Below are 55,301 nucleotides of genomic sequence, written 5' to 3' on the forward strand. Positions count from 1 at the left end.
GTTAGGGAAGGTGTTCAAAACACTGCCCCCGTGGTCTGTGACCGGCCGCGCATGGCCTGACAATACAGCCATGAAGCAACAAGACCTTGGACTGAACCTGAGCAAGCGGCGCACGCGCAAGGCTGTGTTTCTGGACGAGATGAACCTGGTGGTGCCGTGGTCCGAGCTGCTGGCGCTGATTGCACCGCACGCCCCGCGTGCCAAGACGGCTCTATGCCGTTTCGTGTGGAAAGCATCACCGTCACTGAGGCATCGCCGGCGCGAACGGGCTGGCCGGCAGGTGCTTGAGCTTGGACATGCGCAGGTAGGTGTGGGGTCCCGGATGATTGATTGCTGCACAATCGACGCGGTCTGCTGATGGGCCGCGAGGTGCTGCGGGCTGTGATGGCAGGGTCATCCGTGCGGCCACACCATGCAAGCGGCCGGCGCTGCAAACGTCTTTCACCGCTGCCGCGCCTGACTGGTCGGTCAATCGAGCGTCAACACTGGCCTTGGCTTCGCCATTGTCATGACCAGCGTTGGCGCCCTCCTCGGCAGCACGCATACGACTCGACATGAATACAAGCTCCGCCGTGGTCATCCACTCGATCGCCGCCGCCCCGTGGTATGTCTTGCTGCACCTGTCTCTGTCTCTGGGCGCCCTGGCCATCGGGGTTTGGTCTCTGGCGCGCAGGAAGGGGGACAGGTTGCACAAGATCTTGGGCTGGGTATGGGTCTGCCTGATGCTCGCCACCGCAGCGATCTCCTTCGCCATCCAAGGGCGCGGACGTTTCAGCATGATTCATGTGCTCAGCGTGGTGGTGCTGGTCGCCGTCCCGCTTGGCGTGCTTCATGCTCGTCGGGGGAACCTGCGAGCTCACTCCTACACGATGGCTTCTACGTTCGCGGGACTGGCCATCGCTGGCGCCTTCACGCTGCTGCCTTATCGCATGCTGGGCCAGTTCGTGTTCGGCGCACGGTGAGGGCCGCCCCCATGCGAGCGGCGGGCGAAGCGGCCGCCAGCGCGATCGGCGCCGCGCGGTGTGGGCGGGCCCGCCTTGAGCTTTGAGGATCGACGACGCGCGCCACCCCCACAACGCCCGGCACGGCCGGGCGTTTGCCTTTCAGGCTCCACTTAACCCATACCCTAATGGGTATATACTTATACTCCATACAGTATCAAACCGGAGGTGGTATGCAAGGAGCCGACACGCTCGTTCGGGCGATGGCGTTGGGCCTGGTGCTGGCCGCCGGCGAGGGGGTCGCCCAGGGCGTGGTGGTGCCCACCGTGGCGGTGCGTGCCGCCGCCGTGGGTCAGGGCCTGGAGCTGGACGGCCGGCTGGAAGCCGTGCGCCAGAGCGTGGTGGCCGCGCAGGTGCCGGGCAATGTGGTGCAGTTGGCCGTGCGGGCCGGCGACGTCGTGAAGGCCGGGCAGGTGCTGGCGCGCATCGATCCGCGCGAGGCGCAGGCTTCGGTGGCCCGGGGGGATGCAGGTGTGGCGCAGGCGCGGGCGGCGCTGTCGCAGGCGCGCGCCGACGTGGAGCGCCAGCGCGAATTGAAGAAGCAGGGTTTCATCAGCCAGGCCGCCCTGGACGCCGCCGAGGCGCGTTTCCTGGCCGCCGAAGCCGGCTTGGCCGAGGCTGCAGCCGGGCGGGGGCAGGCCGCCTTGGCGCGCAGCTTCACCACCGTGGTCGCACCCTATGACGGCCTGGTGCTGGCCACCCATGTGGAAGCCGGCGACCTCGCCACGCCAGGCCGTCCGGTCGTGACGGTCTATGCGCCCCAGCCGATGCGGGCGGTGGTGTACGTGCCGGCCTCGCGTCGCGCCGCGCTGGGGGAGGGGGCCCGCGCGCAGGTGCGTCTGCCCTCGGGGCGCTGGGTGCAGCCCGCGAAAGTGACGGTGCTGCCCGGTGCCGACCCGGTGTCCCAGACGCTGGAGGTGCGCCTGGACCTGGCCGCAGCCGACGTGGGCCAAGCGGTGCCGGGGCAGGCCGTGCGCGTGCGCCTGTCGCTGCCTGGCGAAAGCGGCCCGGGCTCCGAGGCCGCGGGGCAACGCCTCACGGTGCCGGCCTCGGCGCTGCTGCGTCGCGGCGAGCTGACCGCCGTGTACGTGGCGCGCGAGGGCCGCTTCGTTCTGCAGGCCGTGCGCACGGGCGCTGATCATGGCCAGGCCGGTGTGGAGGTGCTGGCCGGGCTGAGCGAAGGTCAGGCGGTGGCCACCGACCCGGTGCGAGCGGGCCTGGCGGGCGCCGTGCCGCAGCAACCCTGAAGGAGCCTGCCCGGTGAGCGTGTCTTCTTCTGAATTGGGGCTGTCGGGCCGCATCGCCGCGGCCTTCCAGGCCCACACCCTCACGCCCTTGCTGGCGTTGGTGGCCCTGCTGCTGGGTCTGTTCGCGGTGCTCGTCACTCCACGCGAAGAGGAGCCCCAGATCAATGTGACCATGGCCAATGTGCTGGTGCCCTTCCCCGGTGCATCGAGCGCCGACGTGCACGCGCTGGTCGCCCGGCCCGCCGAGCAGGTGCTGGGCCAGATCGCCGGGGTGGAGCACACGTTTTCGGTGGCCCGTCCCGGGCTGGCCGTGCTGACGGTGCAGTTCGAGGTGGGCGTGCCGCGCACCGAGGCGCTGGTGCGGCTGTATGACGTGCTCAACGCCAACCAGGACTGGCTGCCGCGCGATCTGGGGGCCCTGTCGCCCATCGTCAAGCCCAAGGGCATCGATGACGTGCCGGTGCTGGCGGTGACGCTGTGGAGCGAGGATGCCGCCTCGGCTTTCGAGCTGGAGCGTGTGGCCCATGCGCTGGAAGCGGAAATCAAGCGCGTGAAAGGCACCCGCGAGGTGGTGACGATCGGTGGGCCCGGCCGCAGCGTGCAGGTGGCGCTGGACCCGACGCGGCTGCGCGAACGGGGCGTGGACCTGGCTGGTCTGCGCCAGGTGCTGGCCGCCGCGAACCTGGGCTTGCCTTCAGGCCAGGTGATCGACGCGGCCAGCAGCCAGATGCTCAGCGTGGAGACCGGCGAGTTCCTGCGTTCGGCCGAGGACGTGGCCTCGCTGGTGGTGGGCGTGCACCAGGGCCGGCCGGTCTACCTGCACGAGGTGGCGCAGGTGAGCGCGGGCGCGGCGCAGCCGGTGCGCCACGTGTGGTTCACGCCGGGGCCGGGGCGTGAGTCCCACGCCGGCCAAGTGGGCGCAGCCTACCCCGCGGTGACGCTGAGCGTGACCAAGAAGCCCGGCGAGAATGCCGTGGACGTGGCCCGCGCCGTGCGCGAGCGGCTCGATACCCTGCGCAACACGGTGCTGCCGTCGAACGTGCAGATGACGATCACGCGCGACTACGGCGAGACCGCCGCCGAAAAGGCCAACCAGCTCATCCAGAAGCTGGCTTTCGCCACCGGCTCGGTGATCTTGCTGGTGGGGCTGGCCCTGGGCCGGCGCGAGGCGGTGATCGTGGGCGCAGCCGTGGTGCTCACGCTCACGGTCACGCTGTTCGCGTCATGGGCCTGGGGCTTCACGCTCAACCGCGTGTCGCTGTTTGCGCTGATCTTTTCCATCGGCATCCTGGTGGACGATGCCATCGTGGTGGTGGAAAACGTGCATCGCCATCTGGGCCTTTCGCCTGGACGGCCGCTGCGCGAGATCATCCCGCTGGCGGTGGACGAGGTGGGCGGCCCCACCATCCTGGCTACGCTCACCGTGATCGCCGCACTGTTGCCCATGGCTTTCGTGAGCGGGCTGATGGGCCCCTACATGGGCCCCATCCCGATCAACGCCAGCATGGGCATGGCGCTGTCGCTGGCGATTGCTTTCACCGTGACGCCCTGGCTGGCGCTCAAGCTGATGAAGCCGCACGGCGGTGCGCACGTTGAGGGCGGCGCGCCCCAGAGTCTGTCCGGGCGGCTGCAGCGCGTCTTCGAGGCGCTGTTGATGCCGCTGTTGCTCAGCGCCCGCAAGCGCTGGCTGCTGCTGGGCGGCGTGCTGGCAGCGCTCCTGTTGTCGGCCGGCCTGGCCGTGGTGCAGTGGGTGGTGCTCAAGATGCTGCCCTTCGACAACAAGAGCGAGTTCCAGGTGGTGGTGGACATGCCCGCGGGCACCCCGCTGGAAAGCACGGCGGCCGTGCTGCACGAACTGGGGGCCTACCTGTCGGCCCAGCCCGAGGTGCGCGACCTGCAGGCGTATGCCGGCACGGCCTCGCCCATCACCTTCAATGGCCTGGTGCGCCAGTACTATTTGCGCGCCGAGGCCGAGCAGGGGGACCTGCAGGTCAACCTGGTGCACAAGTCGCAGCGCAAGGAACAGAGCCACGCCATCGCGCAGCGGTTGCGCCCGGACCTGGATGCGATCGCGCAACGCCACGGCGCGCGATTGAAGCTCGTGGAGGTGCCGCCGGGCCCGCCGGTGCTCTCGCCCATCGTGGCCGAGGTCTACGGCCCCGACGAGGCCGGCCGCAGCGCGCTGGCCCGACGCCTGGCCGAGGCCTTTGCCGCCACCCCCGACATCGTGGCCATCGACACCACCTTGAAGGAGGATGCGCCGCGCGTCTTCCTGCGCGTGCAGCGCTCGCGCGCCGAGGCGCTGGGCATTCCGGTGGCCGTGGTGGCTCAGACGGTGCACGGCGCGCTGTCGGGCGCGGATGCGGCCTACCTGCACGACGGCCACAGCAAGTACGCGGTGCCCGTGCGCCTGCAGCTGCCGCGCGAAGCCCAGGTGGGGCTGGACGCCCTGCTGGCCCTGCCACTGAAGGCCGCCGACGGCCGGCTGGTGCCGCTGTCGGAGCTGGTGAGCGTGGAACGCGGCGTGATCGACAAGCCGCTATATACCAAGGACTTGTTGCCGGTGCACTACGTGATGGGCGACATGGCCGGCCGTCTGGACTCGCCGCTGTACGGCCTGGCGGCCATCCGTGCACGCCTGGATGAGGCCGCGCTGCCGGGCGCGGGCCCCCTGGGCGAGTACTGGATCTCGCAGCCGGACGACCCCTTCCGCGAGTACGCGATCAAGTGGGACGGCGAATGGCAGGTCACCTACGAGACCTTCCGCGACATGGGCGCGGCTTACGGCGTGGGCCTGATCCTGATCTACCTGCTGGTGGTGGCGCAGTTCCGCTCGTATTCCACGCCGCTGGTCATCATGGCGCCCATCCCGCTCACGCTGATCGGTGTGATGCCCGGCCATGCGTTGCTGGGCGCGCAGTTCACCGCCACTTCGATGATCGGCATGATCGCGCTGGCGGGCATCATCGTGCGCAACTCCATCTTGCTGGTGGACTTCATCGAGCTGCAGCTGCGCGAGGGCGCCGACTTCCGGCACGCCGTGGTGCGCTCGGCTGCCGTGCGCGCGCAGCCCATTGCGCTGACGGCCCTGGCGGCCATGGTGGGCGCCTTCTTCATCCTCGACGACCCCATCTTCAACGGCCTGGCCGTCTCGCTGATCTTTGGCATCCTGGTCTCGACCCTGCTCACGCTGGTCGTCATCCCGGTCCTGTACTACGCGGCCTACCGCCATCGGTACGAAGCCGGCAAGGCCGCCTGAAACCTTTCTTCCTCACTGACTGCACTGGAGCACACCATGACCGTCGAACGTTTGATCCGCATCTTTGCCGGCGCCTTCATCCTGATCTCGCTCGCCTTGGGCGTGGAGGGCAGCCCGCTGTTCGTCTCGAAATGGTTCCTGGCCTTCACGGCCTTCGTGGGCCTGAACCTCTTCCAGTTCGGCTTCACCAATTTCTGCCCGCTGGGCATCATCCTGCGCAAGCTGGGCGTGCCCGACGCGCCGGCGAGCTGCGCACGCTGAACGATCGGGGCCCCCGCCATGAGCACTGCGCCGCAGCCGAACCCCCTGGCCTACCTGATGCCGGGCTGGTTCTCCATCGTGATGGGGCTGGCCGGTCTGGCGCTGGCCTGGCACCAGGCCGCCCGGCGCATGGGCCCCGTGGCCGAGGGCGTGTCGATGGCGCTGGGCGCCTTCGCCGGGCTGGTCTTCGCAGCGCTGCTGGTGCTGTCGTTGTGGCGCTGGCACCGTCATCCGCAGGCCGTCCGCGAAGACTTGCACCACCCGGTGCGCCATGCCTTCTGGGCCGCCGTGCCCATCTCGCTGCTGCTGCTGGTGACCGCCTGGGTGGCCCATCGCGGGCCCAGCACCGTGGCGCTGGTGCTGTGGGCGCTGGGCAGCGCTGCGCAGTTGGGTGTGACGCTGTGGGTGATCACCCGATGGTGGCGGGGCCACCTGCCGGGTGGGCTGGTGTGGGCGGGCATCACGCCGGCCCTGTTCATCCCCATCGTGGGCAATGTGCTGGTACCCCTGGCCGGCGTGCCGCTGGGCCAGGCGCACTGGTCAGCAGCCCAGTTCGGCATCGGTCTGATCTTCTGGCCGGTGGTGCTGGTGCTGATCATGGTGCGCAAGGCCACGGCCGGCCTGTGGCCCGAACGGCTGATGCCCACAGCCTTCATCCATACGGCCCCACCGGCCGTAATGGGTCTGGCCTTGATGCAAATGGGCGCCCCGGTGCTCATCGGGTGGGGTGCCTGGGGGATGGCGCTGGTGTTTGCGTGGTGGGCCGGCACGCAATGGCGGCGCATCGTCGCGCTGCCCTTCGGCGTGACGCACTGGGCCCTGTCCTTCCCGCTGGCGGCCTTCACCGCGCTCACTTGGACGCTGGCCGACACCCCGCTCGTGCAGGTGCTGGCAGTGGCGTTGCTGGCAGTGGTGTCGCTGGTGGTGCTGGGCCTGCTGCGCGGCACCTGGCAGGGCCTGCGCCGGGGCACCCTGCTCGTGGCGGAAGGCCCTGCCGCGGCCGGGCCACCCACGCCACCGCCCGGCAAGGCCACCCCGACCGAGGGACAATCGCCATGAACGCCCCTTCTGCCTCGAAAGGCTGCGCCATGTCCGTCCTCCAGAACGAGAAGTCCCGCACCGATCTGCTCAACCGCCTCAAACGCGCCGAGGGGCAGTTGCGCGGCATCCAGCGCATGATCGAAGAGGGCGAGGACTGCCTGCACATCGCCCAGCAGATGTCGGCCGTGCGCAAGGCGCTGGACAGCACCTATGTGCGCATGACGGTGTGTTTCATGGAGCAGGAATTGGGCGCACGGCTGGAGCAGGCCGGCGGCACGCCCGAGGCACTGAGTGAGGTTCTGGACAACGTCGAGGCTTTGCTGGGCAAGGTGCGCTGAGCTTCAACCCGGCTTGCGGGTCGGCTTCCCTGGACGCGCTGCGCGTGGGGCCATGGGCCCTGAGACAATTCGGGCTGCGGCCATTGTGAAAAGGCCGCACTTTCCAGGAGCCCCCATGCCCACCCGCAGACAGGCACTCACCCATGCCGCCACCGTGGCCTCGCTGATGGCCGCGGCCGGCGTGTGGCCGGGTGCCGCGCTGGCCCAGGCCGGCGCCTATCCCAAGGCCGCCTTCGAGACGCGCTCGATGGACGAGGCGCTCAAGGTGCTGGGCCACGCCCGTCCCGTGGCCAGCGCCGAGGTCCAGCTCAGCGCCCCGGACATCGCCGAAAACGGTGCCCTGGTGCAGCTGGGCCTGTCCACTGCGCTGCCCGGCGTGAAGCGGCTGATGCTGCTGATCGAGAAGAACCCCAACATCCTGGCGGCCGTGTTCGACCTCACCGAGGCCATCGAGCCCAGCCTGTCCACGCGGGTGAAGATGAGCGAGTCGTCCAACGTCTACGGCGTGGCGGTGTTGGCCGACGGCCGCGTGCTGTTCGCGCGCAAGGACGTGCGCGTGACGCTGGGCGGCTGCGGATTCTGAACGCCGGGGACGGCAAGGAGCCAAGGAAATGACCGAACCGATGCGGCTGCGGGCCCAGGCCTCGGGAGGCAAGGCCACCGTGCGGGTGCTGATGGCCCACGAGATGGAAACCGGCCAGCGCAAGGACGCCGCCGGCGCCGTGATCCCGGCCTGGCACATCCAGCAGGTGAGCGTGCGCCACAATGGCCAAGTGGTGATGACGGCCCATTGGGGGCCGGCGATCTCCAAGAACCCCTTCCTTCAGTTCGTGGTGAAGGGGGCCAAGGCCGGCGACCGGATCGCCATCACCTGGGTGGACAATCGCGGCGCCACCCGCACCGACGAAACCGCCGTGATCTGATCGGCGCCCTCGGGCCGACCCTAACTTCACAAGACGGTGGTAGGCGATTCGAGCAAGACGCGCGCGTCGTGCTCGGTCCAGCGCTCGATCCAGGCGGGCAACTCGGCCGCCGGCAGTGGCCGGGCCACCAGGTAGCCCTGGGCGAGGTCGCAGTCCAGGCTCCTGAGCGCGCGCCAGTGGGAGGCCGTCTCCACCCCTTCGGCCACCACCGACAGGCCCAGGTTGTGGGCCAGGTCGATGGTGGAACGCACGATCTTGGCGTCGTCGCTGTCGCGCTCCATCTGCATCACGAAGGACTTGTCGATCTTGAGCTCGTGCACCGGCAGGCGCTTGAGATAGGCCAGGGACGAGTAGCCCGTGCCGAAGTCGTCGATGGCCAGCCGCAGGCCCATCTCGTGCAGGCGTTCCAAGGTCTGTTGCGCGCGCGTCGGGTCGTCCATGATGGCGCTTTCGGTGATCTCCAGGCACAGGGCCTCGGCCGGGGCGCCATGACGCTGCAGCAGGGCGGCGAACTTGTGCGGCAGCTCCACGTCCATCAGGTCGCGCGTGGACAGGTTCACCGACAGCGGCACGGCCCGGCCCTGTGCGTGCAGCGCGCGCCAGGTGCGCAGGCATTCGTCGAGAATCCAGGCGGTGAGGGTGCGGATGAAGCCGGTCTGCTCGGCAAAGGGGATGAACTCCATCGGCGGCACCAGGCCGCGCTGTGGATGCTGCCAGCGCACCAGGGCCTCGGCCCCTTCGACACGTGCGGTGCGCAAGGCCACCTTGGGCTGCAACACCAAGCGCAGCTCGCCGCCGTCGATGGCGCGTCGCAATGCGCTGAGCAGCGAGATCGTGCGGGCGCTGCCCGAGTCGAAAGCCGGGTCGTAGGCCAGCGCGCCAGCGCCACGGCGTTTGGCGGCGTACATCGCCACCTCGGCGCGGCTGAGCAGCGTGTCGGCATCCTGGGCATGGTCCGGGCTCGTGGCCACGCCGATGCTGGCGCGCAGGTCGATGGTCTGGTCCTCCAGAACCAGCGGCGCCTCGAAGGCCGCCGCCACGCGCTCGGCCACGCGCAAGGCATCGTGGGTGTCGGTGGCCGGCAACAGCACGGCGAACTCGTCGCCGCTCAGACGCGCCACGAGGTCGCCCTGGCGCACGCAGACGCGCCCGAGCCGCTGCGCCACCTGCTGCAGCACACGATCGCCGATCTCGTAGCCCATCACGTCGTTCACGTGCTTGAAGCGGTCCATGTCGAGCATGAGCACCGAGACGTGACCGGTGGATCCCACCCGGCGCTCGCCGTTCATCGGCATGGGAGGGCGGCGCACTTCCGCCAGAGCCTGTGACGCCGACACCCTGAATTGCGCGCGGTTGGGCAGGCCGGTCAGGCTGTCCCAGTAGGCCAGGCGGGTGATCTCGCGTTGTTGGGCGTCCACGTTCACGCGCATGCGCTCGAAGGCCTGGGCCAGTTCGCCGATCTCGTCAGGGCTGCTCACCTGGACGGGGGAGTGGTAATCGCCCTGACCCAGCCGTTCGGCCGCCCGCACCAGGGCTCGCACCGGGGTGGTGATGTGCCGGGCGGTGAACACGCTGCTCGCTGCGAAGACTCCCACCCCCAGCACGGTGATCAGCGCCATCACGAGCTGGAGCTGTCGATACGGCGCCACGGCCTCGTCGACCGAGCGCATCAGCACCGCCCGCACGCTGCCGCCGTCGTCCGGGTTGAGCACGAAGCTGCGGGCGCTGAAATCTTCGCCCTCGATCATCAAGGACGCCTGCTGCGCGGCCGCCGCGTCCGGCCCCCAGTCCACTGTGGTCAGCGCAACGGCCAGATCTTGCGCCAGTGTGGAGGCGCCCAGGCGCCAAGCCCCGGGGTCGTCGGGCCGCACCAGCAAGCTGGCGTGCAAGGCCGTGATCTCACGCAGGTCGCGCACCAAGGCCGGGCCCATGTCGAATCCCATCACGACCCAGCCGATCACCAGCGGGGCCCGCAGGGGCACCATCACGAGTTGATAAGCGTGGCCGCCGAGCGTGACGATCTCGCTGGCCGGGCGCTGACTCATGCCTGAGGCCGAACGCTCGGCCAGGCGGTGCACGGCCGGCATCAAGGCCGTGGCCTCCTGCTGCGCCGCAGCGCGCAGCGTAAAGTCCGTGTCCAACAACAGCGCGATCGAGGCCCCGATGCGTTCGCCGTGGTTGAGCAGCACCGAGCCGATGGTCTCGGCGTCCTTGGTGGCCACAGCCGAACGGAAACCGTAATCGGCCGCCAGCAGCGTGGCCCCGTCGCTGAGCTTTTGCGCGTTTTGCCCCAGCAAGCGGCGGAACACGCGCTCGCCAAGCTGCAGTTCCTGGGCGATCTGACTGCGGGCATTGCGGGCCACGCTCTCGCGCGTGGCCAGAAAGCTCAAGGCCTGCACCGCCAGCAACAGCCCGAGGAAGGTCGCGACGATGCGTCGTCTGAGCCGACGCGAGAACCACTCCGGCAGCGAACGGTCGAGCCAGGCGGCCATCATGGCCCCACCTCGAGCCGCACCTCCACCTCGGCACCGCGCGCCTGCAGCGTGATCGGCTGGCGATGGGGGGCTCGGCTTTCCGGCCATCGCGGATGCCACACCTGAAGCAGGTAGTTCCCCACAGGCACCTGGACGATGCGGGCCTTGCCCTCACGGGTCACGGCAAACCAGGGCGTGTCGACCACATGCACCCAGGCCACCATCTGGTCGTGGATGTTGCAGCCCAGCACCGCCGTGCCGGGCTTGTCGAACACCACGGGCTGGGCGGGCGTGCCCACATAGAGCTTGATCTCGAAAGGCTTGATGGGCGAGAACGAATAAACGTGATGGCGCACCGTGTCGTGGTTGGGAAAGTGCACCGGCGTGCCGGTCTGCACCACGGTCACCCGGGGCACGAACTGGCGCGCGCGCTGCTCGATGACCGCCTGGGCCCCCGGCGGCAAGGCGGGAACGCTCCCACTGCGGGGCAGCAAGGCCACCGCCGCCTCGTCCAGCGGTCGGCCTGTCGCATCGAGCACGCTCACCGTGACGTCGGCCGCGATGGCGATCGCGGCCCGCAGCGCCGCCGCCAACCCGATCCCCCAACGCAGAGCCCGCCGCATGGCTATTCCCCCTCAAGGTTCGATGGCCAAAGCACGCACGGGCTCACCCGAGCCGATGATGCCCACCACCTGGGCACGGCCGCTTTGCAGATCGATACGCACGAGCCGGGACACGCGCTCGCGCGGCAGCGTCACCGCGGCCAGCGCGGTGTTGTCGAGATCAGCGATATCGAAGGACACATGGCGTAGCGGCGTGGCCAGGCCCAGCGAGCCCACGGTGAACAGCAGGCCCGCGTTCGGCGACACCACCGGCTGCGCGCCTTCCAGCGAGCCCTGGCGCACCAGCAGGCCCAGGCCGGCGTCGATGGCGTAGTTGGTGGTGAGCTTCTCGTCCTGCTTGTTGTAGGTGTAGGCCGCGGCCTCGAGGCGCGGCGCGCGGCCGGCGTTCGGGTCGCCGTTCGCATAGCGCAGGGTGCCGTCGGGCTGGAAGCCCTCGGCCGTCGGGTCGGCATCCACCAGCGCCCCGGTGTCGGGATGCGCGCGCAGGTTCTGGCCCCGCTCGGTGACGATGCGGATACGGTCGGCTGCGGGGTTGAAGTCGAACCCCACAGCGTGGCCGTTCAAACCGACGGGCCAGGTCGAAGCCCCCACCGGCTGCAAGCGGCCCTGCGTCGGGTCAAGGGTGTAGAGCCGCCCTTGGTTGCTCAGCGCATAGAGCTGGCCGCGAGCAACGCGGTAGTCCATGCCAACGATCTCTTCGCCTGCGGCCAAGCCCAGCAGCAGCACCCGTTCCAAGACTTGCTGAGGACGTTGCGGATCGATGCGCACGAGCTGATGAGACGCCGTGAGCACCCACACCCTCAGGGGGGCCGCGACCGGACGAGCCGCCGCAGAAAGCGGGGCGGGTGGCGCCGGCTCCACAGCCGCCGGCGGGACGGCACACCCCCCCAAAGCCAACATCAGACTGGCCGCTAGGGCCCAGCGGGAACGACTCATCGACACACCTCCGTGATCCGGATGACCAACATGCTCGTCACCATATCGGCAATGGTCAACCGGACTTGACCCTGGGCGCAGGGGTCCACGCCCGATCGAACCCCGTTTCGGGCCCCGTCGGCGCGGGCCCGCCGCAGAGGGCCTTTCGTTCCCCTGCCCCTCAAGATCGAGCCCAGCCCCGGAATCGGCGCGAACGACCGGGGCGTCAGGCCCCGTGCGCCGGCGCCGGGGTCATGCGCGGCCGATCCAGCCGGCGCATGAACACCAGGTAGAGCAGCGGCACCACATAGAGCGTGAGCAGCGTCGAGAAGGCCAGGCCCCAGACGATGCTGGCGGCCACCGGCCCCCACAGCAGGCTCTTGCCGCCCAGGCCCGTGGCCAGCGAGAACAGCCCGCCGATGGTGGTGGTGGACGTGATCAGGATGGGCACCACGCGGCGGCGCGCCGCCCACACGACGGCGTGCATCGTGCCCATGCCGCGCGCACGGCGCTCGTTGGCCGCGTCGATCAGCACGATGGCCGCGTTCACGGCGATGCCGGTCAGCGCGATCACGCCGTACATCGTGTAGAGCGACAGCGGGTTCTGCGTGAGCGCCAGGCCCAGCGTCACGCCGGTGAAGGCCAAGGGCACCGTCACCAGGATCATCAAGGGCTGCCAGTAGCTGACGAACTGCGCGGCCAGGATCAGGAAGATCAGGCCCACCCCCAGCGCAAAGAGCTGGCCCATCGCATCGAGGCTTTCCTGGATGTCCTCCAACTCGCCCGAGAACTCCAGGTCGATGCCCGGGTACTGGCTCGCCACCTCGCGCCAGGCGGCCTGCACCTGGGCGTTGGCCTGCGCGGTGTTCACAGCCTGCGGGTTGTCCTTGGGGTCGTCGAGGTTGGCTTCCACCGTGATGGTGCGGCGCAGGTTGTAGTGACGGATGAAGCCCTTGCCCGGCTCCACGCTGGCCGTCACCAGGGTCTCCAGCCGCGTGACCTGGCCGTTGGGCAGGGTGAGCGGTTCGGCCAGCAGCGCGGCGGGGTCGGCACGCAGGTCGTCGCGGCCGCCCACGCGCACCTCGATCTTGTCGCCCCCCTCGCGGGTGAAGGCCACGATCTCGCCATCGACCTGGATGCGCAGCATGCGCGCGAGCGCAGCGGCATCGAGCCCGGCGCGGCGCAAGGCCTCGTGGTCGAACTGCAGCGTGAGCTTGGGCCGGCCCGGCACGTCGTCGTCGGTGACGTCCTTCGCGCCGGGCACACCGGCCACAATGGCCTTGACCGCATCGGCCGCGCGGCGCAGCTCGTCCGGGTCGTCGCCGCGCACCTTCACGTTCAGCGGCTTGCCCTTGGGCGGACCGCCCGACAGCAGCGTGAAGCTCTTGCGTCCGGGGCCGGGCAGGGCCTCCACCTCGGCGCGCATGGCTTCGATGACTTCGCTCACCTCGCGCCCGTCCTCGCCGCGCGGGTTCAACGACACCGACACCTGGCCGTAGGGATCGCCATAAACCGGCTCGGTGTCGGTGAACTTGATGCCCGCCACCGACACGACCGCACGCGCCTCGCCCTGCGGGCCCACCCCTTGCAGGTGCTTGCGCACCACCTGCTCGACCGCCTCGGTTTCGGCGAGGGTTTGCTCCAGCGTGGCCTGCGAAGGCATGTCCACGTTCACGTAGAACAGCCGCAGCGGATCGAAGGCGAAGAACTGCACCTTCACGGCGCCCGAGAAGAACAGGCCCACCGCCCCCAACACCAGCCCGACGGCCACCAACAGCGACCAACCCGCGCGGCGCAGCACCATCGCCAGACTGCGCCCATACCACAGGCGCAGTCTGCGGTTGAACTCGTTGCGCCAAGCCTGGGCCCGCGAAGTCTGATCCAGGCGCAGCTTGAGCGCGTGGACATGGGTGGGCAGCATCCAAAACGCCTCGACCAGGCTGATCAGCAAGGCCAGGGTCACCACGAAGGGGATGACGAACATGAACTTGCCCACGATGCCGGGCAGCAGCATCAGCGGCAGGAAGGCCGCCAGCGTGGTGAGCACCGAAGACAGCACCGGGGCGAAGACCTCGCGCACGCCGTCGATCGCGGCCTCGAAGGCTTGGGCACCACGCTGCAGGCGGTAGTAGATGGCCTCGACGACCACCACCGCATCGTCCACCAGCATGCCCAGCGCGATCACCAGCCCCAGCAGCACCGAGATGTTGAGCGTGTGCCCCAGGCTGCCGAGCACGACCATCGTGCCGGCCAGCGCGAACGGGATGCCCAGGGCCACGAGCACGCCGATGCGCCAGCCCAGAAAGAGCCAGCAGATGCCAAGGACACTGACCAGACCGAACAGCGCGTTGGCTTCCATAACGCCGATGGCTTCGCGCGTGGGTACGGTTTGGTCATCGCTGAGCAGCAGCGTCAATCCGCTGGCGGCAAGCGCCGCCTGGCGCTGGGCGATGTAGTCGTTGAGCCGCTGCACCAGCTCCAGGGTGTGGGTGCCGGGCTTCTTGGTCACGGCCAGGCTGATGGCGCTGCGCCCGTCCATGCTGGCCCGCTGGGCGGCTGGCGCGCGCGCGCGCTCGATGCGCGCCACCTCGTCCAGGCGCGCGGTGGCTTGCGGCCTCGACGGGTTGCGCACCACGATGCCGGCCAGATGCTGCGGGTCGGTGGCGATGCCCTGCGCCGTCACCGACCAGGCGCCGCCGACCGTCTTGAGCGTGCCGGCCGAGGTGTCGCGAAAGACGCTGCGCACCGCATCGGCCACGTCGCTGGCGCTCAGGCCACGCGCGACCAAGGCGGCGTTGTCGGGCGTGATCAGGAGCTCCGGATCCCGCAGCCCCGAGGCATACACCTGGTCCACGCCGGCCATGCGCTCCAGGTCGAGCTTGATCTGGCGGCCCGCCTGGCGCAGCACCTCGTCGTCGTCCTGGCCCAGCAGCATCAGCGAGGCGGTGGGAAAGCCGTTGGAGGTGGTGATCTCCAGCACCACCGGATCCTCGGCCTCGGCGGGCAGTTCGGTGTTGGCCTTGTTCTGGATCTCGCGACGCAGGTCGGCGATGCGCTTGTCGAAGGTGCGCTCGGAGATTTCGCGGAAGCGCACGAGGATGCTCGAGACATTCTCGCGGCTGCTGCTGACGACGAAGCGCACGTCGGCCACGCCCTTGATGCCGTCTTCCAGCGGGTTGGTGACCAGGCGTTCGACGTCCTCGGCCGAGGCGCCGGGCAGGGCGGTGATGATGCTGACCCAGTTGAAGTTGATCTCTGGATCCTGCGCTCGCGGCATCGAGAGGTAGCTCAGCGCCCCCAGCACCAGCACCACCACGAAGGTGACGTTGGCCAGCGGATGGTTGCGGATCAGGGCAGCCAGCAGCTTCATCGGTCGATGCTCACGCGGGCGCCATCCTGCAAGGCCGCCTGGCCGCTGACGACCACCAGGGCGTCCGGCGGCAGCGCGGCCACAGCAGCCCGGCCCTCCTGGGCCGCGGGCAGGGGCACGAAACGGGCCTTGCCCTGGACCACCGTGAACACGCCCAGGCGGCGGTCGCGCCGCACGATCAGCGCCGGGGGCACGTGCGCACGATCCTCGGTCCACAGCAGGCGCCCCTCGGTGCCGGGCAGCACGGCCTGAAGCGGGGCCAGGCGCACCTCCACCGTGCGCGCCGGCGCCGTCACCGCACCAGCCACGCGCAGCAGCTTGAGCGCCACGGTGCGTCTGCCCCCCGCCTCGAAGCGCGGGTCGCTCGCCGAGCGCAGGCTGGCCACATCCTGGGGAGCCAGCTGCGCGCTCACCTCGGCCGCGCCGGTCTCGGTCAGCACATAGAGCACCGTGCCGGGGGCCACGTACTCGCCAGCTTGGGCCAGGCGCTGGCTCACCGTCGCTGCGAAGGGCGCCGCGATGCGCGTGCGCGCCAGGGCTCGTTCGGCCGTGGCGAGCTGCGCCCGGTGGGCCGCCAGCTCGGCCTGCAGCAGCTTCAATTCGGTCTCACGCTGGTTCAGCGCTTCCTGGGACAGGAAGTTCTGCGCCACCAGCTCGCGCGTGCGTTGCCACTGCGTTTGGGCCAGAGCCAGGCGCGCCTGGGTGGCCTGCACGGCCGCCTGCGCGCGGTCGCGTTCGAGGCGGAAGTCGGTCGGATCGATCTCGGCCAGCAGTTCGCCGCGGCGCACGCTGGCACCGGCATCCACTCGCCAGCGCAGCAGCGTCCCCGCCACTTCGGCCGCCACCCGAGCCTGGTTGCGCGGCACCACGGCCGCCGGCGCTTCGCGCTGCGGACGCACGGCCACGTCGCCAAAGGGCCGGACCTGGACCGACGCGGCCCCGCCATTGGCCGAGGGGGCCTGGGCCTGAGCAGCGCCGATCCACAGGAGCGCCCCCAGGCAAGACAAGAACACGGCAAGGCAGCGAAGCTTCATGGAGGGCTCGGGAAGGACAGCCTGAGCGACAGCACCACCGCGAGGGCGAAACCGGCGGGCCGAAGGCCGTTTTGTGCAGATGTTCATAAGATTATGCGCGTGCGCGAGCCGCGCACCCACCCTCTTTCGGGGGCGCTGTGGGGCCATCGGCCGTCATCGTGCTGACATGTGTCGTGAGATGCCTGTGGTGACATTCACACGGCGGTTGCAATTGGTCATCCCTGGATGGCGTGTCTTGCGGCAACATGCGCGCCTCGCTGACTATTGTTGACAGCCGCCGTCCATGCCCGTCGCACCCAGTTCGATGCTCTCCCTCGTGTCGGTCCGGGTAGCCTGCCTGGCCGCAGCCGCAGCGGCCCTGACGGCGTGTGGCGGAGGCGGTGACGATGCCCCGGGGTCGCCCAGCGACGCCTCCTCCACGCCAACCGATGCCCCGGCGCTGGCGGATTTGCCTGCAGCCCCCGGCCCCGCGCCAGCCCCCGAGGGAGACATCTCCTGCGGCCTGCCCGACTTCCAGGCGGAGGTGTTGCGCCTGGTGAACGAGCGCCGCGCCGCTGGCGCCACCTGCGGCAGCCAGGGCCACTTTGCGGCCACCACGGCGCTGAGCTGGAACACGGCCCTGACGACCGCCGCCTACGGCCACAGCCGCGACATGGCCGACAACAACTACTTCAGCCACACCAGCCGCGACGGCCGCACCTTCGACCAGCGCATCACCGACGCCGGCTACCGCTGGAGCCGCGCCGGCGAGAACATCGCCGCGGGGGCCACCTCGGCCCAGGCCGTGATCAACGGCTGGATGGCCAGCGAAGGCCATTGCGCCAACCTCATGAACCCGCACTTCCGCGACATGGGCCTGGCCTGCGCCCGCAACGCCAACAGCCGCTACGGCTGGTACTGGACGCAGACCCTGGGCACGCCGCGCTGAGCACCGCTCAGGCGGACACTGCGTCGATCACCCCGCCGCCCAGGCAAACCTCGCCGTCGTAAAGCACAGCCGACTGCCCCGGCGTGACGGCCCACTGGGCCTGCGGAAACTCGAGCGCAAACCGTGTGCCGTCCAGGCCGTCGAAGATGCAGGACGCGTCGCTTTGTCGGTAGCGCGTCTTGGCCGCGTAGCGGCCCGGCGCGGGCGGATGACCGGCTGTCCAAGCCACGTCACCAGCCACCAGGCGGTGCGACAGCAGCCAGGGGTGGTCATGGCCCTGCACCACGTACAGGGTGTTGTGGTCCATGTCCTTGCGTGCCACGAACCACGGGTCGTGGTCGCCCCCGCCGCGTGCGGCGCCCTTGTCCTTGATGCCCCCGATGCCCAGCCCCTTGCGCTGACCCAGGGTGTAGAAGCTCAGGCCCACGTGCTCGCCCAGCACCCGGCCTCGGTCATCCTTGATGGGGCCGGGCGTGTTGGACAGGTAGCGGTTGAGGAACTCGCGGAACGGGCGCTCGCCGATGAAGCAAATGCCGGTGGAGTCCTTCTTCTTCGCATTGGGCAGGCCGATCTCGGCGGCGAGGCGGCGCACCTCGGTCTTGTGCAGCTCGCCCACGGGGAAGAGCGTCTTGCTGAGCTGCGCCTGGTTCAGCCGGTGCAGGAAATAGCTCTGGTCTTTGGCCGGGTCGAGGCCCTTGAGCAGCTCGAAGCGGCCGTTGCGCTCGCGCACGCGGGCATAGTGGCCAGTGGCGATCTTCTCGGCCCCCAGCCGCAGAGCATGATCCAGAAATGCCTTGAACTTGATCTCGGCGTTGCACAACACGTCGGGGTTGGGCGTGCGCCCGGCCTCGTATTCACGCAGGAACTCGGCGAACACCCGGTCTTTGTACTCGGCCGCGAAGTTCACGTGCTCGATCTCGATACCGATCACGTCGGCCACCGAGGCGGCATCGACGAAATCGACGTTCGAGGAGCAGTACTCGCTATCGTCGTCGTCTTCCCAGTTCTTCATGAAGATGCCGACGACCTCGTACCCCTGCTGCTTGAGCAACCAGGCGCTCACGGCCGAGTCCACCCCGCCGGACAGGCCCACCACCACCCGCGACTTGCGCGTCATGGCGCCCTCACCTTGAGCTCGGGGGAATAGATCGTCGGATCGACCGTGATCAGCTCCAGCGGGTAGCGCTTGCCGGCCAGGTGGTCCTCCATGCAGCGCAGCACCAGCGGACTGCGGTGCCGCTCGCGGCTGGCGCGGATCTCCTCGGGCGTCATCCACAGCGTGCGCACGATGCCCTCATCGAGCACCCAACCTGGCGCGGGCTCGCTGGCCGTGCCGCGGAAGGCAAAGCGCACGTAGGTCACGTCCTCGCCGGTGGCGGGGCGGTGAAAGCGCGAGAGGTAAACGCCCACCAGCGCCTCGGGCGTGAACACGCAGCCGGTTTCCTCCAGCATCTCGCGCACCACCCCTTGCACGGGCGACTCGCCCGGGTCGAGGTGGCCGGCCGGGTTGTTCAGGCGCAGGCCCTCGGCCGTGTGCTCTTCCACCAGCAGGAACTGGCTGCGGCCATCGACCTGGCGCTCGACGATGGCCGCCACCGTGACACTGGGTTTCCAACGATCGTTCATGGGCGCCGATTATCGCGGCCCCCACGAAAGCCCGCCGCCGCCGGGGACACCGCGGCGGGCTCACAATGCTCCTGATCGGTGCACGCCCCCTCCACCACACCCATGAGCCGTTTCCAGAACGTCCGCCTCGAACACGCCAGCCGCCTCATCAACCATGGCCCCACGGTGCTCGTGACCAGCGCCCACGGCGGACATCGCAACATCATGGCCGCGGCATGGTCGATGCCGGTGGAGTTCACACCGCCGCGCCTGGCCATCGTGATCGACAAGCGCACCTTCACGCGCGAGCTGATCCACGCCAGCGGGTATTTCGGCGTGTGCATCCCCGGCGCGGCCCTGGCCGACCTCACCTATGCCGTGGGCAGTGTGAGTGGCCGCGAGATCGACAAATTCGCACGCTTTGGTATCGCTTCGCAGGCTGGAAGCCTGACCGGCGTGCCCCTCTTGGAACACGGCTGCGCCGCCTGGATGGAATGCCGGTTGATCCCCGAGCCGCATACCGAGCAGGCCTACGACACCTGCTTCGCCGAGGTGCTGTCGGCCGCGGCCGATGCGCGCATCTTCGACAACGGGCGCTGGTCGGTGCGCGAGGACAATGCCGAGCTGCACACCTTGCACCACCTGGGGGCGGGACGGTTTGCCACAGCCTCGAAGACCACGCACGCGCGTCCCGCGTGACCGCCCCACGCGCCCGCCACGCCCCCCCTCTCGGAGGGCGCCCCACCCCAGGGTCCCTCGCCTTGCAAGAAGCTGAAACTTGTAATCTTGTTACATCGCGCAGGCTTGTCAGCTTGTGTAAGCTGCGCGGGATTTGGCGTTGTGCCGCAGGGCGCAGCACCGCAGTTTCAGAGAACCACACGAGGAGGGCTTCATGCTCATAGGCGTACCGCTCGAGACGGTGGCGGGGGAAACCCGCGTGGCCGTCACCCCCGAGACGGCCAAGAAACTCAAGGCGCAGGGTCATACCGTGCGCATCCAGTCCGGCGCCGGCGTGAAGGCGGCTGCGCCCGACGAGGCCTACGTGGCCGCCGGGGCCGAGATCACCGATGCCGCGGGCGCCTTCGGCTGCGAGCTGGTGCTCAAGGTGCGCGCTCCGAACGCCCAGGAGCTCGCGTTGATGAAGCCTGGCGCCACCCTGGTGGGCATGCTCAACCCCTTCGATGCCCAGGGCCTGCAGCGCCTGGCCGCGGCCGGCCTGACCAGCTTTGCGCTGGAGGCGGCGCCGCGCACGACGCGCGCGCAGAGCATGGACGTGCTGTCCTCGCAAGCGAACGTCGCCGGCTACAAGGCGGTGATGATCGCCGCCGATCGCTACCAGCGCTTCTTCCCGATGCTGATGACGGCCGCCGGCACGGTGAAAGCCGCGCGCGTGGTGGTGCTCGGCGTGGGTGTGGCCGGCCTGCAGGCCATTGCCACGGCCAAGCGCCTGGGCGCCGTGATCGAGGCGTCCGACGTGCGCCCCTCGGTGAAGGAACAGGTGGAATCGCTGGGCGCCAAGTTCATCGACGTGCCCTACGAAACCGCCGAGGAGAAGGAGGCCGCCGAAGGCGTGGGCGGCTACGCCCGGCCCATGCCGCAAAGCTGGCTCGACCGCCAGAAGATCGAAGTGGCCAAGCGCGTGGCCCAGGCCGACGTGGTGATCACCACCGCGCTGATCCCCGGCCGCCCGGCCCCGGTGCTGGTGACCGAGGACATGGTGAAGTCGATGAAGCCCGGCTCGGTGATCGTGGACCTGGCCGCGCCCCAAGGCGGCAACTGCCCGCTGACCGAGCCCGGCCAGACCGTCATCAAGCACGGCGTGACCATCGTGGGCGAAACCAACCTGCCCGCCCTGGTGGCCGCCGATGCCTCGGCCCTGTACGCGCGCAACGTGCTGGACTTTCTCAAGCTCATCGTCTCGAAGGAAGGCACGCTGAAGATCGACCTCGCCGACGACATCGTCGCGGCCTGCCGCATGACGCAAGACGGACAGGTGACGCGCACATGATGCCTTTCCCGATGCAGCGCGTGATGCTGCGCGCCAAGCTGCACCGCGCCACCGTGACCGAGGCCGATCTGCACTACGAGGGCAGTTGCGGCATCGACGAAGACCTGATGGACGCGGCCGACATGCGCGAGTTCGAGCACATCGACCTCTACAACGTGAACAACGGCGAGCGCTTCTCGACCTACATCATCAAGGCCCCGCGCGGCAGCGGCACCATCTCGCTCAACGGCGCGGCCGCGCGCAAAGCCCAGATCGGCGACTTGCTCATCATCTGCACCTACGCGCCGATGAGCGAGGACCAGGCCCGCGACCACAAGCCCAAGGTGGTGCTGCTGGGCGAAGGCAACCGCATCCAGGAAGTTCGCAAGTTCTGATCCGCAAGTTCTGACACTTTGAAGGAGACGCCGGCATGGACACGCTCAGCCCGGTCATCATCAACCTGATCATCTTCGTGCTCGCCATCTACGTGGGCTACCACGTGGTGTGGAACGTCACGCCCGCCCTGCACACGCCGCTGATGGCGGTGACCAACGCCATCTCGGCCATCGTGATCGTGGGCGCCATGCTGGCCGCCGCGCTCACCGAAACCGGCCTGGGCAAGGCCATGGGCGTGCTGGCGGTGGCACTGGCCGCCGTGAACGTCTTCGGCGGCTTCCTGGTGACACGCCGCATGCTCGAGATGTTCAAAAAGAAAGAGAAGAAGGCATCGGCCGCGGGAGGCCAGGCATGAGCATGAACCTCGTCGTCCTGCTGTACCTGGTGGCCAGCGTCTGCTTCATCCAGGCCCTCAAGGGTCTGAGCCACCCCACCACGTCCATCCGCGGCAACGTCTTCGGCATGACGGGGATGGCGATCGCCATCCTCACCACCGCCGCGCTCATCGTCGAGACGGCCGGCCGCATGGGCCAGCCAGGCGCTGCGGGCATGGTGTGGGTGCTGGTGGGTCTGCTGGCCGGCGGCTCCATCGGCACGGTGATGGCCAAGCGGGTGGAAATGACCAAGATGCCCGAGCTGGTGGCCTTCATGCACAGCATGGTGGGCCTGGCCGCCGTCTTCATCGCGGTGGCCACGGCGGTGGAGCCTTGGGCCTTCGGCATCACGGCCAAGGATGCCGCCATCCCCACCGGCAACCGGCTGGAGCTGGCCCTGGGCGCCGTGATCGGCGCCATCACTTTCAGCGGCTCGGTCATCGCCTTCGGCAAGCTCAGCGGCAAGTACAAGTTCCGCCTCTTCCAGGGCGCACCGGTGGTCTTCTCGGGCCAGCACCTGCTCAACCTGGTGCTGGGCTTGGCAATGCTGGCCCTGGTGGCGGTCTACACCGTCACGCAGAGCGAGGTCGCGCTTTGGGCCTCGATCGCACTGGCCTTCGTGCTGGGCGTGCTCATCATCATCCCGATCGGTGGGGCCGACATGCCGGTGGTGGTGTCCATGCTCAACAGCTACTCGGGCTGGGCGGCCGCGGGCATCGGCTTTTCGCTCAACAACAGCATGCTGATCATCGCGGGCTCGCTGGTGGGCAGCTCGGGTGCCATCCTGAGCTACATCATGTGCAAGGCGATGAACCGCTCCTTTTTCAACGTGATCCTGGGCGGCTTTGGCGGCGACGCCTCGGCCGTTGCGGCAGGGGCGCAGCCGCAGCGCAGCGTCAAGAGCGGCAGCGCCGATGACGCAGCTTTCATCCTGGGCAATGCCGAAACCGTGATCATCGTGCCCGGCTACGGCCTGGCCGTGGCGCGCGCCCAGCACGCCGTGAAGGAGCTGGCCGAGAAGCTCACGCACAAGGGCATCACGGTGAAGTACGCCATCCACCCGGTGGCCGGGCGCATGCCGGGCCACATGAACGTGCTGCTGGCCGAAGCCGAAGTGCCCTACGACCAAGTCTTCGAGATGGAAGACATCAACGGCGAGTTCGGTCAGGCCGACGTGGCCATCGTCCTGGGCGCCAACGACGTGGTGAACCCCGCGGCGCTGCAGAAGGGCTCGCCCATCTACGGCATGCCCATCCTGGAGGCCTACAAGGCCAAGACCGTGATCGTCAACAAGCGCAGCATGGCCGCCGGCTATGCCGGACTGGACAACGAGCTCTTCTACATGGACAAGACCATGATGGTTTTTGGCGATGCCAAGAAGGTCGTGGAGGACATGGTCAAGGCGCTGGATTGAGCTGCACGGTGCTGCAGCCTGGGGTCAACCCGAGGGCCCCGGTGCCTGTGCTCCCTGTGTTAACCCTGGCTATGCGCGTTTCCCATGAAGCCAGGCAGGCCCAAACCTTGCATGCTTGAGGCCCTGACCTGTCCACAAGGCAGGTCAGGACATTGCAAGCCACCGGCTGCCCCGTCGATCCGGCGGAGCGGCCTTCATGTCAGGAAAGGGTTCTCGAGATGAAGACACGTTGGATCAAGGGCCTGGCCGCTGCCGCAGCCGTTGCGCTGCCGGCGATGCTGCCACTTTCCGCCTCGGCCGGGCCGACGCTCGATGCGGTGAAGTCGCGGGGCACGCTGCGCTGCGCCGTCAATAGCGGCCTGCAAGGCTTCTCGGCCCCCGATGCCCAGGGCCGCTGGACAGGCCTGGACGTCGACTTCTGCCGCGCCGTGGCCGCCGCCGTCCTGAACGACCCCAACAAGGTGCAGTTCGTCCCCACCACGACGCAGAACCGCTTCACGGTGCTGCAGTCGGGCGAGGTGGACATCCTCTCGCGCAACACCACCTGGACGTCCTCGCGCGACTCCACACTGGGCTCGGTCTTCGCCGGCACCTGGTTCTATGACGGCCAGGGCTTCATGGTGAAGAAGTCGAGCAACGTGAAGAGCGCCTCGCAGCTCAATGGTGCCACCATCTGCGTGCAGCCCGGCACCACGACCGAGCTGAACCTGAGCGACTACTTCCGCAGCAAACGCATGACGTTCAAGCCGGTGGTGATCAGCGATTTGGCGCAGATCCAGCAGGCCTTCTTCGCGGGGCGCTGCGATGTGTTCACCACCGACATCTCGGGCCTGGCCGCCACGCGGCTGGCCGCGCCCAACAAGGATGATCTGGTGATCCTGCCCGACGCCATCTCCAAGGAGCCCCTGGGCCCCATGGTGCGGCGCGGCGACTGGGAGTTCTTCACCATCGTGAAGTGGACGCTCTTCGGCCTGATCGAGGCCGAGGAATACGGCGTCACCTCGGCCAACGTGGACAAGCTCAAAGCCGAATCCAAGGATCCGCAGGTGCAGCGCATCGTCGGCGTCTCGGGCGACGTGGGCAAGGGCCTGGGGCTGGACAACGACTGGCTGGTGCGCGCGATCAAGGCCGTGGGCAACTATGGCGAGATCTACCAGCGCAACATCGGCCCGCTGGGCCTGGAGCGTGGCCAGAACGCGCTGTGGAAGGATGGCGGCCTGATGTACGCGCCGCCGCTGCGCTGACCCTGCCCGCCTGCCCGTCATGAGGCGGCGGCCCGCTCGAAGCGGGCCGCCTCGCCTGCGCGCATCCCCGTCTGTCCCGAGAGGTTGACGCACCGATGTTCAGCAACGAACGTGTCCGCGGCATCGTCTACCAGGTGCTGCTGCTGGCCGCCGTGATCGGCGTGGGCTGGTACCTGGTGTCCAACACCTTGCACAACCTGTCCACGCGGCAGATCCAGGTGGGCTTCGGCTTCCTCGGCCGTGAGGCCGGCTTCGAGATCGCCGAGACCCTGATCACATACGACGCCACCCACACCTATGCACGTGCATTTGCAGTGGGCCTGCTCAACACGCTGAAGGTGGCCGCGCTGGGCATCGTGCTGGCCACGGTGCTGGGCACGCTGATCGGCATTGCCCGGCTGTCGAGTAACTGGTTGCTGGCCCGGCTGGCCTCGGGCTATGTGGAGGTCATGCGCAACGTGCCGCTGCTGCTGCAGCTCTTTGTGTGGTACGGCCTGTTCACCGAGCTGCTGCCGCCGGTGCGCGAGGCCCTCACGCTGGGTGACTGGTTCTTCGCCACGCAGCGCGGCTTCTGGTTCGCCTGGCCGGCCGAGCATGCCGCCTGGTCGGGCGCCGGCTGGGCCCTGCTCGCCGGCATCGGGTTGTCCTGGGCCTGGCGCACCGCCGCGGCACGGCACCAGCAGGCCACGGGCCGGCGCTGGCCCGTGGGCTGGGTCGGCGCCGGCCTGATCCTGGGCCTGCCCGTGCTGACCTGGGCCGCGATGGGCGCCCCCACCGCGATGGACGTGCCCGCCGTGGGCGGCTTCAGCCTGCAGGGCGGCCGCTCGATCTCGCCGGAGTTCGCCGCGCTGCTGCTGGGCCTGTCGACCTACACCGCGGCCTTCGTCGCCGAGGTGGTGCGTGCGGGCATCCTGGCCGTCGACCGTGGCCAGACCGAGGCAGCGCAGGCCCTGGGCCTGAATGCCGGCCAGCGTCTGCGCCTGGTGACGCTGCCGCAGGCCTTGCGCGTGATCATCCCGCCGATGACCAGCCAGTACCTGAACCTGACCAAGAACTCCTCGCTGGCGGTGGCCATCGGCTATCCGGACCTGGTGGCCGTGGCCAACACCACGATGAACCAGACGGGGCAGGCCATCGAGGCCATCGCCATCCTGATGGCGGTGTACCTGTCGATCAGTCTGGCGATCTCGCTGTTCATGAACTGGTACAACGAACGCGTGAAGCTCGTGGAGCGATGAGGACGGCCATGGACAAGACGCTTGCGACGGCCCGCGCCTCGCTGCCCCCGCCGCGACGCCACGCCGGCGCCTGGGCCTGGGCGCGCGAGAACCTCTTTTCCACGCCGCTGAACACGGGCATCACGCTCGTGACGCTGGCCCTGCTGGCCTGGGTGCTGCCCAGGGTGCTCGACTGGGCCGTGTTCGATGCGGTCTGGGGTCATGCCCCGCTCGAGCAATGCCAGGCCGCACGCGGCCAGGGCGCGTGCTGGGCCGTGGTGTGGGAGAAGTTCCATTTCATGATGTTCGGCGTCTACCCCTACGAGGAAAGCTGGCGGGCGGCGCTGGCCATCGGCGTGATGTGCGCCCTGCTGGCCGTCTCGGCCCTCAGGCGCTTCTGGAACGCCGGGCTCATCCTGATCTGGGTCGTGGGCCTGGCGCTGACCTTCTGGCTGATGGGCGGGGGCCTCGGGCTGGCGCCCGTGCGCGCCGAGCAATGGGGCGGCCTGCCGGTCACGCTGATCCTCTCCATCTTCGGCATCGGCCTGGCCTTCCCGCTGGGCGTGCTGCTTGCCCTGGGGCGTCGCTCGAAGCTGCCGCTGATCCGCGCCTTCTCGGTGATCTACATCGAGGTGATCCGCGGCGTGCCGCTCATCACGGTGCTCTTCATGGCCTCGGTGATGTTCGCGCTCTTCCTGCCCGAGGGTCTGCGCATCGAGCAGCTCATCCGTGCCCAGGTGGCCATCATCCTCTTCGTGGCGGCCTACCTGGCCGAGGCGGTGCGCGGCGGCCTGCAGGCCGTGCCCAAGGGGCAATACGAGGCGGCCGAGGCCCTGGGCCTGCCCTACTGGAAGATGATGGGGCTGATCATCCTGCCCCAGGCGCTGCGCCTGTCGATCCCGCCGATCGTCAACAGCTTCATCTCGCTGTTCAAGGACACCTCGCTGGTGGTGATCATCGCGATCTACGATTTCGCCTATGCGGTGAAGAAGTCCGTCGAGACCGATTTCAGCTGGAAGCCCTTCTTCATCGAGGCCTTCCTGTTCTCGATCCTCATCTACTGGATCTTCTGCTACGCGATGTCGAAGTACAGCCAGTGGCTCGAACGCGACCTCGCCCGCGGCCACCAGCGTTGAACCTCATCCGGAGACTGCCATGGCAGATGCTGCCCTCAAGACTTCCGCCGCCGGCGAGGTGGCCATCCGCATCGAAGGCCTGAACAAGTGGTATGGCGACTTCCACGTGCTGAAGAACATCGACCTGGAGGTGGCCAAGGGTGAGCGCATCGTGATCTGCGGCCCGTCGGGTTCGGGCAAGTCCACGCTGATCCGCTGCATCAACCGGCTCGAGCAGCACCAGCAGGGCCGCATCGTCGTCAACGGCGTGGAGCTGACCGACAACCTGAAGAACATCGACGCCATCCGCTCCGACGTGGGCATGGTGTTCCAGCACTTCAACCTGTTCCCGCACCTGACCGTGCTGGACAACTGCACGCTCGCGCCGATCTGGGTGAAGAAGCAGCCGCGCGCCCAGGCCGAGGCCACCGCGCGGCGCTTCCTGGAGCGCGTGCGCATCGGCGAGCAGGCCCACAAGTACCCTGGGCAGCTCTCGGGCGGCCAGCAGCAGCGCGTGGCGATTGCGCGGGCGCTGTGCATGAACCCGTCGATCATGCTGTTCGACGAACCCACCTCGGCGCTCGACCCGGAGATGGTCAAGGAAGTGCTCGACACCATGATCGACCTCGCCCGCGAAGGCATGACCATGCTGTGCGTGACCCACGAGATGGGCTTTGCGCGCGCCGTGGCCGACCGGGTCATCTTCATGGACGCCGGCGAGATCGTCGAACAGAACACGCCGCAGGCGTTCTTCAGCCAACCCCGCAGCGAACGCGGACGCCAGTTCCTCAGTCAGATCCTGGACCGATGAGACGGCGCCCTGACCAGGGACGCCGTCTCCTGGGAGACATCAAAGTAGAGATATCACTCCAAATCCGTCTAGCGAAACACCCGATAGGGATGGCGTCAGCCATGCGTCAGAATCTGGGGTTCATTTGGAGGACCCCATGGAAAAAGTCTGGCTGAAGCACTATCCCGAAGGCGTGCCGCACGAGATCAACCCGGACCAGTACCCCTCGCTGGTCGCGCTGCTCGAGGAAAGCTTCACCAAGTACGCCGAGCGTCCAGCCTTCAAGTTCATGGGCAAGACGCTGACGTATGCCCAGCTCGATGAGTACTCGCGCATCTTCGCGGCCTATTTGCAGTCGCTCGGCCTGAGCCAGGGCGACCGCGTGGCCATCATGATGCCCAACGTGCCGCAGTACCCCATCGTCGTGGCCGCCATCTTGCGCGCCGGCTACGTCATCGTGAACGTCAACCCGCTGTACACCGCCCGCGAGCTCGAACACCAGCTCAAGGACTCCGGCGCCAAGGCCATCGTCATCATCGAGAACTTCGCGCGTACCCTGCAGGAATGCCTCGCCAAGACGCCCGTCCAGCATGTGGTGCTGGCCGCGATGGGCGACCTGCTGGGCTTTCCCAAGGGCGCCATCGTCAACTATGTGGTGCGCAAGGTGAAGAAGCTGGTGCCGGCCTTCGATCTGCCCGCCGCCGTGCGCTTCAACGACGCCATCGCGAAAGGCCGCGGCCTCACATTGCGCAAGCCTGAGATCAAGGCCAGCGACATCGCCGTGCTGCAGTACACCGGCGGCACCACCGGCGTGAGCAAGGGCGCCGTGCTGCTGCACCGGAACATCATCGCCAACGTGCTGCAGTCCGAAGCCTGGAACGGCCCGGCGCTGAAGAAGATCCCGCCGGGCGAGCAGACCGTCACCGTCTGTGCGCTGCCGCTCTACCACATCTTCGCCTTCACGGTGAACATGATGCTGTCCATGCGCATGGGCGGCTGCAACATCCTGATCCCCAACCCGCGCGACATCCCCGCCGTGCTCAAGGAGCTGTCGCAGCACAAGTTCCACAGCTTCCCGGCCGTCAACACGCTGTTCAACGCCCTGGCCAACCACCCCGATTTCCACAAGGTCGACTGGAGCACGCTCAAGCTCAGCGTGGGCGGCGGCATGGCGGTGCAGTCGGCCACGGCCAAGCTGTGGCTGCAAAAGACCGGCTGCGCCATCTGCGAAGGCTACGGCCTGTCGGAAACCTCGCCCTCGGCGAGCTGCAACCCCACCGACAGCACCGAGTTCACCGGCACGATCGGTCTGCCGCTGCCCTCCACCGAGTTCAAGCTCCTCGACGACGAAGGCAACGAGGTGCCCATCGGTACGCCGGGCGAGATCGCCATCCGCGGCCCGCAGGTCATGGCCGGCTACTGGCAGCGCCCGGACGAGACCGCCAAGGTCATGACGCCCGACGGCTTCTTCCGCACCGGCGACATCGGCACGGTGGACGAGCGCGGCTACTTCCGAATCGTCGACCGCAAGAAGGACATGATCCTGGTGTCGGGTTTCAACGTCTACCCCAACGAGGTGGAAGACGTGGTGGCTCAGATGGACGGCGTGCTGGAAGTCGCCGCGGTGGGCGTGCCCGACGACAAGTCGGGCGAAGCGGTCAAGCTCGTCATCGTCAAGAAGAACCCGGCGCTCACCGAGGCCGACGTGCGGGCCTACTGCGAGCAGAACCTGACCGGCTACAAGCGTCCCAAAGTCATCGAGTTTCGCACCGAGCTGCCCAAGACCCCGGTGGGCAAGATCCTGCGGCGCGAGCTGCGGGACAAGAAGGGATAAGAAGCAGAGGCCCCGGCGACACGCGGTCATGACGCTGGCCATCATCGCTGCAATGCACGAAGAGCTGGCGGCCGTCCTCGAACGGATGGCCGACGAGCGGCGCGAACGTGTGGCCGGCCGGGACTTCTGGGTCGGGCATCTGGGCGGCCGCAATGTCGTGGCGGTGCTGTCGGGCATCGGCAAGGTGGCCGCGGCCACCACGGCCACGCTGGCCATCCACCGATTCGGGGCGCAGGCCCTGCTCTTCACCGGCGTGGCCGGGGGCCTGGGCGAGGGCGTGCGCGTGGGCGACCTGGTGGTGGCCACCGAGCTGCTGCAGCACGACATGGACGCCTCGCCGGTCTTTCCGCGGCACGAACTGCCCTTGTACGGTGTGTCGCGCCTGCGCACCGATGGGGCGATGAGCCAGCGCCTGCTTCAGGCGGCGCGCTCGGTGGCCGCCGACGCCGCGCGCGTGCTCGGCACCGACACCTTGGCCGCCTTCGGCATCGGCACCCCGGCGGTGCACGACGGGCTGATCATCAGCGGCGACCGCTTTGTGTCCACCAGCGCCGAAAGCGTGGCCCTGCGCCGCGAACTGCCCGATGCCCTGGCGGTGGAAATGGAGGGGGCGGCCGTGGCCCAGGTCTGCCATGACCATGGCCTGCCCTTGGCCGTGCTGCGCACCATCTCCGACCGGGCCGACGACCAGGCCCATGTCGACTTCACCGCCTTTGTCCAGGAGGTGGCGCGCCGCTACACGGTCGCGCTGGTCGAGCGCTACCTGGCAGCGGGCGGCTGATCGCCGCTGCGCATGGACCCACTCACCAGGTCGAAGCGGAACAGGCGGCACTCGATGGGGCCGTTCCACATCGGGATGCGGCGGGCCTCCTTCAGGCGCATGCGAGTGGGCAGCTTCATGTCGGGGCTGAGCACCCAGGCACTCCAGCCGCCAAAGTGGCGCTTCCAATGCGCGGCAAGGCGCGGATAGAAATCATCGGCCGCGCCGGTCTGCTCGGCGCTGCGCGCCACGCTGCCGCGTGCCTCGATGCGCTCGCCATACGGCGGGTTGAGCATCAGCGTGCGCGCCAGGCCCTCGGGCAGACGCGGAGCCACCCGCTCCAGCACATCGCCCCCGTGGAACTCGATCGCGTGCGCCACGCCGGCGCGCTGCGCATTGCGGCGCGCGAAATCGACCATGCGGAAGGCCACGTCGCTGGCGAACACCGGCACGGCCGGTGGGTGGATGCGCGCCTGCGCGGCCTGCTTCAAAGCCTGCCATTGGGCCCGCGCCTGCGGCCCGGCAAGGGGCGCCAGTCGTTCGAAGGCAAAGCGTCGCTTCAGGCCCGGCGCGATGCCGCAGGCGATCTGGGCGGCCTCGATCGCGATGGTGCCCGAGCCGCAGCACGGGTCGAGCAGCGCGCCACCGGCCTCGGGGGTGCCGCGCCAGCCGGCGGCGGCCAGCATGGCGGCGGCCAGGGTTTCCTTCAGCGGGGCGTCGCCCTTGTCCTCGCGCCAGCCGCGCTTGAACAGCGGCTCGCCCGAGGTGTCGATGTAGACCGTGGCGTCCTGTTCGGTGAGATGCAGCATCACCCGCACGTCGGGGTGGCGCGTGTCCACGCTGGGCCGCTCGCCGGCGGCCTCGCGCATCGCATCGCACAGCGCATCCTTGATGCGCAGCCCGGCAAAGTTGAGACTGCGCAGCGGTGAGCGCTGGGCGGTCACATCCACCTTGAAGGTCTGCGCCGGGTGGATCCAGTCCGGCCAGCGCACCTGGCGGGCCAGGGCATAGAGGTCGTCTTCCTGGCGATAGGGGCCGCGCGCCACTTGCACCAGCACGCGCTGGGCCAGGCGGCTTTCCAGATTGAGCGCCATCACCGCGCGTGCATCGCCGCTCAGGGCGATGCCGCCGCGCTCGATCGTGCCATGGGTGTCGGGCCCCAGGATGGCCATGGCCTCTTCGGCCAGCCAGGCCTCGACACCACCAGCGCAGGGAAGGAACAGCGAGAAGCTCACAGCGATTTCCGCAGGTTGGCCGGCGCGATTTTCAGGGCCTCGCGGTACTTGGCCACCGTGCGGCGCGCCACCTGGATGCCCTGCTCCTCGAGCATCTGGCTGAGCTGGCTGTCCGACAGGGGCCGGGCCGGGTCTTCCGAGGCGATGAGCTGCTTGATCAGCGCGCGCACCGCCGTGCTGGAGGCATTGCCCCCGGCCTCGGTGTTCAGCGAGGAGCCGAAGAAGTACTTCAGCTCGAAGGTGCCGAAGGGCGTGGCCATGTACTTGGCCGTGGTCACGCGCGAAATGGTCGATTCGTGCAGGCCCAGCTCGTCGGCGATCTCGCGCAGCACCAGCGGCTTCATCGCGATCTCGCCGTGGGTGAAAAAGTTCTTCTGCCGCTCGACGATGGCCTGCGAGACGCGCAAGATGGTATCGAAGCGCTGCTGGATGTTCTTCATGAACCAGCGCGCCTCTTGCAGCCTTGCGCCCAGGGCTTGGCTGGACTCGCTGCCGCGCTGTTGCCGCAGGGCCTGGGCGTAGAGGTCGTTGATGCGCAACCTCGGCATCACGTCGGGGTTGAGCACCACCTTCCAGCCGCGGCCGGACTTCTGCACGATCACGTCGGGCACGATGATGTGGGCCTCAGCGCGCGCAAAGGGCCGTCCCGGCTTGGGCTCGCAGGCCACGATGAGGCTTTGCGCCTGCTTGATCAGCTCTTCGTCGGCACCCGTGGCGGCCATCAGCTTTTTCACGTCACGCCGCGCCAACGCCTCGAGGTGGCCTTGGCAGATCATCAGCGCGATGATCTGGGCCTCGCTGCGCGGCAGGGCGCGCAACTGCAGGCACAGGCACTCGGACAGGTCGCGCGCGCCCACGCCGGTGGGCTGCAGGCTGTGCAGCCACTTCAGCGCGCAGCGTAGCCGCTCGAGCAGTTCCTCGCGCGCGGCCTCGTCCTCGCCAGCCAGGTGGGCGGCGATGTCCTCCAAGGCATCGGCGAGGTAGCCGTCGTCGTCGAGCGACTCGATCAGCACTCTCACCGCGGCGGCATCCTCGGGCGACAGGCGCATGCCCAGCAACTGCTGGCGCAGGTGATCTTGCAGGCTGATGCCGGGGCTGGCACGGTCGATGGGGTCGAGCTCGTCGTCGTCACTGCCGCTGCGGCTGCCCGGCGTCTCGCGGATGCCGTCGAAGTCGTCGCGCTCGGTGCCGTTTTCCCAGTCGTCGCGCTCGGTGGCGCCGACCTCCAGCGTGTCCACCCCGCCGGCATCGGCCGCCTCGAAGCCGTCGCCAGCCTCGGCGTCGGCCTGGGCCTCGCGCTCGCGGGTGGCCGGCGCCTCGGGCAGCGAGGACAGGCCCGGCATCGGGTCGCCGCCATCATCTTCGGGTTCGAGGAAGGGGTTTTGCTCCAGCATCTGCTCGACCTCCTGGTGGAGTTCGAGCGTGGACAGCTGCAGCAGGCGGATGGACTGCTGCAGCTGCGGCGTCAGCGCCAGGTGCTGGGACAGCCGGACCTGCAGGGAAGGCTTCATCACATCTTCCCCGTCCTACATGCGGAAATGCTCGCCGAGATAGACCTTTCGCACGTCGGCGTTCTCGACGATCTCGGCGGGTGTGCCCTGGGCCAGCACGCGGCCCTCGCTGATGATGTAGGCGTGGTCGCAGATGCCCAGGGTCTCGCGCACGTTGTGGTCGGTGATGAGCACCCCGATCCCGCGCGACTTGAGGAAACTGATGATGCGTTGGATCTCGATCACCGCGATCGGGTCGACCCCGGCGAAGGGCTCGTCCAGCAGGATGAAGCGCGGCTGCGTGGCCAGGGCGCGTGCGATCTCCACGCGACGGCGCTCGCCGCCCGACAGCGAGGGGGCGGGCGCATGGCGCAGCTTCTCGATCGACAGCTCGGCCAGCAGCTCGTCGAGCTGGTGCGTGATCACCGTCTCGTCCAACGGCCGGCCCTGCGCGTCGCGCTGCAGCTCGAGCACCGCGCGGATGTTCTCCTCGACCGTGAGCTTGCGGAAGATCGAGGCCTCCTGCGGCAGGTAGCTCAGGCCCAGGCGCGAACGCTCATGGATGGGCCGGCGCTCCACGCGCCGGCCGTCGATGCGGATCTCGCCGGCGTCCACCGGCACCAGGCCCACGATCATGTAGAAGCTGGTGGTCTTGCCCGCCCCGTTGGGCCCCAGCAGCCCCACGACCTCACCGCTCTTCACCGACAGGTGCACGTCCTTGACCACCTGACGCGCGCCGTAGCGCTTTTGCAGGCCCGAGACGTCCAGGCGGCTGCCCTGCCCGGGCGGCGCCGGCTTGTGCAGGGGCGTCAACGCGGGTCTCCACGCTGGGCACCGGACGACGGGGTCAGCACCCCGCGCACCCGGCCGTCCCCGCCGCCTTCGGCACCGCCTTGCACGCTGAAGGTCTCGGTCACGTTGTCGTAGGTGATGGTCTGGCCGGTGATTTCGTCGGCCACGTCCGAGCCGCGCAGGCGCCGGATCACGGCTTGGCCACTTAGGCGCAACGTGTCGGTACGGCCGTCATAGTCGATGCGGCTGGCGCGGCCTTCGAGGTGCTCGTCCACGCCGTCACGCTTCTGACGAAAATAGGCCGGCTGCCCAACCGTGCCCGTGGCCGTGGCGCTGTGATGACCTTCGGGCGATTGGCGCACCTCCACCCGGTCGGCCCGCAAGACCAAGGTGCCCTTGGTCACCTCGACTTGGCCCGTGAGCACATTCACTCGGCGCACATCGTCGTAGCGCAAGCTGTCGGCCGTGAACCTCAGAGGCTGGTCCCGGTCGGCCCGCTCGGCCCAGACCGCTGCGCTGAGCATCCAGGCCACGGCCAGCGCCAGCCCCGGCGCGCGGCGCCAGGCTGGTACAGAAAAGGGGCGGCGGGGGCTCATGAAGGCACGAAACTTGCAGTTTCTGCGATTCTAGCCCAGGCCGCGGCCCTCGCGCGAGGGCCGGGAGCAGGTTTCGTGCCGGGCCGGGGTGGCCCGATCCGTCAGCGGCCGGCGCGCGCCTGGCCGATCAGGTAATCGGCCACCTGCAGCGAGCGCTCCAGCGATCCGGCCAGGGCCCCAGAGGTCCAGTAGCGGCCGTTGATGCCGATGGCGGGAACGCCGTCGATCTTGTAGCCCTCGGCGATCTGCTTGGCCTGGCGGGTCTTGGTCTGCACGCCAAAGGAGTTGAAGGCCTCGAGGAACTTGGCGCGATCGAGCCCTTGGCGGGCCATGAAGTCGGCGATGGCCTCGGGCTTGTTCAGCGGGTTGCGCTCGACATGGACCGCATGGAAGACTTTTTTGTGCAGGGCCTGGACCTGCCCCAGGGCCTCCAGCGCGTAGTAGATGCGCTGGTGGACGACGAACTCATCGCGGAAGGCCACCGGCACGCGGCGGTAGACCACATCGGCCGGCAGCTTGGCCGCCCAGGGTTCGATCAGGGGCTGGAAGCGGTTGCAGTGCGGGCAGCCGTACCAGAAGAACTCGACGACTTCGATCTTCCCCTCGGTGCCGCCGGCCAGCGGCGGGCGCAGCACCACGTATTCGCCCGACTTGGGGGCCTGGGCCTGGACGGCCGCAGACCCCAAGCCGGCCAGCGCCAGGACGGCCGCGCACCCGGCGGTGGTGAATTCACGTCGCTTCATCGAGTGATCCTTTCGTTCTTTGCGACATAACGCAGCCCAGGTGGATCCGGTCGACCGGCCGAAGTTCAGCCGCCCATCCTCCCGATCCGCCCGCTCAACGCGGCGCGCGCACCAGGGCGGCGTCGATGCCATTGCTCTTGAGCCGATCCTGGGCGCGATCGGCCTCGGCCTGGGTGTCGAAGGGGCCCAGGCGCACCCGGTAAACCGTGCGGCCGCTTTGCTCGCGTTCGCTCACGCGGGCGCTCAAGCCCAGCATCGCCAGACGGGCACGCTGCTGCTCGGCCTCGTCGGCGCGGGTGAAGGCCCCGGCCTGCACGAAGTAGACCGCAGGGGCTTCAGTGACCGCCGCCGGGGCCGGATCGGCGCCGGAAAGGATGGCCGCCGGATCCCGCGGGGCGGGTCGCGCCGTGCCCTGGCGCAACCCCGGAGGCACGTCGGGCAGCGGTTGGGAGGCCGCCGGGGCGCTCGGCGCGGCGCTGCGCCCCTGCAGCGGGGCGTTGGGGTTCCAGTGGCGGTTGCGCTCGGCCTCGGCCGCCTCCTGCTCGGCCGTGCGCGAGGGCACCTTGTTGACGAAGGGGATGGGCACCTTGGTGACGTACAGCGCCACCGCCAAGGCCAGGGCCAGGCCAACCAGCACGCCCACCACCAAACCCAAGGCGAATCCGCCGCGTTGCTTATTCATCGGGGAGAGTTTCCTTGCACAAGCAGGCACATGCAGCCCATTGTGACGCAGCGCGCCGGTTCACATCTTGGTCGGCGCGCTCACGCCCAGCACGGACAGACCGTTGTGCAGCACCTGCCGCGTGGCCATCAGCAAGGCCACCCGGGCACGCGCCAGCTCGGCATCATCCACCAAGAAGCGCTCGGCCGCATAGTAGGTATGGAAGGCGCTGGCCACCTCGCGCAGATAGAAAGCCACGTCGTGCGGTGCCAGGTTTCGCGCAGCGGCCGACAGCATGCCCGGATACTCGGCCAGCTTGAGCATCAGCGCCGCCTCGGCCGGCATCACCAGACGACCCAGGTCGGCTCGCGGCAAGGTGGCCGGGTCTCCGCCGTGCTGCTGACGCCACTGCTCGACCACCGAGCAGATGCGCGCATGGGCGTACTGAACGTAGTACACCGGGTTCTCGTCGTTTTGCTTGAGCGCGAGGTCCACGTCGAAGGTGAACTCGGTATCGGCCTTGCGGCTGATCAGGAAGAAGCGCACGGCATCGCGACTGGTCCACTCGATCAGGTCGCGCAGGGTCACGTAGGAGCCGGCACGTTTGGAGATCTTCACCTCCTGCCCACCGCGCATGACGGTGACCATCTTGTGCAGTACGTAATCCGGGTAACCCTCGGGGATGCCCACACCGGCGGCCTGCAAGCCGGCGCGCACCCGCGCAATCGTGCCATGATGGTCGGTGCCCTGGATGTTGATGACCTTGGTGTAGCCGCGCTCCCACTTGGTGATGTGGTAGGCCACGTCGGGCACGAAGTAGGTGTAGGTGCCGTCGGACTTGCGCATCACGCGGTCCTTGTCGTCACCGTACTCGGTGGTGCGCAGCCACAGGGCACCGTCGCGTTCGTAGGTCTTGCCCGCCTCGATCAGGCGCTGCACGGTGCGCTCGACGCGCCCGCTGGTGTACAGGCTCGACTCCAGGTAGTAGTGGTCGAACTTCACGCCGAAGGCCTGCAAGTCCAGATCCTGCTCGTGGCGCAGGTAGGCCACCGCGAACTGGCGGATGCCGTCGAGGTCGTCCGGGTCGCCCGAAGCGGTGAACTCGCGGTCGTCGGCCTTGACGGTCTTCTTCGCGAGGAAGTCAGCGGCGATGTCGGCGATGTACTCGCCGTTGTAGGCCGACTCAGGCCAGCCGGGGTCGCCGGGCTTGAGCCCCTTGATGCGGCATTGGGTGGAGATCGCCAGGGTCTGGATCTGCACGCCGGCGTCGTTGTAATAGAACTCGCGCGTGACCTGGTCGCCCTGGGTCTCGAACAGGCGACAGATCGCATCGCCCAGCGCCGCCTGGCGGCCATGACCCACGTGCAGCGGCCCGGTGGGGTTGGCCGAGACGAACTCCACCATCACATGCCGGCCGGTGGCGGCCTGGCGGCCGTAGGCCTCGCCGCTGGCCAGGATGTCGGCCACCACGGCCTGCTTGGCCGCAGGCTTGAGGCGCAGGTTGATGAAGCCCGGACCGGCGATCTCCAAGCTGTCAACCCAGCGCTCAAAGGCCTCGCGCCGGCGCAGGCCGTCCACCAGGGCCTGCGCCAACTCGCGCGGGTTCTTCTTCAGCGGGCGGGCGAGCTGCATCGCGCAGGTGATCGCCAGATCCCCATGCGAGGCCTGCTTGGGGCTTTCGAAGGCGGCCACCGCGGCGGCTTCGGGGGCCAGGGTCGCCAGTTCGGCGGCCAGGTCGTCCAGGAGTTCTTGCTTGGCGCGGATCATCCAGAGATTTTACGGTGCAGCCCCCTGCCGCCCGGCCTTGGCGGACGGACACAGTTCGATACATTTGAGCCGCTGTGGCTTGCGCAGCGTCAGACGCAGTGAAATGATGCGCAGGTCATGACGACCCCGAGCGCCCCCACCGTCGACAACCTCGCCGAGCCGCCCTCCGGCCTGCCCGCCCATATCGGCGAGTACCGGGTGGTGCGCAAGCTCGGCGAGGGCGCCACCAGTGAGGTCTTTCTGTGCCACGACGCCTTCCACGACCGCGATGTGGCCATCAAGCTGGTGCGCCCCTCGGCGCTGCGTGACCCGGTGGACGGGCGTTACTACTCGCGATTTTTCGCAGCCGAGGCCTCGCTGGTGGGACGGCTGCACCATCCGCACATCGTGCAGCTGTACGATGCCGTGGACGGACCCGACGAGGCCTATCTGGTGATGGAGTACGTCGAGGGCACGACCCTCAAGTCTTATTGCCGGGCCGACCAGTTGCTGCCGCTGGAGCTCATCGTCGAGATCGGTTTCAAGTGCGCCATGGCCCTGGGCTACGTCTTCCGGCAGGGCTTGATCCATCGCGACATCAAGCCGGCCAACATCCTGGCGGTGACCAGCGCGGGGCAGATCACCGACGTGAAACTCACCGACTTCGGCAGCGTGCTGCACCTGCAGTCCGACACCACCCAGGTGCACCGCGTCGGCTCGCTGGCCTACATGTCGCCCGAGCAGATCGACGGCGGCCCGCTGAACGCCCAATCGGACATGTACGCGCTGGCGGCGGTGCTGTACCACCTGATCACCGGCCACCCGCCGGTGGAGGCCCAATCACAGGGCGAGATGATCCAGCAAGTGCTCTATGGCCCGGTGGTGGCGCCCAGCGAACGTCGCCAGGGGGTGTCCACCGCAGTGGACGAGGTCATCTTGCGCGCACTGAACAAGGCCCCGGCCGACCGCTACGACCACTGGGACGACTTCGCCCATGCGCTGGCCGGCCTGATCGCCAGCCGCCAGGTGCCGCGCGGCAACCTCCAGGCCGTGCTCGATTCCGAACGCTTCAGCCTGCTGCGCTCGCTGGATTTCTTCCGCCAGTTCGACGACGTGGAGCTGTGGGAGGTGGTGCACCAGGCCCGCTGGCAGCGCTTCGGTTTCGGCCACAAGCTGATGTCGCGCGGCGAGCGCGGACGCGACTTCCACGTGATCGCGCAAGGGTCGGTCGATGTGCTGCGCGACGGGCTGCGCGTCGAATCGCTGGGCGCGGGCTCCACCGTGGGCGAGATGGCCTACCTGGCGCCCAGCAAGGAGCCACGGCTGCGCACCGCCGACGTGGTCGTGACCGAGCCGGTCACCACGATCTCTTTCACACCCGAAAGCCTGCGCCGCATGAGCCTGGCCTGCCGTGATCGCTTCAATGAAGCCTTCATTGCCGTGCTGGTGCGCCGCCTGCATGCGGCCCACGAAGCCTTGTCACATCCCCAGCGCATCCTGTGATGCGCCTTGATCCACGCCCGCAGGAGAGACCCCCATGAAGACCCTCGTGATCGCCGTGACCCTGGCCCTGGCCGCCGGCCTCTCGCTGGCCCAGGAGGCCAAGGAACCCACCCGCCAACAGGCCCGCATGGCCGAGTGCAACAAGAAAGCGGCCGACATGAAAGGCGAGGAGCGCAAGGCCTTCATGAAAGACTGCCTCACCGACAAGCGCAAGGCCCAGCAGGACAAGATGAAGGCCTGCAATGCCGAGGCCGGAGCCTTGAAGGGCGACGAGCGCAAGGCCTTCATGAGCCAATGCCTCAAAAAGGATTGATCATCGCGTCCAGACCCCGCGCGCCAGCAGGCTGCCCGCCAGGGGCAGCAGCAACAGCACATGGGCCTGGATCATGACCCAGCGGCGCGCCTGGCGCACCTCCCCTTCCGGGGGGAGCCCCTGCCCGGCAGCCAACGCCGCGCGCCAGCGGCGGTAGGCCCGCGCCGGCGGGATGGCCATCAGGCCGATGGCGACGAAGACGGTGAACTTCAGGTGCAGCAGCGGCTGGGCCCAGGCCCAGTCCCAGCCTTTCGCGCCCCACCAGGCGCGCGCCAGCCCGGTGGCCAGCACGGTGAGAGCGGCGATGTCGGTGAGGCGGTCCAGGCGGCCCAGGCGGTGCACCACCGCGGCGTTCATCCATTCCACACGGCACAGCGCCGCCTGGCCGGTCATGAACACGACCAGGCCGAGGATGGCGGCGATGTGGGCATAGGCCAGCAAGGCTTCGAGCAGCATCGTCAGGGCTCCTGGGGGGGCTTGGGGGGCAGGGGCGAGCGCCAGTAGGCTGCATCGCCATAGGTGTGCTTGAGAAAGTCGATCCACAGCCGCACGCGCAGCGGCAGGTGTTTGCGCTGCGCAAAGACAGCGTAGATGCCGTTGGGCGGAGCGGCGAAGTCGTCGAGCACACTCACCAGGCGACCGGCGGCGATGTCGCCCTCCACCTCCCAGGTCGAGCGCCAGGCCAGGCCCAGGCCGGCCAGGCACCACTCGTGCAGCACCTGGCCGTCGGAGCAGTCCACGCGCGAGGGCGGACGCACATGGACGATCGCCCCGTCCACCGTGAAGGCCCAGCCTCGCGTCTGGCTGGCGTCCGAGCTCAGCACGAGGCAGTCGTGCTGGCTCAACTCGGACGGATGCTGCGGCGCCGGCCGGCGCTGCAGGTAGGCCGGCGAGGCCACGCACAGGCGGCGGTTGTCGGCCAGGCGCAGGCTCACCAGGCTGGAGTCGGGCAAGTCGCCCACGCGCACCGCACAGTCGAATCCCTCGTTGACGATGTCCACCACGCGGTCGGACAGGTTCAGCGACAGCGAGACCTCGGGATGCAGCTGCAGGAAGCGCGGCACCAGCGGGGCCACATGGCGGCGCCCGAAACCGGCCGGCGCCGTCACGCGCAGATGACCACTGGCCTTGACGCCGCCAGCCGAGACGCTCGCCTCGGCATTGGCCAGGTCGGTGAGCAGGCGCTGGCAGTCCTCCAGGAAGGCGCTGCCCTCGTGCGTGAGGCTGATGCGCCGCGTCGTGCGCACCAGCAGCTTCACGCCCAAGCGGGCCTCCAGCGCATCGATGCGCCGACCGATCACGGCCGGGGCCACGCCCTCGAGGTGGGCTGCCGCCGTCAGGCTCCCTTTGGTGGCCACCTGGACAAAAGATTCGATCTGTTTGAGTTTATCCATGACGGATTCGTCACAAATCACCCGCCAGACTACGCCTCGAAAAGTCAAAGATCAAGCAATTTCTCAGGGATTAATTGTTTGGCCTGGTTTGAATACAGTGCATGCCATGGCCACCCTTCCCTTGCCCTTCCAGGCCGTGCTTTTCGATGCCTACGGCACGCTGTTCGATGTCTACAGCGTGGCGCTGGCGGCCGAGCAGCTCTTCCCGGGTCGCGGCGAGGCGCTGGCCGCGCTGTGGCGCGACAAGCAGATCGAATACACCCGGCTGGTGAGCATGGCCGACCCTGGCGGCGCGCGCTACCGGCCCTTCTGGGAGCTCACGCGCGACGGGCTACGCCATGCCTGTGCGCGCCTGGGCCTGCCGCTGTCGCGCGAACGCGAGGAGCGGCTGATGAACCAATACCGCCACCTCAGCGCCTTCCCCGAGAACCGCGAGACGCTGCGGGCCCTGCGCTCCCGGGGGCTGCCCACCGGCATCCTGAGCAACGGCGACCCGGCGATGCTGGAGGTGGCCGTCAAGAGTGCGGGCCTGTCCGACGTTGTGGACCATGTCATCAGCGTCGAGCCGGTGCGCTGCTTCAAGCCCGACCCGCGCGTCTATGCGCTGGGCCTGTCGGTGCTGCGCCGCCGCCAGCCCACGCTTGCGCCCCGCCAAGTCTTGTTCGTCTCGAGCAACGGCTGGGATGCGGTAGGGGCCACCTGGTTCGGCTACACCACCTTCTGGCTCAACCGCAGCGGCGCCCCGCCGGAGGAACTGGGCACCGCCCCCAGCCACGAGGGACGCAACCTGCGCGACCTGATGGCCCTGGTCGATGGTGTGGCGCCCCGCCCCGCCCGATCCTGAGCCGCCCGACCCCGAACTCCTTTGTTTCTTTCTCTTCGAGGACACGACCCATGAGCCAACGCACCACCGTTCATCGCCTGCAAGTCGCCACCGAGCTGTACCGCTTCATCGAAGACCAGGTGCTGCCGGCCACCGGAGTGGACAGCCGCGCCTTCTGGGCCGGCTTCGATGCGATCGTGCACGACCTGGCTCCGAAGAATGCCGCACTGCTGGCCGAGCGCGACCGCCTGCAGGCCGAGCTCGATGCCTGGCATGCCGCTCACCCTGGCCCCATCACCGACGTGCCGGCCTACCGTGCCTTCCTCGAGCGGATCGGCTACCTGCTGCCCCAGCCCGCGCACGTGCAGGCCACCACGGCCAACGTGGACGCCGAGCTGGCCGTGCAGGCCGGGCCGCAGCTCGTGGTGCCCATCCTGAACGCCCGCTACGCGCTCAACGCCGCCAATGCGCGTTGGGGTTCGCTGTACGACGCGCTGTACGGCACGGACGCCATCGCCGAGACCGACGGCGCCGAGAAAGGCTCGGGCTACAACCCGGTGCGCGGCGCCAAGGTGATCGCGTTCGCGCGCAACTTCCTCGACCAGGCCGCACCGCTGGCCCAGGGCTCGCACAAGGAGGCCACCGGCTACCGCGTGGAAGGCGGTCAGTTGCGCGTGGCGCTGCGCAGCGGCAGCACCGGACTGCAGGATCCGGCCCAGTTCGTCGGCTACCAAGGGGAGCCGGGAGCCCCCTCGGCCGTGCTGCTGCGCCACCACGGCCTGCACGTGGAGATCCGCATCGACCGCCACAGCGCGATCGGCGGCACCGACCCGGCCGGCGTGGCCGACGTGGTGCTGGAGTCCGCGCTGTCGACCATCCTGGACCTCGAGGACTCGGTGGCCGCCGTCGACGCGGCCGACAAGGTGGCCGGCTACCGCAACTGGCTGGGCATCCTGCAGGGCACGCTGACCGAGGAGGTCTCCAAGGGCGGCAAGACCTTCACGCGCCGCCTGAACCCCGATCGCGAGTACACCGGGCCCGACGGCAAGCCCGTGGTGCTGCACGGTCGCTCGCTGCTGTTCGTGCGTAACGTGGGCCACCTGATGACCAACCCGGCCATCCTGTACGACGGCGGCAAAGAAATCCCGGAAGGGATCATGGACGCGGTGATCACGACCACCATCGCGCTGGTCGATCTGCGCCGCCAGGGCGGGCTGCGCAATTCGCGCACCGGCAGCGTCTACATCGTCAAGCCCAAGATGCACGGCCCGGCCGAGGTGGCCTTTGCCAGCGAACTGTTCGGCCGCGTCGAGCAGCTGCTGGGCCTGCCCGACAGCACCGTGAAGCTGGGCATCATGGACGAGGAGCGCCGCACCAGCGTGAACCTGAAGGCCTGCATCGCCGCGGCGGCCAGCCGCGTGGCCTTCATCAACACCGGCTTCCTGGACCGCACCGGCGACGAGATCCACACGGCCATGCGCGCCGGCCCCATGCTGCGCAAGGGCGACATGAAGACCACGAAGTGGATCGCCGCCTACGAGCGCAACAACGTGCTGGTAGGCCTGAAGTGCGGCCTGCGCGGGCGCGCCCAGATCGGCAAGGGCATGTGGGCCATGCCCGACCTGATGGCCGCGATGCTCGAACAGAAGATCGCTCACCCCAAGGCCGGCGCCAACACCGCCTGGGTGCCCTCGCCCACCGCGGCCACGCTGCATGCCTTGCACTACCACCAGGTGGACGTGGCCGCGGTCCAGCGCGAGCTGGAGAAGATCGATGCCGACGCCGAACGCGACGCCATCCTGAACGACTTGCTGCAGGTGCCGGTGGCCCCGAGCCCGAACTGGTCCGCGGCCGAGAAGCAGCAGGAGCTGGACAACAACGTGCAGGGCATCCTGGGCTACGTGGTGCGCTGGATCGACCAGGGCGTGGGCTGCTCCAAGGTGCCCGACATCCACAACGTGGGCCTGATGGAAGACCGCGCGACGCTGCGCATCTCCAGCCAGCACATCGCCAACTGGCTGCTGCACGGCATCGTGAGCGAGGCCCAGGTGCGCGAGACCTTCGGCCGCATGGCCGCGGTGGTGGACCGCCAGAACGCCGGCGACCCCGCCTACAAGAGCCTGGTGGCCCACCCCGAGGGCGCAGCCTTCCAGGCCGCGCAGGACCTGGTCTTCAAGGGCGTCGAGCAGCCCAGCGGCTACACCGAGCCGCTGCTGCACGCCTGGCGCCTGAAGGTGAAGGCCGCTCAGTCCAGCTGAAGCTTCGCCGCCAGCTCGCGCAGGCGCTCGATCCCGGGCTCCTTGCGCGGCCAGACCAGCCCCACGCCGTCGCCTTCGTGGCGCGGCAGCACGTGCAGGTGCAGGTGGGGCACGGTCTGCCACCCGGCCGGCTTGTTGGCCTGCAGCACCGTGATGCCCGCCGGCTGGAAGGCCGCCTGCACCGCACGGGCGATGCGGCGGGCCGCCCGCATCAGCGCGGCGGCCTCGTCCTCGGTGCAGTCCAGCAGGGTCTCGCAGGGCCGCTTGGTGGCCACGATCACGTGGCCGTCGTTGACCTGGCCGGCATCCATGAAGGCAAAGACCAGGTCGTCTTCATAGACCTTGGCACAGGGCCATTCGCCCGACAACAGGCGTTGGAAGACGGTGGGGGCGGTCATGGGCGGGTCTCCTCTCGAGGCAAAGCCCCGATGATGGCGCACCCTGCCGGGGTTCAGCGAGCGGGCTGACCCGACCCTTCACGCGCGCCCTGGCAGCTCACGCAGCGCCGCGCGGCCGGGTTCAGCCGCAGGCGGTCGAAGGGGATGGTCGCACTGCAGTCCTCGCAAAGACCGTAGTGCGCATCGCCAACGCGCTCCAGCGCGCGTGTCACCTCGCGCAGTTCGATCTGCTCCAGGTCGGTCAGGGCCTGATCGACCTCGCGGTCGGAAGCGTGGGCAGGGGCGTCGTCATCGTCCTGGGTCAGCACCTGACGCGCGTGGTCCACACGCGAGTGCCCCTCTTGATGAAGGTCGCGCTGGCGCAGCAGATCCTGCAGCCGCAGGCGCAGGGTGTTCTCCAGCATCGCGCGCTGTCCGGCCGTCAGATGGTGGCTCATGCGGGGCTCCTTTTCACGCCCGCATCGTCGCACCAGGGCCGGCAGTCGATCTTGATATTGCGCAAGGCCGGTCGACGGCACAATCAGCGGATCGTGAGCTTTTCAGGGATCGAGGCATGTGCCAATTGCTCGGCATGAACTGCAACACCCCCACCGACATCGTGTTCAGCTTCACGGGCTTTGCCACGCGCTCGCAGGAGCATGCCGACGGCTTCGGCATCGCCTTCTTCGAGGGCAAGGGCGTGCGGCTCTTCGTGGACCCGCAGGCGGCGCTGCACTCGCCGGTGGCCGAGCTCGTGCGCCGTTACCCGATCCGCAGCACCCATGTGATCGCCCACATCCGAAAGGCCACCCAGGGCGACGTGCGGCTGGAGAACTGCCACCCCTTCGTGCGCGAACTCTGGGGCCGCTACTGGGTATTTGCGCACAACGGCGACCTGAAGGGCTATGCACCGCACCTGCACGCCGCCTTCCGCCCCGTGGGCGACACCGACAGCGAGGCGGCCTTCTGCTGGCTGATGCAGGAGCTGGCCAAGAACCACGCGAGGGTGCCCACGCCCGAGCAACTGACCGAGACCCTGACCGAGCTGGTGCCGCAGGTGGCGCGGCATGGCACCTTCAACTTCATGCTGAGCAACGGGCATGCGCTGTGGGCGCACTGCTCCACCCAGTTGCACTACCTGGTGCGAGAGCACCCCTTCCGCCCGGCCACGCTGCAGGACCAGGATCTGAGCGTGAACTTCGCCGAACTGGCCTCGCCCCAGGACCGGGTGGCCGTGATCGTGACGGAGCCCCTCACCTGCGACGAGGCCTGGACGGCCTTTGCGCCGGGGGAGCTCAAAGCCTTCGTGGACGGCCGACCGCTGGCCCCGGCTCCCCTGCCTTGAACCGCCCCCCTCGAAAGCAGCAACGATGCCCTATCAACTCCAGATCAACGGCCGCCCGCACGAGGTGCCGGACGAGACGGTCGATCCCTCGATGCCCCTGCTGTGGGTGCTGCGCGACGTGCTGCAGCTCACCGGCACGAAGTTCGGCTGCGGCATTGCCGCCTGCGGAGCCTGCACCGTGCGGGTGGACGGCCGGGCGGTGCGCTCGTGTGTCACGCCGCTGGCCTCGGTGGCCGGACGCGCCATCCAGACCATCGAGGGCCTGGGCACGCCGCAGGCCCCGCACCCGCTGCAATCGGCCTGGATCGCCCACCAGGTGCCGCAGTGCGGCTACTGCCAAAGCGGCATGCTGATGGCCGCGGCGGCCCTGCTGGAGAGCACGCCCGAGCCCACCGATGCGCAGATCGATGCGGCGATCACCAACCTGTGCCGCTGCGGCACCTATCCGCGCGTGCGCGAGGCCATCCGCACAGCGGCCGTGCAGATGCGGCCGGCGCGGCCGCAGCGCCAGCCACTGAAAGTCAAGTCCGCATGAAGCGCCGGCACTTCCTGCTCAGTGCCGCTGCCACCGGCGGCGCGCTGGTGGTCGGCTGGGGGGCTTGGCCGGTGCGTGACCGCATCGGGCGGCGCGGTTCCCTGACTTCGAACGATAGCGAGGTCCGGCTCAATGGCTGGCTCAAGATCACCGCCGACGGCCTGGTGGTGCTTGCGATGGCCCGCAGCGAGATGGGCCAGGGCGTGCACACCGCCTTGCCGATGCTCGTGGCCGAGCAGCTCGACATCGGCCTGGACCGGATCCGGCTGGAACAGGCCGGGCCTGAATCGCTGTACGGCAACGTGGCGATGTTCCTGGGGGCCCTGCCCTTCCACCCCGACGACCGCGAGCCCGGCCACGAAACGCGCACGGTGCGCGCGGGCCGCTGGTTCGTCACCAAGCTGGCGCGCGAGCTGGGCATCAACGTCACTGGGGGATCGTCGAGCATCGCCGATGCCTGGGAGGTGTTGCCGCTGGCCGCGGCCACGGCACGCGCCGAACTGCTGGGCGCCGCAGCCTTGCAGTGGCGGCTGCCGGTGGACGAGCTGCGCATCGTGAACGGGATCATTGAACACGAATCCGGGGTGCGCGGGCACTTCGGCGAGTTCGCGCGCCAGGCCGCGGCGCTCACCGTCAGCGCCCGCAACATCCACGTGAAGCCACGCGAAGCCTGGCAACTGATCGGCCGGCAACCCCTGCGCACCGACGTGCCGGCCAAGGTGAACGGCACAGCCGTCTTCGGCATGGACGTCAAGCCCGAGGGCCTGCTGTATGCCGTGGTGCGCCACTGCCCGATGCTGGGCGGCAGTGCAGCGCGTGTGGACGTCGATGCCACGCTGCGCCGCCCCGGCGTGGAGCGCGTGGTGCGCCTGGGCCGCACGGCCGGTGCCACCTCGGGCGTGGCGGTGGTGGCGCGCAGCACCTGGCATGCGATGCAAGCGGCGCGCACCATGGACGTGGTGTGGCGCCCCCCGCCCCACGACCCGGCGGTGGGCCTGCTCGACACGCAGCGCATCGACGAGGCCCTGGAGCGGGCCGCCCGCGAGGCGCACGAGCGCGCCGGCGGCGTGCCCTTCCATCGCCGCGGTGACGTGGACGCAGCCGAAGCTGCCGCCGCACGCCGTCTCGAGGTCGTCTACCACGCCCCCTACCTGGCTCACGCCACCATGGAGCCGATGAACTGTACGGCCCAGGTGCGCGATGGCCGCGTCACCGTGTGGGCGCCCACCCAGGCGCCCACCTTCGCCCGCGAGGTGGCCGCGCGCGTGGCCGGCGTGGACGTGGACGCCGTGGACCTGCACATCACCCTGCTCGGCGGTGGCTTCGGCCGCCGCCTGGACGTGGACTACGTGGCCCAGGCCGTGCGCATCGCGATGGAGACCGGCGGCCGCCCGGTGCAACTGGTGTGGCCGCGCGAGGAAGACTTCACCCACGACTTCTACCGCCCGGCCGGTGTGGCCGTGATGCGTGCCGCGCTGGACGCGCGCGGCCGCCCCCAGGCCCTGCGCATGACCGTGGCCGGCGACGCCATCACGCCGCGCTGGATCGCGCGCAACCGCCCCGCCTGGGCCACGCGCTTCGACGCGCCGGACAAGACGGCCGCCGAGGGCTTCTTCGACCTGCCCTACGACGTGCCCCACCAGCGCATCGCGCAGCAGGCCACGCGCAGCGGCGTGCCCATCGGCTACTGGCGCTCGGTGGGCCATTCCCACCATGCCTTCTTCACCGAATGCTTCATCGACGAGCTGGCCCACGAGGCCGGCCAGGATCCGGTGGCCTTCCGCCTCAGTCTGCTGGACAAGCACCCGCGCTTTGCCACCGTGCTCAAGCTCGCCGCCGAGAAGGCTCAATGGGACCGGCCGCTGCCCCCCGGGCGCGCCCGCGGTGTGGCCCTGCACGAAAGCTTCGGCTCCATCGTCGCCGAGGTGATGGAGGTGTCGCTCGACAACGGTCGCCCGCGCGTGCACCGTTTGGTCTGCGCGATCGACTGCGGCACCGTGGTGCACCCGGGCATCGTGGCCCAGCAGATGGAAGGCGGGGTGATCTTCGGCCTGAGCGCCGCGCTCTACGGACGGGTGGACATCCGCCAGGGCGAAGTGGTGCAAAAGAACTTCGACACCGCGCGCCTGCTCTCGCTGGCCGAGACCCCCGCGATCGAAACCCACATCGTGCCCAGCACCTTGCCCCCCGGCGGCGTGGGCGAGCCCGCCACCCCGCCGGCGGCGCCGGCCCTGGTCAATGCCTGGTTCGCCCTGACAGGGCAGCGCGTGCGGCGGCTGCCACTGCTGGCACCGCCGGCCTGATCACCGCCGCGCCGCGTTGAGCTCGTCGCGCGTGGCCATCGCCGCGCGCCGCGCGGCCTCGGCGAAGTCGAGGCCGCTGCTGGCGTAGAGCACGCTGCGGCCCACGTTGACCACCACCAGGCCGGTGATGCGACCCTCGTGCTCGCGGTAGCCCGCCTTCACGGTGGCGGTGGCATCGCCCCCTTGGGCCCCCACACCGGGAATCAGCAGCGGCACGGTGGGCGCCAGTTCACGCACGCGCGCGATCTCGGCCGGGAAGGTGGCGCCCACCACCAGGCCGAGCTGGCCGGTGGTGTTCCAGGGACCTTGCGCCAGACGGGCGAGGTGTTCGTACAGGCGCGGCTGGCCCTCCACCTCGGCCAGACGCTGGTTTTGCAGGTCCGAGCCGCCGGGGTTGGAGGTGCGGCACAGCAGGATCGCGCCTTTGGTCGGATAGCGCAGGTAGGGCTCGATGGAGTCGAAGCCCATGAAGGGCGAGAGCGTGACCGCATCGGCCCCGTAGCGCTCGAAAGCCTCGCGGGCGTACTGCTCGGCGGTGGTGCCGATGTCTCCGCGCTTGGCGTCCAGGATCACCGGCACCTGCGGCGCCACGGCGCGGATGTGCGCCATCAGCCGCTCGAGCTGGTCTTCGGCGCGGTGGGCGGCGAAGTAGGCGATCTGGGGCTTGTAGGCGATGACCAGATCGCGGGTGGCCTCGACGATGGCCGCGCAGAAGTCGAAGATGCGCGAGGCCTCGCCGCGCCAGGGCGAGGGGAACTTGGCTGGATCGGGGTCCAGCCCCACGCACATCAGCGAGTCGTTGAGGCGTTCGGCGGCGTGGAGCTGGTCGAGAAAGGGCATGCCCTCGATTGTAGAAGGCCCCTACTTGCCGCCGTACTTGGCCAGCAGGTCGCGCGCGTCTTGCAGCAGCGCCTTGCCGCTCGCGCCGCGCTTGTCGATATCGGCCACCCACTCGTCATACAGCGAGGCCGAAGCCGCGATCCAGTGGTCCAGCTCGCTGGCCGGCACGGTGTACAGGGTGTTGCCCCGGTCGACGGCGGCTTTGCGGCCGGCGGCCTTGCTGTCGTCCCAGATCTGGCCGATCTGCCGAGACAAGGCCATGCCGCTGTTGCGGTCGATCACCGCTTTCAGATCGGCGGGCAAGCTGTCGTACTTCGCCTGGTTCATGCCGAAGATGAACACGGCCGAGTACAGCGCGGGCTTGGACGGGTCAGTCTCGGAGTGGAACTTCACCATCTCCTGCAGCCGCAGCGAGGGCATCACCTCCCAAGGCAGCAGGAAGCCGTCGATCACGCCCTTGCTCACCGCCTCAGGAATGGCCGGCAGCGGCATGCCCACCGGCGAGGCGCCGAGCTTGGTCAAGAGCTTGTTGGTCTGGCGCGTGGGCGCTCGCATCTTCAAGCCCTTGAAGTCGGCCAGGGTGCGCACGGGCCGATCGCGGGTGTGCACATAACCCTGGTCATGCACCCACACGGCCAGGATCTTGGTGCCGGGGAATTCCTTGAGCGCATGCTTTTGCAGATAGTCCCAGGCCGCCTGCGCCCCTGATTCGGCCGAGCGGGTCATGAAGGGCAGCTCGAAGACCTCCATCATCGGAAAGCGCCCGGCGGTGTAGCCCGGCAGGGTGATGGTGAGGTCGGTCACGCCGTCGCGCACCTGGTCCACGAGCTGGGGCGGGGTGCCGCCCAGCGACATGGCCGGGAAGATCTGGCACTTCAGGCGGTTGTTCGATTCGGCGGCCACCTTGTCGCACCAGGGGTTGATGACGCGCTGCGAGGCCATGGCCTGCGTATTCCAGATGTGGTGGAACTTCAGCGTCACCTCCTGCGCCGAGGCAGACAGGGCGGCCACGAGGCCGGCGCAGGCCAAGCCGAGCGGGATCCAGGGTTTCATGGGAGGCTCCTTTCCGTGGGACGGCTCAGCATCGTAGGCACGGCCGCGTCCGGCCAAACTGGGACAAACCGGGAGAACTTCGCCAATCGGTGCGACATGCGCCCCCGGCGTCGGGCAGGGACTGCTGGACTCCCGCCGGCTGCACACAGGGCCGGACGTCGGCCTACAATCATCCGATGAATGTCTGAACCCGCCCATGGACACGCCCGCCCCTGCCCGACGCTCCCTCGTGGACGTGGCCGTTGACGCGATGCGCCAGCGGCTGGAACGCGGCGTGTGGCGCGTGGGCGAGCGCATCCCCATCGAGCCCGAGCTGGCGGCCGAACTGGGCGTGAGCCGCAACACCGTGCGCGAGGCCGTGCGCGTGCTGGCCTTCAGCGGGGTGCTCGAGGTGCGCCAGGGCGACGGCACCTATGTGCGTTCGGCGGTGGACACCACCGACATGGCCCAGGGCCTGAGCGGTGCCTCGCTGCGCGAGCACCTGGAGGTGCGGGCGATGCTGGAGGTGGAGGCTGCCCGGCTGGCCGCCCAGCGCCGCACGCCCGAAGACCAGGAGCGCATCTTCGCCGCCCTGGCCCTGCGCGGCGAGCGGCCCGACAAGCGGCGCCGCGACGTTTTCATCGAGCACGACCTGGCCTTCCACCGTGCCGTGGTCGATGCCGCGCACAACCCGGCGCTGGGCAAGCTCTATGGCTTCTTCGCGCGCGCCGTGCGGGCCACGCTCAAAGGCATGATGGCCCGCCCCGACCTGCCCGAGCCCGACTATGCGGCGCATGCGGCCGTGGCCGAGGCCATCGCCCGTCGCGACCCCGAAGGCGCCGCCCAAGCGGCCCGGGAACTGCTCCAGCCCATCCTCGACGCCCTCGACCCCCTCCCGCCCCCGAAGGCCTGAGTTTGTCCACTGCCTCCCGCCCCGCCTCGTCCGTGGGCCTGCTGATCGCTGGCCTCGTCCTCGTCTGCCTCAACCTGCGCCCGGCGCTGTCCAGCGTTTCGCCGGTGCTGGCCTGGATCCAGGCCAGCCTCGGCCTGTCGGCCACCGCCGCGGGATTGCTGACCACCCTGCCGGTACTGTGTCTGGGCCTGTTCGCCCCGCTGGCGCCGCGCCTGGCCGAGCGCCTGGGACTGGAGCGCACCGTCTTTCTCGCGCTGCTGGTGCTGGCCGCCGGCACGGCCTTGCGCGCGGTGCTGGGAGCCGCCGGGCTCTTCCTCGGCGCCCTGCTGGCTGGTGCGTCCATCGGCGTGACCGGCGTGCTGCTGCCCAGCCTGATCAAGCGTGACTTCCCCCGCCACATCAGCACGATGATGGGGGTCTACACGATGGCCTTGTGCCTGGGGGCGGCCATCGCCGCCGGTGGAACGGTGCCGCTGATGGAGGCCCTGGACGGAAGCTGGCGCGGTGCGTTGGCCGCGTGGGCCGTGCTCGCGGTGGCAGCGGCCGTGCTGTGGTGGCCGCAAGTGCGTGGCCCGTCCTCGGCAGGCCCCACGCCGCCCGGTGCGCCCCTGTGGCGCGACCGCCTGGCCTGGGCGGTCACGCTCCACATGGGTCTACAGTCGGCCCTGGCCTACTGCGTGTTCGGCTGGCTGCCGCCCATCCTGGTCGATCGTGGTGTGGCGCCGCTGCAGGCGGGCCTGGTGGTGTCTGTGTCGGTGCTGGTGCAGCTCGTCACCGCCTTCACAGGCCCGTGGATCGCCATGCGCCTGGGGCCCGACCAGCGACCCACGCTGCTCCTGATGTTGGGCTTGGCCCTGGTGGGCTGGCTGGGCTGCGTGGCCGGCCCGCTGGAGGGTCTGTGGCTGTGGGCCGTGCTGCAAGGTCTGGGGCAGGGCGGGCAGTTCAGCGTGGCGCTGCTGCTCATCGTGCTGCGCTCGCCCGACGCCCCCACGGCTGCGCGGCTGTCGGGCATGTCGCAGGGTGTGGGCTACACCCTGGCCTCCCTGGGCCCACTGGCGCTGGGCCTGAGCCACGACCTGCGGGGCGACTGGTCGGCCGCCGGGCCGCTCTTCACGGCGATCACGCTGGCGGCGGCGGCCACCGGGTGGTTCGCCGCGCAGAACCGCCTCATCGGGGCACGCTGAGCGGCGCCGTCAGATGCGCCGTGCCAGCGTCTCGGCCAGGCCGGTGTAACTCGCCGGCGTCATCGCCAGCAGCCGGTCCTTCTCGGCCTGCGGCAGCTCCAGCCCCTGGATGAACTGCTGGAGGGTCTCGCGCGTGATGGCCTTGCCACGGGTCAGTTCCTTCAGCCGCTCGTAGGGGTGGGGCAGGCCGTAGCGGCGCATCACCGTCTGGATGGGCTCGGCCAGCACTTCCCAGGCGGCGTCCAGGTCGGCTGCGAGGGCCTCGCGGTTCACCTCCAGCTTGCCCAGCCCGCGCGCGAGCGAGTCGTAGCCCAGCACCGCATAGCCCAGGGCGACACCCATGTTGCGCAGCACGGTGGAGTCGGTCAGGTCGCGCTGCCACCGGCTGATGGGCAGCTTCTGGCTCAGGTGAGTGAGCACGGCACTGGCCAGGCCAAAGTTGCCTTCGGCGTTCTCGAAGTCGATGGGGTTGACCTTGTGCGGCATCGTCGACGAGCCGATCTCGCCGGCCTTGGTCTTCTGCTTGAAGTAACCCAGGCTGATGTAGCCCCACACGTCGCGCGACCAGTCGATCAGGATGGTGTTGGCCCGCGTGACCGCATCGAAGAGCTCGGCCATGTAATCGTGCGGCTCGATCTGGATGGTGTAGGGGTTGAAGACGAGTCCGAGCTGCTGCTCGACCACGCGGCGGCTGAAGGCCTCCCAGTCGTGCTCGGGGTAGGCCGCCAGGTGGGCGTTGTAGTTGCCCACCGCCCCGTTCATCTTCGCCAGCAGCTTCACCTGCGCGATGCGCTCGCGGGCGGCGGCCAGGCGCGCCACCACGTTGGCCACTTCCTTGCCCACCGTGGTGGGGCTCGCCGTCTGGCCATGGGTGCGGCTGAGCATGGGCACGTCGGCCAGCCCGTGGGCGAGTGCACGCAGGCTCGCGATCACGCCATCGAGCGCCGGCAGCAGCACCTGCTCGCGCGCGGCCTTGAGCATCAGCGCATGGCTGGTGTTGTTGATGTCTTCGCTCGTGCAGGCAAAGTGCACGAACTCGCCGGCGGCCTGCAGCTCGGGCTGGCCTTCGAAGCGCGACTTGATCCAGTACTCGACCGCCTTCACGTCGTGGTTGGTGGTCTTTTCGATGTCCTTGATGGCCTGGGCGTCGGCCACCGAAAAGCCGCTCACCAGCGCGCGCAGGTGCGTGCGGGCGCCTTCGCTGAGCGGCTTGAACTCGGCAAAGCCGGCGTCGGACAAGGCGATGAACCACTCGACCTCCACCTGCACGCGGCGGTGCATCAGGCCGAATTCGCTGAGCAGCGGCCGCAGCGCGGCCACCTTGGCGGCATAGCGGCCGTCGAGCGGCGACAAAGCGGTCAGGGCGGAGAGGTCCATGGCAGGCAAGCCGGCAAGGGCGGGTCGGGGGAAACCCGTGATTTTAGGCGCCTGGGCGCCCCAGACGTTCAGCGCGCCGCCTCGCGGAACCGGGCGATGCGCTCGGCATCGGGCGGATGGCTGGCAAAGGCGATGCCCAGCAGCGAGCGGTCGCGGCCGCCTTCCTTTTCGCCGATCTTCTCGAAGAAGCGCACCATCGCCAAGGGCGACAGGCCGGCCGCCTTCAGGATGCGGATGCTGGCGACGTCGGCCTCGCGCTCGGCCGCCCGTGAATAGGCCGCCTGGCCCAGGACCACGGGCGCGGCGGCCAGCCAGCCGCTGAAGTCGCCGAAGGCCACGCTGGTGATCACACCCAGCAGGCCCGTCTGCACCACCATGCGCATGCCGTGGCGATGCTCGACGTGGCCAAGCTCATGCGCCAGCACACCCACCACCACCTCGACATCGCCCTCCACCAGCTTCACGAGCTCGTCGGTCATCACGATGATGCCGCCGGGCAGGGCAAAGGCGTTGGGGCCGATGCGGCTCTTGTGGAAGTGGATGCGGTAGGCCGGGGCCTGGCCGGGCGGGTAAGCCGCCGCCACGGCCCGGTCGAAGGCGCGTTTGAGGTCCTCCTGCTGGGCCGCGGGCAGGGTGCTGGGCTCGAGGATCTGGCCGCCCAGGGTGTGCAGTGCCGACTCGCCCAGGCGCTGGTCGACCGAGGCGGGCACGAAGTTCAGCACGCCGCGGGCCGCGGCCGGCAAGCCCCATTGGTAAAGCCCCCCGGCCAGCACCGCCAGCAGGGCCACGGCCCCCAGCACGCCGCGCCAGCTCTGCTGGGCGCGCTCGACCCACGAGCCGCGGTGCCCGGCGGCCGCACGCCAGGCATCGAAAGCCGCGCCGTCATGGGCGTGGAAGCTGGCGCCGTCGGCCAGGTGGACGATGCGCCGGCCATGGCGCGTGCGCTCGGGCCACTGCACCTGCGCCAGCGGCACCAGGCGGTCCAGGGCCTCGCCCTGTAGGCGCAGGCCCTGCGGCTCGAGCGTGGCACGGGCCGGGACAGGCCGCGCCGAGCGGCCGTCGAAGTAGTCCCCGCGGACGTCAGAGCCCGACATCGATGCCCATCAGCTCATCGCCCATTTCGGCGGCGGCATCGCCGGCCTTCGGGCGGATGGCCATCACGAGTTCGTCGAGGTCGACCCGGCTGACCAGCGTGACGGCCTGCAGCCGCATGCGCCGGTTGGCCACCGCGGCCCAAGGCCAGTACAGGCCCAGCGTCAGCAGGATCAGCAGGTAGTTCTTGAACTGCAGGGCCAGGTAGCGCCCGGCCTGGAGCTCGCTGCGCAGGCGCAGGTAGCGGTTGCCGGTCTTGGTCCACACCAGGTTCTGCATGCGCACCGTGAAGTAGGGCAGCACCACGATGTAGAAGTACAGGCCCCCCACCACGAAGATCACGCCCAGGAACATCAGCAGCAGGAAGAGCACCGGCGCCCCGCGGCCGGAGCCCGGCAGGCCGCCGGACAGCAGGCCCACGACCAAGCCGGCCAGCAGTGCCGGCAGCAGGGCCAGCCCCAGGGTGCGCAGGTACACGCCATAGACCGGCCCCGGCCCCACGCGCAGCTCGGACTGGAGCTGCCCGAGCCGGTAGTGGTTGTGCTGGTACTTCTTCAGGCGCCAGTGGAAATAGGGCAGGGTGACCAGGAAGATGGCGA

52 protein-coding genes and 1 pseudogene (1 of these 53 running past the window's edge) are annotated in these 55,301 nt (G+C 69.0%); 30 read left to right on the top strand and 23 right to left on the bottom strand.

Annotation, left to right across the window (positions count from 1 at the left end):
• Positions 1 to 70: 70 nt before the first annotated feature.
• From ACK4ZD_RS09530 to soxZ, 9 genes and pseudogenes are all read left to right on the top strand, one after another.
• Positions 71 to 208: pseudogene (locus ACK4ZD_RS09530) on the top strand (IS5/IS1182 family transposase); the annotation flags it as partial.
• A 346-nt stretch (positions 209 to 554) separates the two neighbouring features.
• Positions 555 to 962: a DUF2306 domain-containing protein gene (locus ACK4ZD_RS09535; protein WP_409660915.1), complete on the top strand. Its 408-nt coding sequence runs from the start codon at positions 555 to 557 to the stop codon at positions 960 to 962.
• Positions 963 to 1,174: 212 nt separating this feature from the next.
• Complete coding sequence (locus tag ACK4ZD_RS09540) at positions 1,175 to 2,248, top strand: efflux RND transporter periplasmic adaptor subunit (protein WP_409660918.1); 1,074 nt, start codon at positions 1,175 to 1,177, stop codon at positions 2,246 to 2,248.
• Positions 2,249 to 2,267: 19 nt separating this feature from the next.
• On the top strand, positions 2,268 to 5,507 hold the full coding sequence (locus tag ACK4ZD_RS09545) for an efflux RND transporter permease subunit (protein WP_409660921.1): 3,240 nt from the start codon (positions 2,268 to 2,270) through the stop codon (positions 5,505 to 5,507).
• Between the two features lie 36 nt (positions 5,508 to 5,543).
• On the top strand, positions 5,544 to 5,768 hold the full coding sequence (locus tag ACK4ZD_RS09550) for a DUF2892 domain-containing protein (RefSeq protein ID WP_409660924.1): 225 nt from the start codon (positions 5,544 to 5,546) through the stop codon (positions 5,766 to 5,768).
• An 18-nt stretch (positions 5,769 to 5,786) separates the two neighbouring features.
• A complete protein-coding gene (locus ACK4ZD_RS09555) occupies positions 5,787 to 6,827 on the top strand; it encodes an SLAC1 anion channel family protein (protein WP_409660927.1) in 1,041 nt (346 codons plus the stop codon).
• A 29-nt stretch (positions 6,828 to 6,856) separates the two neighbouring features.
• Complete coding sequence (locus ACK4ZD_RS09560; protein WP_409660930.1) at positions 6,857 to 7,147, top strand: metal-sensing transcriptional repressor; 291 nt, start codon at positions 6,857 to 6,859, stop codon at positions 7,145 to 7,147.
• A 115-nt stretch (positions 7,148 to 7,262) separates the two neighbouring features.
• Positions 7,263 to 7,730, top strand: coding sequence for a thiosulfate oxidation carrier protein SoxY (gene soxY / locus ACK4ZD_RS09565; RefSeq protein ID WP_409660933.1), 468 nt, complete (start codon positions 7,263 to 7,265; stop codon positions 7,728 to 7,730).
• 28 nt (positions 7,731 to 7,758) lie between these two features.
• Positions 7,759 to 8,070 carry a thiosulfate oxidation carrier complex protein SoxZ gene (gene soxZ, locus ACK4ZD_RS09570; RefSeq protein ID WP_409660936.1) on the top strand — a complete coding sequence of 104 codons (312 nt, stop codon included), beginning with the start codon at positions 7,759 to 7,761 and terminating at the stop codon, positions 8,068 to 8,070.
• 26 nt (positions 8,071 to 8,096) lie between these two features.
• Here the strand turns inward: soxZ and ACK4ZD_RS09575 are convergent, their stop codons facing one another.
• The 5 genes from ACK4ZD_RS09575 to ACK4ZD_RS09595 all read right to left on the bottom strand — a co-directional run bounded on the left by ACK4ZD_RS09575 (position 8,097) and on the right by ACK4ZD_RS09595 (position 16,486).
• Positions 8,097 to 10,565, bottom strand: a complete 2,469-nt coding sequence (locus ACK4ZD_RS09575) for a putative bifunctional diguanylate cyclase/phosphodiesterase (RefSeq protein WP_409660939.1) — start codon at positions 10,563 to 10,565, stop codon at positions 8,097 to 8,099.
• Positions 10,562 to 11,167, bottom strand: coding sequence for a methylamine utilization protein (locus ACK4ZD_RS09580; RefSeq protein ID WP_409660942.1), 606 nt, complete (start codon positions 11,165 to 11,167; stop codon positions 10,562 to 10,564). Before ACK4ZD_RS09580 ends, ACK4ZD_RS09575 begins: the two co-directional genes overlap by 4 nt.
• Positions 11,168 to 11,179: 12 nt before the next feature.
• On the bottom strand, positions 11,180 to 11,959 hold the full coding sequence (locus ACK4ZD_RS09585; protein WP_409660944.1) for a DUF4394 domain-containing protein: 780 nt from the start codon (positions 11,957 to 11,959) through the stop codon (positions 11,180 to 11,182).
• A gap of 349 nt (positions 11,960 to 12,308) precedes the next feature.
• A complete protein-coding gene (locus ACK4ZD_RS09590; protein ID WP_409660947.1) occupies positions 12,309 to 15,452 on the bottom strand; it encodes an efflux RND transporter permease subunit in 3,144 nt (1,047 codons plus the stop codon).
• Entirely contained in the window at positions 15,449 to 16,486 is a 1,038-nt protein-coding gene (locus ACK4ZD_RS09595; RefSeq protein WP_409660950.1) for an efflux RND transporter periplasmic adaptor subunit, read from the bottom strand. The genes ACK4ZD_RS09590 and ACK4ZD_RS09595 overlap by 4 nt, the downstream gene beginning before the upstream one ends.
• A gap of 304 nt (positions 16,487 to 16,790) precedes the next feature.
• On the opposite strand from ACK4ZD_RS09595, the gene ACK4ZD_RS09600 reads away from it, so the two are divergent.
• A complete protein-coding gene (locus ACK4ZD_RS09600) occupies positions 16,791 to 17,414 on the top strand; it encodes a CAP domain-containing protein (protein WP_409660953.1) in 624 nt (207 codons plus the stop codon).
• 7 nt (positions 17,415 to 17,421) lie between these two features.
• Here the strand turns inward: ACK4ZD_RS09600 and mnmA are convergent, their stop codons facing one another.
• Entirely contained in the window at positions 17,422 to 18,531 is a 1,110-nt protein-coding gene (gene mnmA, locus ACK4ZD_RS09605; RefSeq protein ID WP_409660956.1) for a tRNA 2-thiouridine(34) synthase MnmA, read from the bottom strand.
• Complete coding sequence (locus ACK4ZD_RS09610) at positions 18,528 to 19,040, bottom strand: NUDIX hydrolase (RefSeq protein ID WP_409660958.1); 513 nt, start codon at positions 19,038 to 19,040, stop codon at positions 18,528 to 18,530. Before ACK4ZD_RS09610 ends, mnmA begins: the two co-directional genes overlap by 4 nt.
• Positions 19,041 to 19,142: 102 nt before the next feature.
• Here ACK4ZD_RS09610 and ACK4ZD_RS09615 point away from each other — a divergent pair, with 102 nt between their 5' ends.
• From ACK4ZD_RS09615 to ACK4ZD_RS09665, 11 genes are all read left to right on the top strand, one after another.
• Positions 19,143 to 19,718 (top strand): flavin reductase family protein, encoded by a 576-nt coding sequence (locus tag ACK4ZD_RS09615; protein ID WP_409660961.1) that lies wholly within the window; start codon positions 19,143 to 19,145, stop codon positions 19,716 to 19,718.
• Positions 19,719 to 19,911: 193 nt separating this feature from the next.
• On the top strand, positions 19,912 to 21,027 hold the full coding sequence (locus ACK4ZD_RS09620) for a Re/Si-specific NAD(P)(+) transhydrogenase subunit alpha (RefSeq protein ID WP_409660964.1): 1,116 nt from the start codon (positions 19,912 to 19,914) through the stop codon (positions 21,025 to 21,027).
• A gap of 11 nt (positions 21,028 to 21,038) precedes the next feature.
• A complete protein-coding gene (gene panD, locus ACK4ZD_RS09625) occupies positions 21,039 to 21,401 on the top strand; it encodes an aspartate 1-decarboxylase (RefSeq protein ID WP_409661066.1) in 363 nt (120 codons plus the stop codon).
• A 35-nt stretch (positions 21,402 to 21,436) separates the two neighbouring features.
• On the top strand, positions 21,437 to 21,757 hold the full coding sequence (locus ACK4ZD_RS09630) for an NAD(P) transhydrogenase subunit alpha (RefSeq protein WP_409660967.1): 321 nt from the start codon (positions 21,437 to 21,439) through the stop codon (positions 21,755 to 21,757).
• The gene (locus tag ACK4ZD_RS09635) at positions 21,754 to 23,190 is read left to right on the top strand and encodes an NAD(P)(+) transhydrogenase (Re/Si-specific) subunit beta (protein ID WP_409660970.1); all 1,437 of its coding nucleotides are present in this window, start codon (positions 21,754 to 21,756) and stop codon (positions 23,188 to 23,190) included. The genes ACK4ZD_RS09630 and ACK4ZD_RS09635 overlap by 4 nt, the downstream gene beginning before the upstream one ends.
• A 218-nt stretch (positions 23,191 to 23,408) precedes the next feature.
• Positions 23,409 to 24,434, top strand: coding sequence for an amino acid ABC transporter substrate-binding protein (locus ACK4ZD_RS09640; RefSeq protein WP_409660973.1), 1,026 nt, complete (start codon positions 23,409 to 23,411; stop codon positions 24,432 to 24,434).
• A 95-nt stretch (positions 24,435 to 24,529) separates the two neighbouring features.
• A complete protein-coding gene (locus tag ACK4ZD_RS09645; protein ID WP_409660976.1) occupies positions 24,530 to 25,672 on the top strand; it encodes an amino acid ABC transporter permease in 1,143 nt (380 codons plus the stop codon).
• Between the two features lie 8 nt (positions 25,673 to 25,680).
• Positions 25,681 to 26,787 (top strand): amino acid ABC transporter permease, encoded by a 1,107-nt coding sequence (locus tag ACK4ZD_RS09650; RefSeq protein WP_409660979.1) that lies wholly within the window; start codon positions 25,681 to 25,683, stop codon positions 26,785 to 26,787.
• Between the two features lie 19 nt (positions 26,788 to 26,806).
• Positions 26,807 to 27,577, top strand: a complete 771-nt coding sequence (locus ACK4ZD_RS09655) for an amino acid ABC transporter ATP-binding protein (RefSeq protein WP_409660982.1) — start codon at positions 26,807 to 26,809, stop codon at positions 27,575 to 27,577.
• Positions 27,578 to 27,713: 136 nt separating this feature from the next.
• Positions 27,714 to 29,390, top strand: coding sequence for a long-chain-fatty-acid--CoA ligase (locus ACK4ZD_RS09660; RefSeq protein WP_409660985.1), 1,677 nt, complete (start codon positions 27,714 to 27,716; stop codon positions 29,388 to 29,390).
• 28 nt (positions 29,391 to 29,418) lie between these two features.
• Positions 29,419 to 30,171, top strand: a complete 753-nt coding sequence (locus ACK4ZD_RS09665) for a 5'-methylthioadenosine/adenosylhomocysteine nucleosidase (protein WP_409660987.1) — start codon at positions 29,419 to 29,421, stop codon at positions 30,169 to 30,171.
• Here ACK4ZD_RS09665 and ACK4ZD_RS09670 read toward each other — a convergent pair.
• The 7 genes from ACK4ZD_RS09670 to argS all read right to left on the bottom strand — a co-directional run bounded on the left by ACK4ZD_RS09670 (position 30,150) and on the right by argS (position 37,434).
• The gene (locus tag ACK4ZD_RS09670) at positions 30,150 to 31,385 is read right to left on the bottom strand and encodes a class I SAM-dependent RNA methyltransferase (RefSeq protein WP_409660990.1); all 1,236 of its coding nucleotides are present in this window, start codon (positions 31,383 to 31,385) and stop codon (positions 30,150 to 30,152) included. The two genes, ACK4ZD_RS09665 and ACK4ZD_RS09670, sit on opposite strands and share 22 nt — an antisense overlap.
• Positions 31,382 to 32,896 carry an RNA polymerase factor sigma-54 gene (locus ACK4ZD_RS09675; protein ID WP_409660993.1) on the bottom strand — a complete coding sequence of 505 codons (1,515 nt, stop codon included), beginning with the start codon at positions 32,894 to 32,896 and terminating at the stop codon, positions 31,382 to 31,384. Before ACK4ZD_RS09675 ends, ACK4ZD_RS09670 begins: the two co-directional genes overlap by 4 nt.
• Positions 32,897 to 32,911: 15 nt before the next feature.
• Complete coding sequence (gene lptB / locus ACK4ZD_RS09680) at positions 32,912 to 33,688, bottom strand: LPS export ABC transporter ATP-binding protein (protein ID WP_409660995.1); 777 nt, start codon at positions 33,686 to 33,688, stop codon at positions 32,912 to 32,914.
• A complete protein-coding gene (lptA, locus tag ACK4ZD_RS09685) occupies positions 33,685 to 34,263 on the bottom strand; it encodes a lipopolysaccharide transport periplasmic protein LptA (protein ID WP_409660998.1) in 579 nt (192 codons plus the stop codon). The genes lptB and lptA overlap by 4 nt, the downstream gene beginning before the upstream one ends.
• Positions 34,264 to 34,364: 101 nt before the next feature.
• Entirely contained in the window at positions 34,365 to 35,006 is a 642-nt protein-coding gene (locus tag ACK4ZD_RS09690; RefSeq protein WP_409661001.1) for a DsbA family protein, read from the bottom strand.
• A 94-nt stretch (positions 35,007 to 35,100) separates the two neighbouring features.
• Positions 35,101 to 35,688 carry an SPOR domain-containing protein gene (locus ACK4ZD_RS09695; RefSeq protein ID WP_409661004.1) on the bottom strand — a complete coding sequence of 196 codons (588 nt, stop codon included), beginning with the start codon at positions 35,686 to 35,688 and terminating at the stop codon, positions 35,101 to 35,103.
• A 60-nt stretch (positions 35,689 to 35,748) separates the two neighbouring features.
• Complete coding sequence (gene argS, locus ACK4ZD_RS09700) at positions 35,749 to 37,434, bottom strand: arginine--tRNA ligase (protein ID WP_409661007.1); 1,686 nt, start codon at positions 37,432 to 37,434, stop codon at positions 35,749 to 35,751.
• A 117-nt stretch (positions 37,435 to 37,551) separates the two neighbouring features.
• On the opposite strand from argS, the gene ACK4ZD_RS09705 reads away from it, so the two are divergent.
• Together ACK4ZD_RS09705 and ACK4ZD_RS09710 are read left to right on the top strand one after the other, a co-directional pair.
• On the top strand, positions 37,552 to 38,916 hold the full coding sequence (locus tag ACK4ZD_RS09705) for a serine/threonine-protein kinase (protein WP_409661009.1): 1,365 nt from the start codon (positions 37,552 to 37,554) through the stop codon (positions 38,914 to 38,916).
• A gap of 34 nt (positions 38,917 to 38,950) precedes the next feature.
• Positions 38,951 to 39,229 carry a PsiF family protein gene (locus tag ACK4ZD_RS09710; RefSeq protein WP_409661012.1) on the top strand — a complete coding sequence of 93 codons (279 nt, stop codon included), beginning with the start codon at positions 38,951 to 38,953 and terminating at the stop codon, positions 39,227 to 39,229.
• On the opposite strand, the gene ACK4ZD_RS09715 is transcribed toward ACK4ZD_RS09710, so the two are convergent.
• Together ACK4ZD_RS09715 and ACK4ZD_RS09720 are read right to left on the bottom strand one after the other, a co-directional pair.
• On the bottom strand, positions 39,230 to 39,685 hold the full coding sequence (locus ACK4ZD_RS09715) for a DUF2214 family protein (protein WP_409661015.1): 456 nt from the start codon (positions 39,683 to 39,685) through the stop codon (positions 39,230 to 39,232). It lies immediately after the preceding gene.
• A gap of 2 nt (positions 39,686 to 39,687) precedes the next feature.
• Positions 39,688 to 40,623, bottom strand: a complete 936-nt coding sequence (locus tag ACK4ZD_RS09720; RefSeq protein ID WP_409661017.1) for a LysR family transcriptional regulator — start codon at positions 40,621 to 40,623, stop codon at positions 39,688 to 39,690.
• A gap of 106 nt (positions 40,624 to 40,729) precedes the next feature.
• On the opposite strand from ACK4ZD_RS09720, the gene ACK4ZD_RS09725 reads away from it, so the two are divergent.
• Both ACK4ZD_RS09725 and ACK4ZD_RS09730 read left to right on the top strand, forming a co-directional pair.
• Entirely contained in the window at positions 40,730 to 41,467 is a 738-nt protein-coding gene (locus tag ACK4ZD_RS09725; protein WP_409661020.1) for a haloacid dehalogenase type II, read from the top strand.
• A 50-nt stretch (positions 41,468 to 41,517) separates the two neighbouring features.
• Positions 41,518 to 43,704 carry a malate synthase G gene (locus tag ACK4ZD_RS09730; RefSeq protein WP_409661023.1) on the top strand — a complete coding sequence of 729 codons (2,187 nt, stop codon included), beginning with the start codon at positions 41,518 to 41,520 and terminating at the stop codon, positions 43,702 to 43,704.
• On the opposite strand, the gene ACK4ZD_RS09735 is transcribed toward ACK4ZD_RS09730, so the two are convergent.
• Complete coding sequence (locus ACK4ZD_RS09735; RefSeq protein ID WP_104301094.1) at positions 43,692 to 44,102, bottom strand: HIT family protein; 411 nt, start codon at positions 44,100 to 44,102, stop codon at positions 43,692 to 43,694. The genes ACK4ZD_RS09730 and ACK4ZD_RS09735 overlap by 13 nt on opposite strands.
• A gap of 53 nt (positions 44,103 to 44,155) precedes the next feature.
• Positions 44,156 to 44,539, bottom strand: coding sequence for a TraR/DksA family transcriptional regulator (locus ACK4ZD_RS09740; RefSeq protein ID WP_409661026.1), 384 nt, complete (start codon positions 44,537 to 44,539; stop codon positions 44,156 to 44,158).
• A gap of 116 nt (positions 44,540 to 44,655) precedes the next feature.
• On the opposite strand from ACK4ZD_RS09740, the gene ACK4ZD_RS09745 reads away from it, so the two are divergent.
• Genes ACK4ZD_RS09745 through ACK4ZD_RS09755 form a run of 3 tightly spaced genes read left to right on the top strand, consistent with a single transcriptional unit; the run spans position 44,656 to position 48,264 of the window.
• On the top strand, positions 44,656 to 45,426 hold the full coding sequence (locus ACK4ZD_RS09745; protein WP_409661029.1) for a class II glutamine amidotransferase: 771 nt from the start codon (positions 44,656 to 44,658) through the stop codon (positions 45,424 to 45,426).
• A 25-nt stretch (positions 45,427 to 45,451) separates the two neighbouring features.
• On the top strand, positions 45,452 to 45,961 hold the full coding sequence (locus ACK4ZD_RS09750; RefSeq protein WP_409661032.1) for a (2Fe-2S)-binding protein: 510 nt from the start codon (positions 45,452 to 45,454) through the stop codon (positions 45,959 to 45,961).
• Positions 45,958 to 48,264 (top strand): molybdopterin cofactor-binding domain-containing protein, encoded by a 2,307-nt coding sequence (locus ACK4ZD_RS09755; RefSeq protein ID WP_409661035.1) that lies wholly within the window; start codon positions 45,958 to 45,960, stop codon positions 48,262 to 48,264. The genes ACK4ZD_RS09750 and ACK4ZD_RS09755 overlap by 4 nt, the downstream gene beginning before the upstream one ends.
• On the opposite strand, the gene pyrF is transcribed toward ACK4ZD_RS09755, so the two are convergent.
• Both pyrF and ACK4ZD_RS09765 read right to left on the bottom strand, forming a co-directional pair.
• A complete protein-coding gene (gene pyrF / locus ACK4ZD_RS09760; RefSeq protein ID WP_409661038.1) occupies positions 48,265 to 49,104 on the bottom strand; it encodes an orotidine-5'-phosphate decarboxylase in 840 nt (279 codons plus the stop codon).
• A 21-nt stretch (positions 49,105 to 49,125) separates the two neighbouring features.
• Positions 49,126 to 50,157: a TRAP transporter substrate-binding protein gene (locus tag ACK4ZD_RS09765; protein WP_409661041.1), complete on the bottom strand. Its 1,032-nt coding sequence runs from the start codon at positions 50,155 to 50,157 to the stop codon at positions 49,126 to 49,128.
• Positions 50,158 to 50,353: 196 nt separating this feature from the next.
• Between ACK4ZD_RS09765 and ACK4ZD_RS09770 the strand changes: the two genes are divergently transcribed.
• Both ACK4ZD_RS09770 and ACK4ZD_RS09775 read left to right on the top strand, forming a co-directional pair.
• The gene (locus tag ACK4ZD_RS09770; RefSeq protein ID WP_409661044.1) at positions 50,354 to 51,049 is read left to right on the top strand and encodes a FadR/GntR family transcriptional regulator; all 696 of its coding nucleotides are present in this window, start codon (positions 50,354 to 50,356) and stop codon (positions 51,047 to 51,049) included.
• 2 nt (positions 51,050 to 51,051) lie between these two features.
• Complete coding sequence (locus ACK4ZD_RS09775; protein WP_409661046.1) at positions 51,052 to 52,233, top strand: CynX/NimT family MFS transporter; 1,182 nt, start codon at positions 51,052 to 51,054, stop codon at positions 52,231 to 52,233.
• Between the two features lie 9 nt (positions 52,234 to 52,242).
• Here ACK4ZD_RS09775 and purB read toward each other — a convergent pair whose 3' ends face one another.
• From purB to ACK4ZD_RS09790, 3 genes are all read right to left on the bottom strand, one after another.
• Complete coding sequence (purB, locus tag ACK4ZD_RS09780; protein WP_409661049.1) at positions 52,243 to 53,610, bottom strand: adenylosuccinate lyase; 1,368 nt, start codon at positions 53,608 to 53,610, stop codon at positions 52,243 to 52,245.
• Between the two features lie 68 nt (positions 53,611 to 53,678).
• Positions 53,679 to 54,704 (bottom strand): M48 family metallopeptidase, encoded by a 1,026-nt coding sequence (locus tag ACK4ZD_RS09785; protein ID WP_409661052.1) that lies wholly within the window; start codon positions 54,702 to 54,704, stop codon positions 53,679 to 53,681.
• Positions 54,691 to 55,301, bottom strand: the final stretch of a protein-coding gene (locus tag ACK4ZD_RS09790) for a YjgN family protein (protein WP_409661055.1). The gene runs 685 nt beyond the window's last position; the window shows 611 of its 1,296 coding nt (coding positions 686-1,296); its start codon lies beyond the right edge, outside the window; the stop codon is at positions 54,691 to 54,693. Before ACK4ZD_RS09790 ends, ACK4ZD_RS09785 begins: the two co-directional genes overlap by 14 nt.

This window comes from Caldimonas sp., assembly GCF_046291045.1.
GTDB lineage: Bacteria > Pseudomonadota > Gammaproteobacteria > Burkholderiales > Burkholderiaceae_C > Caldimonas.

Bases quoted from the DNA above. Each gene is read 5' to 3' on its own strand.
- ACK4ZD_RS09535 (WP_409660915.1), top strand. From the start codon at position 555: ATGAATACAAGCTCCGCCGTGGTCATCCACTCGATCGCCGCCGCCCCG.
- ACK4ZD_RS09540 (WP_409660918.1), top strand. From the start codon at position 1,175: ATGCAAGGAGCCGACACGCTCGTTCGGGCGATGGCGTTGGGCCTGGTG.
- ACK4ZD_RS09550 (WP_409660924.1), top strand. From the start codon at position 5,544: ATGACCGTCGAACGTTTGATCCGCATCTTTGCCGGCGCCTTCATCCTG.
- ACK4ZD_RS09555 (WP_409660927.1), top strand. From the start codon at position 5,787: ATGAGCACTGCGCCGCAGCCGAACCCCCTGGCCTACCTGATGCCGGGC.
- ACK4ZD_RS09560 (WP_409660930.1), top strand. From the start codon at position 6,857: ATGTCCGTCCTCCAGAACGAGAAGTCCCGCACCGATCTGCTCAACCGC.
- soxY (WP_409660933.1), top strand. From the start codon at position 7,263: ATGCCCACCCGCAGACAGGCACTCACCCATGCCGCCACCGTGGCCTCG.
- soxZ (WP_409660936.1), top strand. From the start codon at position 7,759: ATGACCGAACCGATGCGGCTGCGGGCCCAGGCCTCGGGAGGCAAGGCC.
- ACK4ZD_RS09575 (WP_409660939.1), bottom strand. From the start codon at position 10,565: ATGATGGCCGCCTGGCTCGACCGTTCGCTGCCGGAGTGGTTCTCGCGT.
- ACK4ZD_RS09580 (WP_409660942.1), bottom strand. From the start codon at position 11,167: ATGCGGCGGGCTCTGCGTTGGGGGATCGGGTTGGCGGCGGCGCTGCGG.
- ACK4ZD_RS09590 (WP_409660947.1), bottom strand. From the start codon at position 15,452: ATGAAGCTGCTGGCTGCCCTGATCCGCAACCATCCGCTGGCCAACGTC.
- ACK4ZD_RS09595 (WP_409660950.1), bottom strand. From the start codon at position 16,486: ATGAAGCTTCGCTGCCTTGCCGTGTTCTTGTCTTGCCTGGGGGCGCTC.
- ACK4ZD_RS09600 (WP_409660953.1), top strand. From the start codon at position 16,791: ATGCTCTCCCTCGTGTCGGTCCGGGTAGCCTGCCTGGCCGCAGCCGCA.
- mnmA (WP_409660956.1), bottom strand. From the start codon at position 18,531: ATGACGCGCAAGTCGCGGGTGGTGGTGGGCCTGTCCGGCGGGGTGGAC.
- ACK4ZD_RS09610 (WP_409660958.1), bottom strand. From the start codon at position 19,040: ATGAACGATCGTTGGAAACCCAGTGTCACGGTGGCGGCCATCGTCGAG.
- ACK4ZD_RS09615 (WP_409660961.1), top strand. From the start codon at position 19,143: ATGAGCCGTTTCCAGAACGTCCGCCTCGAACACGCCAGCCGCCTCATC.
- ACK4ZD_RS09620 (WP_409660964.1), top strand. From the start codon at position 19,912: ATGCTCATAGGCGTACCGCTCGAGACGGTGGCGGGGGAAACCCGCGTG.
- panD (WP_409661066.1), top strand. From the start codon at position 21,039: ATGCAGCGCGTGATGCTGCGCGCCAAGCTGCACCGCGCCACCGTGACC.
- ACK4ZD_RS09630 (WP_409660967.1), top strand. From the start codon at position 21,437: ATGGACACGCTCAGCCCGGTCATCATCAACCTGATCATCTTCGTGCTC.
- ACK4ZD_RS09635 (WP_409660970.1), top strand. From the start codon at position 21,754: ATGAGCATGAACCTCGTCGTCCTGCTGTACCTGGTGGCCAGCGTCTGC.
- ACK4ZD_RS09640 (WP_409660973.1), top strand. From the start codon at position 23,409: ATGAAGACACGTTGGATCAAGGGCCTGGCCGCTGCCGCAGCCGTTGCG.
- ACK4ZD_RS09645 (WP_409660976.1), top strand. From the start codon at position 24,530: ATGTTCAGCAACGAACGTGTCCGCGGCATCGTCTACCAGGTGCTGCTG.
- ACK4ZD_RS09650 (WP_409660979.1), top strand. From the start codon at position 25,681: ATGGACAAGACGCTTGCGACGGCCCGCGCCTCGCTGCCCCCGCCGCGA.
- ACK4ZD_RS09655 (WP_409660982.1), top strand. From the start codon at position 26,807: ATGGCAGATGCTGCCCTCAAGACTTCCGCCGCCGGCGAGGTGGCCATC.
- ACK4ZD_RS09660 (WP_409660985.1), top strand. From the start codon at position 27,714: ATGGAAAAAGTCTGGCTGAAGCACTATCCCGAAGGCGTGCCGCACGAG.
- ACK4ZD_RS09665 (WP_409660987.1), top strand. From the start codon at position 29,419: ATGACGCTGGCCATCATCGCTGCAATGCACGAAGAGCTGGCGGCCGTC.
- ACK4ZD_RS09675 (WP_409660993.1), bottom strand. From the start codon at position 32,896: ATGAAGCCTTCCCTGCAGGTCCGGCTGTCCCAGCACCTGGCGCTGACG.
- lptA (WP_409660998.1), bottom strand. From the start codon at position 34,263: ATGAGCCCCCGCCGCCCCTTTTCTGTACCAGCCTGGCGCCGCGCGCCG.
- ACK4ZD_RS09690 (WP_409661001.1), bottom strand. From the start codon at position 35,006: ATGAAGCGACGTGAATTCACCACCGCCGGGTGCGCGGCCGTCCTGGCG.
- ACK4ZD_RS09695 (WP_409661004.1), bottom strand. From the start codon at position 35,688: ATGAATAAGCAACGCGGCGGATTCGCCTTGGGTTTGGTGGTGGGCGTG.
- argS (WP_409661007.1), bottom strand. From the start codon at position 37,434: ATGATCCGCGCCAAGCAAGAACTCCTGGACGACCTGGCCGCCGAACTG.
- ACK4ZD_RS09705 (WP_409661009.1), top strand. From the start codon at position 37,552: ATGACGACCCCGAGCGCCCCCACCGTCGACAACCTCGCCGAGCCGCCC.
- ACK4ZD_RS09710 (WP_409661012.1), top strand. From the start codon at position 38,951: ATGAAGACCCTCGTGATCGCCGTGACCCTGGCCCTGGCCGCCGGCCTC.
- ACK4ZD_RS09715 (WP_409661015.1), bottom strand. From the start codon at position 39,685: ATGCTGCTCGAAGCCTTGCTGGCCTATGCCCACATCGCCGCCATCCTC.
- ACK4ZD_RS09720 (WP_409661017.1), bottom strand. From the start codon at position 40,623: ATGGATAAACTCAAACAGATCGAATCTTTTGTCCAGGTGGCCACCAAA.
- ACK4ZD_RS09725 (WP_409661020.1), top strand. From the start codon at position 40,730: ATGGCCACCCTTCCCTTGCCCTTCCAGGCCGTGCTTTTCGATGCCTAC.
- ACK4ZD_RS09730 (WP_409661023.1), top strand. From the start codon at position 41,518: ATGAGCCAACGCACCACCGTTCATCGCCTGCAAGTCGCCACCGAGCTG.
- ACK4ZD_RS09735 (WP_104301094.1), bottom strand. From the start codon at position 44,102: ATGACCGCCCCCACCGTCTTCCAACGCCTGTTGTCGGGCGAATGGCCC.
- ACK4ZD_RS09740 (WP_409661026.1), bottom strand. From the start codon at position 44,539: ATGAGCCACCATCTGACGGCCGGACAGCGCGCGATGCTGGAGAACACC.
- ACK4ZD_RS09745 (WP_409661029.1), top strand. From the start codon at position 44,656: ATGTGCCAATTGCTCGGCATGAACTGCAACACCCCCACCGACATCGTG.
- ACK4ZD_RS09750 (WP_409661032.1), top strand. From the start codon at position 45,452: ATGCCCTATCAACTCCAGATCAACGGCCGCCCGCACGAGGTGCCGGAC.
- ACK4ZD_RS09755 (WP_409661035.1), top strand. From the start codon at position 45,958: ATGAAGCGCCGGCACTTCCTGCTCAGTGCCGCTGCCACCGGCGGCGCG.
- pyrF (WP_409661038.1), bottom strand. From the start codon at position 49,104: ATGCCCTTTCTCGACCAGCTCCACGCCGCCGAACGCCTCAACGACTCG.
- ACK4ZD_RS09765 (WP_409661041.1), bottom strand. From the start codon at position 50,157: ATGAAACCCTGGATCCCGCTCGGCTTGGCCTGCGCCGGCCTCGTGGCC.
- ACK4ZD_RS09770 (WP_409661044.1), top strand. From the start codon at position 50,354: ATGGACACGCCCGCCCCTGCCCGACGCTCCCTCGTGGACGTGGCCGTT.
- purB (WP_409661049.1), bottom strand. From the start codon at position 53,610: ATGGACCTCTCCGCCCTGACCGCTTTGTCGCCGCTCGACGGCCGCTAT.
- ACK4ZD_RS09785 (WP_409661052.1), bottom strand. From the start codon at position 54,704: ATGTCGGGCTCTGACGTCCGCGGGGACTACTTCGACGGCCGCTCGGCG.